Here is a 41182-nt window from a genome sequence, read left to right as displayed (position 1 = left end):
GCCTTCCGCTGGGTGCTCCCTTGCCCGGTGCGCGCGACGAGAGGCTGACGGTCCGACAAGACCCCCGTTCTCTCCGCTCCCGCCGCCGCTTCGGTTCGCCGGCCAAGCGAGCCCTCCCTTGCGACGGGACAGGTGGAGCATGGCGCAGGTTGGCGGTGAGGCGAGTTGATGGGGGCGGCGTTGACGCGATCGCTTGCGGGGTCAGGGATTGGGCGGGGGGATTGTGATGGCTGCACCTTAATACCGCTCACCCCGGCGTCCGCCGGGGTGAGCGGGAATGGGGGGCGAGAGGGCGATGGCAGCGCCGCTGCGCGGCTGGCCTGAGAATGACGGAAGAAGGAATGGACTGGGCTTGAGACCCGGAGAGGACGCCGCCGACGCCGCTCATCTGAGCCTTCTCCCGCAAGGGGGGAAGGACGCATAGAAAAAGGGCGGGACCTTTCGATCCCGCCCTTCCTTGGTCTGCTTGAGAAGCAGGACTTCCTTAGAAGTCCATGCCGCCCATGCCGCCCATTCCACCCATGTCGGGGGCGCCGGCGCCGCCCTTCTTGGGGGCGTCAGCGATAGCGGCTTCCGTCGTGATCATGATGCCGGCGACCGAGGCGGCCGACTTCAGAGCCGAGCGGACGACCTTGGCCGGGTCGATCACGCCCATCTTGACGAGATCGCCGTACTCTTCGGTCTGGGCGTTGAAGCCGAACGAAGCGTCGTTCGAGTCCATGACCTTGCCGACCACGATCGAGCCTTCGACGCCCGAGTTCTCGGAGATCTGACGGATCGGAGCCTGCAGGGCGCGACGGACGATGGCGATGCCGGCGTTCTGATCGGCGTTGGCGCCCTTCAGATCGATCAGCTTCTTGGAGGCTTGCAGCAGGGCCACGCCGCCGCCCGGGACGATGCCTTCGTCAGCCGCCGCGCGGGTGGCGTTGAGGGCGTCGTCGACGCGGTCTTTCTTCTCTTTGACTTCGACTTCGGTCGAGCCGCCGACGCGCAGGACGGCGACGCCGCCAGCCAGCTTGGCCAGACGCTCTTGCAGCTTCTCTTTGTCGTAGTCCGAGGTGGTGTCCTCGATCTGACGCTTGATCTGCGAAACGCGGGCTTCGATGCCCTCTTTCTCACCGGCGCCTTCGACGATGGTGGTGTCGTCCTTGGTGATCGTGACCTTCTTGGCCTTGCCGAGCATGTCCAGGGTGACGGTCTCGAGCTTGATGCCGAGGTCTTCCGAGATGACCTGGCCGCCGGTCAGGATGGCGAGGTCTTCCAGCATGGCCTTGCGGCGGTCGCCGAAGCCCGGAGCCTTGACGGCGGCGACGCGCAGGCCGCCACGCAGCTTGTTGACCACCAGGGTGGCCAGGGCTTCGCCTTCGATGTCCTCGGCGATGATCAGCAGGGGACGACCCGACTGAACCACGGCTTCCAGCACCGGCAGCATGGGCTGCAGCGAGGTCAGCTTCTTCTCGTGGAGCAGGATGAGGGGCTCTTCGAGGGCGACCTCCATCTTGTCGGCGTTGGTGATGAAGTAGGGCGACAGGTAGCCGCGGTCGAACTGCATGCCTTCGACGATGTCGACGGTGGTTTCGGCCGTCTTGGCTTCTTCGACCGTGATGACGCCTTCGTTGCCGACCTTGGCCATGGCCAGGGCGATCAGCTCGCCGATTTCAGCGTCGCCGTTGGCCGAGATGGTGCCGACCTGGGCGATTTCCGAGTTGTTCGAGACCGGCTTGGAGATGGCCTTGACCTCGTCCAGGGCCACCGCGACGGCCTGGTCGATGCCGCGCTTCAGGTCCATCGGGTTCATGCCGGCGGCGACGGCTTTCAGGCCCTCTTGCACGATGGCTTGAGCCAGAACGGTGGCGGTGGTGGTGCCGTCGCCCGCGTTGTCGTTCGCCTTGGAGGCGACTTCGCGGATCATCTGGGCGCCCATGTTCTCGAAGGCGTCTTCCAGTTCGATCTCTTTGGCGACGGTGACGCCGTCCTTGGTCGAGCGCGGGGCGCCGAAGGACTTCTGGATCACGACGTTGCGGCCCTTGGGACCCAGGGTCACCTTGACGGCGTCAGCCAGGATGTTGACGCCGCGCAGCATCTTGTCGCGAGCGTCGGTGTTGAATTTTACGATTTTAGCGGCCATGCGGGCAGCTCCTATCTAGATGTTTTTACGAGAGAAACCGGAAACCCAGAGTGCTTACGAAAGCACGCCCAGGACGTCGGATTCCTTCATGATGATCAGGTCGTCGCCGTCGATCTTCACTTCCGTGCCCGACCACTTGCCGAACAGGATGCGGTCGCCGGCCTTCAGCTCCAGGGCATTGACCTTGCCGGATTCATCGCGGACGCCGGGGCCGACGGAGACGACTTCGCCTTCCTGGGGCTTTTCCTTGGCGGTGTCGGGGATGATGATCCCGCCCTTGGTCTTGGATTCTTCTTCAACGCGCTTGACCAGCACGCGGTCGCCGAGAGGACGAAACGCCATCTGATGATCTCCCAATAGGTAATCGAGTTGTGCCCCGGAACCTGCGGCTTTGGCAGCCGCCCTCCCCGAGTGCTAACGCCACGGGAGGTAGGTCGAGGTCGATAGGCCGTCAAGGCCGAGGCTCGCCGAATTTTCGCCAAGATGACTGGGAGATGAACGGAACCCGTTGGGGGCGTTCAGCGGGACCTTTCTAAAAGGGAAGCCACGGATCAATCGGCTTTCGAAGGGAGCCCGCCATGAAGACCATTTCCAAGATCGGCGTCGGCGCCTTGGCCCTGACGATGCTGGCGACCACCCCCGCCGCCGCCCAGTCCTACCGCGACCGTAACCGCGACAACCCCGGCCGTGACGCCGTGCTGGGCGCCGTCGTCGGCGGCGTCGCCGGGGCCCTGATCGGTCAGGGCGACGGACGCTATGTCGCGGGCGGGGCCCTGGCCGGCGCGGCGCTGGGCGCTGTGGCCTCGAACCGGGGCGACGGCTGCGAATACTACCGCGGCGGCCGCTGCTACCGGAACCAGGGCCACTGGGAGCGGGATCACGGCGTCAACAGCCGCGATGGCTACGACTACAACCGCAACGGCCGTTATTATCGCGACGGCCGCTATTGGCGGAACCACGGCGAATGGCGCAGCAACCAGAACCGTCACGACCGCGACTATCGCTACGACCGTCGCTGGTAGAACAGAGCATCGGATGAACGAAGGCCCGGCGGCGACGCCGGGCCTTTTCCGTGTCCGGTCTCGGCGACCGCCGACGGTCAGGCCGGCTCGTGGGTCTAGGGCGCCGCTCGTCGCGCGGCGCCGATGAGGCCCAGATGGGTGACCCCGAACCCGTCGGGGGATTTGAGGCCGTAGCCCAGGGCGCGGTCGAAACCCAGGTGGGCCAGCCAGATCAAGGCGAGGGCGGTTGGCAGAGCGGCGTCCGTCAGCAGGCCCGCCGCCGCCAGCGCCAGGGGGCCGATCAGGCTGTGGGCCAGATTATAGGCCCAGGCGCCTCGGCGCGGTCCGGCCAGATAACCGAGGAACGACAGGTCGGGGGCCAGGAACAACAGTCCGAACAGCAGCCAGCCCTCGCTGAAGCGGGCGTAGGCCAGAACGGAAACGCCCAGCAGGGCGAGGCCTTCCAGCCGTTGCCAGACGGGCGCGACGACCCTCATGCCAGCAACCGCGTCAGCAGGGCCGCCGTCGACGGATCGAGGTCGGGCGAGGGGGCGCCAGCCGCCACATCCTTCAGCACCGCCTTGGCCAGGACCTTGCCCAGTTCGACGCCCCACTGGTCGAAGCTGTTGATGTCCCAGAGCACGCCCTCGACGAAGGTCTTGTGCTCATAGAGGGCGATCAGGGCGCCCAGGGTCTGCGGCGTCAGGCGGTCCATGAGGATGGCGGTCGAGGGGCGGTTGCCGGGGAAGGCCTTGTGCGGGGCCAGACGGTCGGCCTCAGCCGGCGACGCGCCCGAACCGATCAGTTCGGCATGGACCTGGGCCTCGGTCTTGCCCTGCATCAGGGCCTGACCCTGGGCCAGGGCGTTGGCCCACAGCGGGCTTTCCGAGGCCTCGCCCTGAGTGTGGGCGACGATGACGAACTCGGCCGGGACCACCTGGGGCCCCTGATGGATCTGCTGGAAGAAGGCGTGCTGGCCGTTGGTGCCGGGCTCACCGAACACCACGGGGCAGGTCTGGCGGCCGACCGGCGAGCCGTCGCGGCGGACCCGCTTGCCGTTCGACTCCATCTCCAGCTGCTGCAGGAAGGCCGGCAGACGACGCAGGGCGTGGGCGTAGGGGGCGACGGTGCGCGCGGGCCGGTGCAGGCCGTCGACGTTGTAGATCTGGGCCAGGGCCAGCAGCACCGGGGCGTTGGCCTCCAGCGGCGCTTCGAGGAAATGTCGGTCCAGTTCTGCGGCGCCGTCGAGGAAGCCCTGAAACGCGTCCCAGCCCAGGCCGATGATGCAGCTGAGGCTAACCGCCGACCACAGGGAGTAACGTCCGCCGACCCAGTCCCGGAACGCAAAGGTCCGCCCGCAGCCGAAGGCGGCGGCCTTCTCGGGCGCGGCGGTGACGCCGATGAAATGCCGGTCCATGCCGTCGGCGGGCAGGGCGGCGGCCAGCCACGCTCGGGCGACTTCGGCGTTGGTCAGGGTCTCCAGGGTGGTGAAGGTCTTGGACACGACGACGACCAGGGTCGAGGCCGGGTCCAGCCCGGTCAGGGCCTCGGCCATGTCGTGCGGGTCGACATTGGCGACGAAGCGAACGTCGATGGCCGGGTCGAGCGGACGCAGGGCGTCCCAGATGAGGCGCGGTCCCAGGTCTGAGCCGCCGATGCCGATGTGCACCACGGCCTCGAACGGCCGGCCTGTCGCCCCGGTCTCGAGGCTGGCCCGGACGGCGTGGGCGTAGTCGCGCATCTGGTCGCGCACGGCGTCCACCTCGGCCGAGACGGCTTCGCCCAGAGCATGAAAATCGGCCCGCGGCGCGGCGCGCAGGGCCGGATGCAGGACGGCGCGGCCCTCGGTGGTGTTGACGGCCTCGCCGCCGAACAGGGCGGCGCGGCGCCCCTCGACATCGGCGGCGCGGGCCAGGTCCAGGGCGGTCTCGAATCCGGCGCGGGTCCAGCTCTGTTTCGACAGGTCCAGATGAAGCCCGGCGGCGTCGACGCTCATCCGGGCCAGCCGCTCGGGATCGGCGGTGAACTGTGCGTCGATGCGGGCGTCGGCGTCGCGGCGCGCGACGGCTTCCAGTTCGGTCCAGGCGGAGACGGTGAGGGCGGCGTGAGGCATGGTCGTCTCCCAAAGCGGCGATCTGCAAGCCCTCGTTTACGGCTCAGGCGTATGAGGGTCCAATCGAATGCGCACGGCAAGGCCTTCAACAAGCGTTTCCTGCGCGATCTGAAAAGGAAGCGCCATGTCCTGTGGTCTCGCCCTCGCCGCCGCCCTGATGCTCAGCGACCCGTCCGTGGCCGCCGCAGCCGCCGTGCCGCCCGTCGCCGCCGACGCGCCCGTCTCGGTGGCGCATGAGCCCCTGTTCGCCGATCTGGTCGCGCGTTCGGGGTCGCTGAAATCCATCGTCGACGGCTGGATCGCCTCGGGCGCGGCCGACGCCCACGGCTTCCTGAGCGGCGCCGCCTTCACTGGCTTCAAGACCCAGGCGACGGAGCTGGCCGCCCGAGACCTGCAGGGCCATCTGGTGCTGAAGGAACGCGGCACGGACAACGACCTGAAATGCATCCTGCGCGGTATTTCCGAGGACATGCCCAAGAAGGTCGCCGCCGTCGAAGCCGCCGCCAACGCCGCCGAACGCAAGGCCGCGCTGGAAGACCTGGCCTATCTGCTGAACGACAACGTCGAGGTCATCACCTCGCCGCCCAAGCCAGCCGTCTGAAGGACGGCGGGCTTGGGCTTTCTTTTTTGGGCCTACCGCGCTTCGCGCTACTTGAGGCGCATTCTTGAGTGGGCCTACCGCCCGTTGGGCTACTTGAGGCCCGCGCCCAATTATCGTCATCCCGGCCGCAGCGAAGCGGAGAGCCGGGACCGCCCAGAACGCCGCGCTTGCAGCGGTCCCCGATAGCGGCTGCGCCGCTTCCGGGATGACGGGAACGGTTAGCGCTTCTCTGTCCCCAGAGCGTCGATGATGACGCCTTCGGTCAGCAACTGCGGCAGGATGCGGGGCTCGGGGCGGTCGGGCGTATAGAGCAGATACAGCGGCACGCCCGAACGGCCGTGGCGCTCCAGCTCGGCCGTGATGGCGTCGTCACGGCGGGTCCAGTCGCCGACCAGATAGATGGCGTCATGGGATTTCAGCGCCTCGGCCGTCCTGGCCGAGGACAGGGCCGCGCCCTCGTTGATCTTGCAGGTCACGCACCAGTCGGCGGTGAAGTTGACCAGTACCGGACGGCCCTCGGCCAGCGCCGCCTGCACGGCGTCGGACGACCAGGGCTGCGACGGCAGACGGGTTGAGGCGGCGGCGCCGCCGGTCGAGGCGGGCACGGCGCGGCCCGCCATCACGCCCAGGCCGAGGGCCGCGATCAGCGACAGGGCGGCGGCGATCCCGGCGACGCGGCCCCCGCCCCCGGCGGCTTGCGCCCGCCCGAACAGCCAGAGCGCCAGGGCCAGCATCAGGCCGGCGCCGAACAGCAGAGCGAGCGCGTCGGCGGTCTGGCGGCCATAGACCCAGGCCAGCCACAGGGCGGCGCCGTACATGGGGAAGGCCAGCAGGTTCCTGAGCGTCTCCATCCACGGACCGGGACGCGGCAGGCGCGCCAGAAGGCCGGGGCTGAGGCTGATCAGCAGATAGGGCAGGGCCAGGCCGAGGCCCAGCATGAGGAAGACCGCCAGGGCCATGGGCCAGGGCATCAGCAGGGCGGCGCCCAGGGCGAAGGCCATGAAGGGGGCGGTGCAGGGGGCGGCCACCACCACGGCCAGAACCCCGGTGAAGAAGGCGCCGAGCGCGCCGGGCAGACGCGCCAGCGGGCCGTGGCCGGCGCCCTGCAGTCCCGCGCCGATATGGAAGACGCCCGACAGGTTCAACGCCACGGCCAGCATCAGCAGGGCCAGAGCCGCGACCACGCCCGGCGACTGCAGCTGGAAGCCCCAGCCCAGGGCCTGACCGCCGGCGCGTAGGGCCAGCAGCGCCCCCGCCAGGATCAGGAAGGTCGCCAGCACCCCGGCCAGGAAGGCCAGACCGTCGCGCCGCGCCTCACCCGGATGATGCGCCGAGCGGGTCAGGGCGGCGGCCTTCATCGCCAGAATGGGGAAGACGCAGGGCATGAGGTTGAGGATCAGCCCGCCGATCAGGGCGAACAGGGCGGCCTGGCCGAAGGCGCTCAGGCTGACAGGAGCCTTGGCGATCGTCTCGCCACTGGCCAGGGCGCCGTCGCCGGTCGTACCGGCCAGGGCGGGGCCGGGGGTCGCATAAATCTCCCAGGCGCCGAGATCGGTGGCCAGGACGCCCGCGACCGGACCCTTCAGGCCCTCGGCGGTCTGGCCGCGCCCGGCGGCGACGGACAGGGTCAGGCCGTCGGGGCCGCGCTGGCCGGTCTGGACGGCGGCGTGGTCGATGACCCCGCCCTCGAAGGGGAAGAAATAGGCCCATTTCGGCGTCGCGCCGGCCAGCGGCCCGCCGGTCGCCGTCAGGGTCAGCTGGCCGTCCGCGAAGGCGGCGCGGGCGTCGATCCCGGCCGGGCGCGGGGCGTTCTCGACGACGGTCTGGATCTCCCGGCCCCAGCGCGGGTCGAGCGGGGCGGCGCCGTCCTGCACCCGCAGGTCCAGAGCCAGGTCGAGGTCTTCGGGCACGCACATCTGGTCGCTGCAGACGAAGAAATGCGCCGTCGTCTTCAGCCGCAGGACCTGGCCCGGCCGGGCGTCGGCGGGGATGTCGATCGGGACCGGCAGGACGACGGCGTCGGAATAGCCGTAGTTCATCAAGGTCTTGAGCCGCTGACGCTCGGGCAGGGGCCAGACGATGTCGCCCGCCTTGACCCCGGGCGGCAGGATCCAGTCCAGGGTGGTCGGGCCGCCGGAATCGCCGGGATTGCGCCAATAGGTGTGCCAGCCGGGTTGGATCTGCTGGCGCACGGCGACCACGGCGGTCGAGCCGGGCGCGGCCCAGGCGCTCATGGGGACCAGTTCGGCCTCGATCCGCTCGGTGCGCTGCGGGCCGGTCGAGGGCGAGGCGGCGCCCGCTTTCAACGCCTGATCCATCGCCAGGTCTTGGGCGGACGGCGTGGCGGACGCCGAGGCGGCGAAGGTCAGCCAGACGAGGAGGGCGGCGAGAAGACGCAAAGGGGCGGCACCGGGCGATGGAGGACGTGGCCGGACCTTAGCCGCCGCGCGCCTCTACAGCCACCTGTCGCGACTCCAGGCCGCATCGGCGTCGGGTCTAGCGTCGAGGCCGGGCCTCGATCAGCACCTCGGTGCGGCGGCGCAGCGGATCGTTGACACCGTTGACCATGGCTCCGTCGGCGCCGCCCGCGGCGACTTCGAAGGCGGGCGCGGGCAGACCTGCGCCGGCCAGGGCCTCGGCCACCGAACGGGCGCGGCGTTCGGACAGAGACTGGTTCGCCGCGGCCGTGCCGCTGCGGGCGTCGGCGAGCCCGAGCACCTGAACCCGGGTGACGTCGCAGCCCTGAAGCTGGGTCGCGGTCAGGCCGATGGCCTGGCGGGCGGCCGCGGTCAGCCGCGCCTGATCCTGATCGAAATAGACTTCGAACCGCTTGGCGGCGCAGGCGGCGGTGTCGCTGACCAGATCGCTGCGGTTCTGGTACGCGCCGGGCGGGGCGCAACTCGCTGCCAGCGCCAGCGTCAGGCCGCCGACGACGGCGACCGGGAGGATCGATTTCATGCGCAGCCCCAACAAACGCCCAGCCCCGGGCGCGACATTATAGAACCTGGAAGCGGAAAGGGCGGCCCGCGCAAACGGACCGCCCCTTGAACCTGACCCGAAAATCGTCCGGGCGCCAGTCGCCTAGTAGCGACGCTGGCCGTTCTCCCAGTAGCACTCGTTCTGGCGATTATCGTAGCAGTAGTAATAACGGCCCTGATTATCGCGATAGCGCTGCTGGTTCCTTCGGTCCTGGTTGGAGCCTCGGATGACGCCGGCGGCGCCGCCGGCGAGAGCGCCGATGGCCGCGCCGGTGGCTGCGTTGCCGCCCCCGACGTTGTTGCCGATGATGGCGCCGGCCACCGCGCCGATGCCCGCGCCGATGGCGCCCTGACGCACGGCCTCGTTATTGCCGCCGCCGTAATACGGTTCACTGGCGCAGGCGGTGACCAGAAGGCCGGCGCCGGCGATGGCGATGATCGCCTTGTTCATGGATCTGTCCTTCATCCCAAGGGGGCTCCCCTGAAGCACACAGAACGCGGGGAAAAGGCGGCGGTTCCGGGGCGACCCGCCCCAAGCTTCACATTATTTAGTCCAAGCGTCGCCGTTCAGCGGAACCGGGGCGTGAAACGAGGCGTTCGCCGGTCATGACCGACCTCCCCGTCGAACCAGGCGCGCCCGCCGCCGCGCCCTCGCCGCGTTCTCTGACGCCGCACGTCGCCTTCCGGCGGGTGACCATTCTGGTCAATCCCCTGTCCGGCGGGGTCGGCCCCCAGGCCGCTGCAGAGGTTGAAGCCATCCTGCGCGACTATGAATGCGAGCCGACGGTGACGACGCTGGAGGGCGCGCGCATCCAGGATCAGATCGGCGAGGCCCTGGAGGCGAAGCCCGACGTCCTGTTCGTCCTCGCCGGCGACGGCACGGCGCGGTCGGTCGCGGCGCGCGCCGGGGCCAAGGGACCGCTGGTCGCCCCCCTGCCCGGCGGGACGATGAACATGCTGCCCAAGGCGCTTTACGGCACGGCCGACTGGAAGCTGGCCCTGCGTCTGGCGCTGGAGGAAGGCGCGCCCCAGGCCGTGTCGGGGGGGATGGTCGAGGGCGAGGCCTTCTATTGCGCGGCCATCCTGGGCTCGCCCGCCCTGTGGGCGCCGGCGCGCGAGGCGATGCGGACCGGCAAGCTGAAACTGGCCTGGATGTACGGACGGCGGGCGCTGAAGCGGGCCTTCACCGGCCGTATCCGCTTCAGCCTGGACGGCGGCGTCAAGCGGCGCGCCGAGGCCCTGGTGCTGATCAGTCCGATGATCTCCAAGGCCATGGACGAGCCGGTGGGGCTGGAGGCGGCGGCGATGAACACCTCCGACGCGGGCGAAGCCTTCCGGCTGGCGGCCCACGCCCTGTTCGACGACTGGCGGCACGACCCCAATGTGACGACCCAGCCGGCGCGCTGGATCGGGGTGTCGGCCCGGTCGAAGATTCCGGCGGTGATCGACGGCGAGCCCATGCTGCTGGGGCGCGAGGCGACCGTGACCTTCCTGCCGCGCGCCTTCATGGCTCTGGCGCCGCGCCTTCCCGCGGCGGAGGACGGCGTTTGACGGGGCGGGTGATCCAGTTCTCGGACGTGCATTTCGGCTGCGAACACGTCCACGCCGTCGCCGCCGCGCTGGACTACGCCCATGCCGTGCCGCACGACCTGGTGCTGATCACCGGCGACATCACCCAGCAGGGCCGGCCCAGGGAATTCGCGGCGGCGGGCGCGTGGATCCGCGCCATGCCCCAGCCGGTCTTCGTCACCGTCGGCAATCACGACGTGCCCTACTGGGACGTGATGGCGCGGCTGTTCTGGCCGTGGCGGGCGTTCGAGGCGGCGACCGGCCACCCGGCCCATGACCATGAGTTCAAACGCGACAATCTGATGGTGCGCGGCGTAACCACGGCGCGCGGCTGGCAGGCGCGGCCCAACTGGTCCAAGGGCGTCATCGACCTGGACCAGACCCGACGTGCGGCCGAGGCCCTGCGCAACGCGCCGATCGGGGCGCTGCGCATACTGGCCTGCCATCACCCGCTGATCGAGATGATCGGCGCGCCCATGACCGGCGAGGTCAAGCGCGGCGACAAGGCGGCCCTGATCTTCGCCGAGGCGGGGGTGGACCTGATCGCCACGGGCCATGTGCATGTGCCCTTCGCCCTGGGCATCGACCTGTCGGACCGCTGCTCCTACGCCATCGGTTGCGGGACCCTGTCCCATCGCGAGCGGGGCGCGCCGCCCAGCTTCAACCGGATCGAATGGAACCCGCGCGAGATCGTGGCGACGGCGGTGGTGTGGACCGGCAAGCGGTTCGAGGATCACCAGACCTGGCGGCTGCCGCGACGCCAGGACACGCGGCGCGCCGAGACGGCCCCCGACCCCGTGACGCCGGGCGAGAAGGAGGCGGCCGCTAGCTGACGTCGCCCGCACGCAACCACGAAGCCCCGAAACAGGAAAAAAGGGCCTCGGCGATCCGCCGGGCCCTTCTTTCGGTGCAGCCTCAGGGCCGCGTCAGATTCGCGGACCGCGCCCGCGCATCCCGCCGACGACCAGCGAGACCACGAACAGGATGACGGCGATGATGGCGACGAACTTGGCGATCTCGAACGACATGCCCGAGATTCCGCCGAAGCCGAGAACGGCGGCGACCAGGGCGATGATGAAGAAGATGATGGCCCAGCGAAGCATGGAGAATCCTCCGGAACGTGGTTGACGGGAGCGAAACCGTCGACCCCTCCCGTCGACCGTTCCGCCTGCTTCAACAACGCTCCGAAGGCTTGACCGTTCCGAGATTTAACGCCGACGTGTGCGGCTTTTCTCGGTGAAGGCCGCCGCGACCATGGTGGCCAGGGCGGGATTGCGCAGGAAGATCCATCCGCCGGCCAGGGCCGCCGCCGCGCCCAGGATCGGACGCTGCTGGAACAGGTGGAAGGCGCGCATGCCCAGACCTTCCGGCTCGTAGTCCTCTTCCTCCTCGCCGTGCGCGCGGCGCACGAAAATCAGGGCGACGATCAGGGCGATGACGGCGAAGACGGCCGAGGTGATCGCCGCCGCCGCCAGCGGCACGACGACGAGCGCCAGCAGGTAATAGGCCGTGGCGCCCAGGGCGACCATGGCCACGAAGGCCGCGCCGGCCGCGACGAAGGTCGCGACCGCGCGGTTGATGAGCCCCCGCCCGATCATCAGCGGCGACGACCGGCGAGCAGCAGGCCGAGCACGACGCCGACGCCCAGGGCGATGGCGGTCGACTGCACCGGACGTTCCTGCACGCGTTCGATGACGTAGCGCTGGGCTTCCTCGAAGCGCTCGGCGGCGTCGTCGTAATACTCGCGGCCGCGCACCCGGGCGTCGTCGTAATAGCCGCGCGCCTTGTCGCGCAGCTCGTCGCCCTGCTCGCGCAGACGGGCTTCGGCCTCGGCGGCCTTTTCCTTGAGGCGCTGGGTTTCCTCGCGCGCCCCGGTCTTGAGATCCTCCTTGAGGGTCTTCAGATCGTTCTTGATGTCTTCCCGAGCCTTGGTCGTGGCCATGATGCGCGCTCCGCTTCTGTGTAAGCTTGACGGTTAAATAGAGAACCCCTGGCCCGAACGCCACACCGGGGGCCAAGGTTCCCGCAATGCAGCAAGCCTTGGCCTGTCGCGCAAGCCGCCTTCTGGCGTCGTTCCAACCGCCGTTCTAGAAAGAACGTCATGACCCAATGGCTGTTCCCCCCCGCTCCGACCCCGTCCCTGCCCATCGTCGGCGACGCGCGCCGCTTCCCCGTCCGCCGCATCCTGTGCGTCGGCCAGAACTACGCCGCCCACGCCCGCGAAATGGGGGCCGATCCGAACAAGCCTGCCCCCTTCTTCTTCGCCAAGCCGGCCGACGCCCTGGTCGTGGACGGGGTCGATCCGACCTATCCGTCGGCGACGGCGAACCTGCACCATGAGGTTGAACTGGTCGTCGCCGTCGGCGAGGGCGGAACCGTCGCGGGCTGGGCCGTCGGCGTCGATCTGACGCGGCGCGACCTGCAGGCCGAAGCGAAAGCCAAGGGGCGGCCGTGGGAGGCGGGCAAGGCCTTCGACCAGTCGGCCCCGTGCGGCGCGCTGACGCTGGGCGCCCTGCCCGACGCGGACGCGGTGATCGCGCTCAAGGTCAACGGCGAGACGCGCCAGTCGGGGCGTCTGTCGGACATGATCTGGGACCCGGCGGGGATTCTGGCCAAGGCCAATGAGCTGTGGAGCCTGCAGCCCGGCGACCTGATCTTCACCGGCACGCCCGAGGGCGTCGGGCCTCTGGTTCCCGGCGACCGGGTCGAGGCGAGCATCGACGGTCTGGCCCCGCTCGCCTTCACGGTACAGCCATGATCCTGCACGGCTATTGGCGCTCGGGCACCAGCTACCGCACCCGCATCGCGCTTAATCTGAAAGGTCTGGCCTATCAGACGGCGCCGGTCGATCTGCGGGCTGGGGCGCAGAGGTCGGAGGCCTATCGCGCGCTCAACCCTCAGGGTCTGGTTCCTGCGCTGGAGGTCGACGACCTGATCCTGACCCAGAGCCCGGCTATTCTGGAATGGCTGGAGGAGACCTGTCCGACCCCGGCCTTGCTGCCCTCAAACGCCGCCGACCGCGCCTGCGTGCGCGCCATGGCGGCGCTGATCGGCTGCGACGTCCATCCGCTGAACAATCTGCGGGTGCTGAAGGCGGTGAAGGATCTCGGCGCCGATCAGGCGGGGGTGGACGCCTGGGCCAGGCGCTGGATCGTCGAGGGTTTCCACGCGTTGGAGGCCCAGGTGGTGCGCCACGGCGAGGGCTGGTGCTTCGGCGGGGGCCCGACGCTGGCCGACTGCTACCTGATTCCGCAGATTTATTCGGCCCGGCGGTTCAACGTCGATCTGACGGCGTTTCCGCGTCTGCTGGAGATCGAAATGCGGGCCGACCTGCATCCGGCCTTCATTGCGGCGCATCCGGACAATCAACCAGACGGGCAACCAGACGGGCAACCAGACGGGCAACCAGACGGGCAACCAGACGGGCAACCAGACGGGCAACCGGACGCGGATTAAGCCTGTTCGTTCACCAACGGCATTGATTTCGGTCAATCTCCCTTAAGCTTTGGCGCTGAATATCGGCGTCGTGAGATTCGCCGTCCCGCCCTCTCCAGCCGACCGGCTCGCCATCGCTGTGGTGACTGAGCCCGAACGGTCCCGCCCGCTGCCGCCCGGCCAGCGGGAGGACGCCATGCGTCATCTGCTGCAAACGGCGGGCGATGCGGGCGTCGGCGTGGTCGCGACCCGGCCCGAGGGCGACGTCGAACGGCTGCTGGGCCAGGCCTGGCCCTTCCCCTCGCCCTTCCGCGTCACCGCGCGCACCGTGCCCCTGGCCGACGGTCTGGACCGGGTCGAGGCCCGCGCCCGCCGCTCGCTGGAACGCATGGGCCTGCCGCGCGGCGACGCCGTCCTGGTGCAGAACGCGTCCGATCTGGCCGGGGCCGAGGGCCGCGCCCTGTGGGCCCGCCTGACGGCGCTGAAGGAACGCGGCATCTTCCGCAAGATCGGCTTCGTCGCCACGGTCGAGGACGGCCCGGCCCTGATCGCGCGGCGCTTCCAGCCCGACGTGGTGCAGGTCGCCTGCAACATCCTGGACCAGCGCGCCGCGCGCGGCGGGGTGATCGAGGCTCTGGCCGCGCAAGGGGTCGAGGTGCATCTGGCCTCGGTCTTCGCCCAGGGCCTGTTGTTCGCCAACCGCGAAAGCCTGCCGCCCGAGCTGGCCGCGCACGGCATGGCCCTGTCGCGCACGCGTCGGCGTCTGGCCGAGGCGCGCGTCGATCCGATGCAGGCGGCCCTGGCCTATGCGCTGAACCTGCCCGGCGTGGCCTCGGTGATCGCCAGCGTGGCCTCGGCCGCCGAACTGCGCGCCATCGTCGCCGCTTCGCACGCGGACAAGCCCGACATCGACTGGGACGCCCTGGCGCTGGACGAAGCCCCCGCCGCCGTCGCCTCGCGCGCCCGCCTGTACGTCAGCAACGCCGCCTGATCAGGGCGCCCAACTGGGGGCACCGCGGGGCGCCGGTCGAAAGCCCGACTGGATAAGGGCTTGCTGCCGTTTGGCAATTTCGCGTCCGAGGGAAAGGAACAGCAGGCCAGCTAGGGCGAACGCAACGTTGGACGGAACCGACATAAGCAATCCTGTCGCCAATTGGTCCTCGGCGACGGCCCGACCGATGACGTTGCCCAGCATGTTCAGAACAACGCCGGCAAGATAGGCGGCCCACCACAATCTCATGCGCAATGGGTCGGACTTGCTGCGCCAGCCGTCAGGATAAGTGCTCGATCGCCAGAGTTCCGCGGTGACGCCATAGGGTTTGAACAGGGCGGCAAAGGGAATGAAAAACCACAGCACCGCCCAGTGCGGCTGGGTGTCGAGTTTCAAGCCCAGGGCGTGAGCATTGCGGTTTGCCTGATAGTACCAGATCAGGGTCACGACCGCGCCGATATAGGTGGCCGCAAGGTTCAGAAGCAGGGTGGCCGCCACGGTGTCGGTGAGCCAGGACAGATCGAGGGCGCCGTCGCCGGCGACTGAACCGAGGGACCAGGCCGCAATCAGACCTAGGGGGGCGATGGCGGCGGTCGCAATATAGATCCAGCCGATGACTTCGACGGCTCGCCACCAGCCCATGATGCTGCGCGGTCTGTGTACTTTGTTGCTCATTTGACTTCCCCCCAGAAGATCGGAGCATTTCCACGATTCCTCCGCAACCCGACGCTTGAGACGAAGGCGGCGATCCGTCACCCTGACGGACAATGAACGCGCCCCTCGCCCATCCCCCGCAAGCCGATCTGAAGTCTGATTCCGGCACGACCCCGGTCATGGCGCAATTCCTGGCGGCCAAGGCGGGCCAGCCGGACGCCATCCTCTTCTTCCGCATGGGCGACTTCTACGAGCTCTTCTTCGAGGATGCGGTGAAGGCGGCGGCGGCGCTGGGCATCACCCTGACCAAGCGCGGCAAGCATCAGGGCGAGGACATCCCCATGGCCGGGGTGCCGGTCCATGCGCTGGACGGCTATCTGGCGCGGCTGATCCGCATGGGCTTCAAGGTCGCCATCTGCGAGCAGCTGGAGAACCCCGCCGAGGCCAAGAAGCGCGGTCACAAGGCGGTGGTCCACCGCGGCGTGGTGCGGGTGGTGACGCCCGGCACCCTGACCGAGGATGCGCTGCTGGACGCGCGCGGGGCCAACCGGCTGGCGGCGGTGGCGGTGCGAAAAGGAAGAGCCGCCGTGGCGGTGGTCGAGCTGTCGGCGGGCGCCATGGACTCGGTGGCCTGCGACCTCAGCGATCTGGGCGCGGCGCTCGCGGCCTTCCGCCCGTCGGAAGTGCTGGTGCCCGACCGGCTGTTTTCGGACGAGGCGCTGAAGGGGGCGCTGGACGGCTCCGGCGGCGTGGTTCAGGCCATGCCGCAGGCCCTCGCCGAGCCCGTGGGCGCCCGCGACCGGGTGCAGCGGCTCTATGGCGTTTCGGCGCTGGACGGCTTCGGCGCCTTCGAGGAGGCCGAGGTTTCGGCGCTGGGCCTGATCGCCGCCTATCTGGAGACCACCCAGGCCGGCAAGATTCCGGCCCTGGCCCCGCCGCGTCGCTCGGGCGAGAGCGGCTTTCTGGCCATCGACCCGGCCACCCGCCTCAGCCTCGAAATCGACCGCACCCAGCGCGGCGAGCGCGACGGCAGCCTGCTGCACTCGATTGACCGCAGCGTCACCTCCGGCGGGGCGCGGGCGTTGGCCGAGCGGGTGTCCCGGCCCTTGCGCGATCCGGCGGCGATCAACGCCGGTCTGGACGCGGTGGAGTGGCTGCTGGAGCGGCGCGATCTGCGGCGCGATCTGCGCGACGGGCTGCGCGCGTCGGCCGACGTGGCGCGGGCGACCTCGCGGCTGGCGCTGGGACGCGGAGGGCCGCGCGATCTGTCGGCGATCCGTTCGGGGCTGACGACGGCGCAGGGTCTGGCCGGTCTGTTCGCCGCCTCGGCGCGCGATCCTCTGGCGGGACCGCCGGCGCGGGTTCTGGCCTGTCTCGACCGGCTGACGCTGGACGCCGAGTTGTCGCATCTGCTGGCCGATCTGGGCGAGGGTCTGATCGAGGAGCCGCCGCATCTGGCGCGCGACGGCGGCTATGTGAACCCCGGCCACCGGCCCGAACTGGACGCCGCCCGCACCCTGCGCGACGACAGCCGTCGCGTGGTCGCCGATCTGGAGGCGCGCGCCGTGGCCGAGAGCGGCGTGGCCTTCAAGGTGCGCCACAACGCCGTGCTGGGCTATTTCCTCGAAGCCTCCGCCAAGGCGGCCGAGGGCCTGCTGCGGGCAGGTCCCGACAGCCCCTTCATCCACCGTCAGACCCTGGCCAATCAGGTCCGCTTCACCACGGTCGAACTGTCGGAACTGGACGCCAGGATCAGCCAGGCCGGGCATCGCGCCCTGGCCATGGAGGGCGAGACCTTCGAAAACTGGCGGCGCGAGGTGGCGCGGCTGGCCGCTCTGTTGCAGGGCGTGGCCGAGGCCCTGGCCGAACTGGACGCCCACGCGGCCCTGGCCGAATGGGCCGAGGAGGTCGGCGCCGTGCGCCCCGTGGTCGACGACAGCCTGTGTTTCGACGTCGAGGCCGGACGTCATCCGGTGGTCGAGGCGGCGGTAACGGCGCAGGGCGATCCCTATACCCCGAACAACTGCCGACTGGCCGGCGACGGCGCCGGAGCCTCGCGCCTGTCGATCGTCACCGGGCCGAACATGGCCGGTAAGTCGACCTTCCTGCGCCAGAACGCCCTGCTGGTGGTGTTGGCTCAGGCCGGGGCCTTTGTCCCCGCGCGGGCCATGCGGCTGGGCGTGGTGGACCGGCTGTTCAGCCGCGTCGGGGCCGGCGACGATCTGGCGCGCGGCCGCTCGACCTTCATGATGGAGATGGTCGAGACCGCCGCCATCCTGACCCAGGCCACGGATCGCAGCTTCGTCGTGCTGGACGAGATCGGGCGCGGCACGGCCACCTACGACGGTCTGGCCATCGCCTGGGCGACGGCCGAGGCCCTGCACGAGACCAACCGCGCCCGCACCCTGTTCGCCACCCATTATCACGAGCTGGCGCGGCTGGAGGAGCGGCTGGACCACGTCTGCAACCTGTCGATGAAGGCGCGCGAGTGGAACGGCGATCTGGTCTTCCTGCACGAGGCGGCGCCCGGCGCGGCGGACCGCTCCTACGGGGTGCAGGTGGCCAAGCTGGCCGGGGTGCCGACCGCCGTCGTCGGCCGCGCCCGCGAGGTGCTGGAGCGGCTGGAGCACGAGAAGGCGGCGACGGCGCGTCTGGACGACCTGCCCCTGTTCGCCGCCGTGGCCGAGCCGCCGCCAGCGCCGATGAGCTCGGCGCTCGACGACGCGATGGCGGGCATCGATCCGGATGAGCTGACCCCGCGCGAGGCGCTGGAAGCGTTGTATCGGCTGAAGGGTCTGGCGAAGACTTAAAAGCCCGCTCATCCCGGCGGACGCCGGGACCCAGTGAGAGCCCCATTCTCGACGGTGTGAATTGGCGGACCTCGCGCGTGAAGCCAAAGGACTGGATCCCGGCGTCCGCCGGGATGAGCGGAAGAAGGGGAGCGTGTTATGACTCGTGACGTGAGCCCATCGCCCCCTCTCGATCCGCGCCTCGTCGGCGCCGCCGCGGCGCCCGATGCGCGCGCTGCCGTCACCGATCTTCTGCGCGAAAGCTTCGCCGTCGACCGCGCCCGCGTCGCCCGGCGGCTGGAGGGCGGCGTCGACGGGGCCGAGGCGGCGCGCCTCTATGCGGCGGCGGCGGACGCCATGCTGACCAGCCTGTGGCGGGTGGCGACCGAGATCCTGCATCCGTCGCCCAAGGAGCGGCTCGCCCTTCTGGCGGTCGGCGGCTACGGCCGGGGGGTGCTGGCGCCCTTTTCCGACCTCGACCTGTTGTTCCTGCGGCCCGGTCAGACGACCAGCGCCCGCGCCGGGGCGGTGATCGCCTTCGTCCATTACGTCCTCTGGGATCTCGGGCTGAAGGTCGGTTCGGCCTCGCGCTCGGTCGGCGAGACCATGGATCTGGCCCGCAGCGACATGACGGTGCGCACGACCCTGCTGGAGGCGCGGGTTCTGGCCGGCGACAGCGCCCTGGGCGAAGGTCTGCTGAAGCGGTTTCGCGCCGAGGTGACCCGCGCCGACCCGAGACCTTTCATCGCCGCCAAGATGGAGGAGCGCGACGTCCGCCTGCAGAAGACGGGGGCGGTGCGCTATCGCGTCGAGCCCAACGTCAAGGACGGCAAGGGCGGGCTTCGCGACCTGAACACCCTGTTCTGGATCGCCCGGTCGCTGGCGCCGGACAGCGAGCAGGGGCAGGCGGCGCTGGAAGGTCTGCTGACCGCGCGCGAGCGGCGCGCCTTCCGCGAGGCGATCGGCTTTCTGTGGCGGGTGCGCATTCATCTGCATCTGGCGGCGGGGCGGGCGGAGGAAAAGCTGACCTTCGACTTCCAGCCCGAGATCGCGCGCCGCATGGGCTGGCGCGGGCGCGGCGACGAACTGGCGGTCGAGCGCTTCATGCGCCGCTATTTCCAGGTGGCGCGCGAGGTCGGGGCCCTGACCCGCGCCGTCTCAGCCCAGCTGGAGGCCCGCCAGCAGAAGAAGGCGCAAGGCCTGGCGCGCGGCCTGTCGCGGCTGATCCCCCGGCGGCGGGTCAAGCTGGCCTTCGACGGCCTGGCCGTCGAGGGCGGGCGGTTGACGGTGACGGGGGGCGGGGCCGTCTTCGCCCATGACCCGGTGCGGCTGCTGCTGCTGTTCGTCGAGGCGGACCGGCTGGATCTGGACCTGCACCCCGACGCCTTCGCCGCCGTGATCCGCGCCCTGCCGCTGGTGACGCCCGCATTGCGGCGCGACCCGCGCGCGGCCGAGGCCTTTCTGACGGTGCTGGCGCACGGGGCGCGGCCTTACCGCGTCCTGTCGATCATGAACGAGACGGGCCTCTTGGGCCGCTTCCTGCCCGAATGGGGGCGGATCGTCGGCCAGACCCAGTTCAACATGTACCACGCCTATACGGTCGACGAGCACACCCTGCAGGCCGTGGGCGTCATCAACGACATCGCGCGCGGCAAGCTGGAGGCCGACCACCCGACCTCGACCGCCATCATCCACCGCATCGCCGACATCGAGGTGCTGATGCTGGCCATGCTGCTGCATGACGTCGGCAAGGGAGGCGACCGGGGGCAGCTGGAGGACGGCGCCATCGCCGCGCGCCGGGCCTGCGAGCGGCTGGGCGTCGATCCGCGCCGGATCGAGCTGGTGGTCTGGCTAGTGCGCCATCACCTGCTGATGAGCGACTATGCGCAAAAGCGCGACGTGTCGGACCCCTCGACGGTGCACGCCTTCGCCGAGGCGGTGGGCGACCCCGAGCGTCTGCGGATGCTGATGGTGCTGACCGTGGCGGATATCCGCGCCGTGGGGCCGGGCGTGTGGAACGGCTGGAAGGGTCAGTTGATGCGCGCCCTGTTCGAGGCGACCGAGGCCCTGTTCCGGGGCGACGCCGTGACGCGCGAAAACCCGCTGGCCGATCACCCCGCCCTGGTCGAACGGGCGCGGCGCGAGGGGGCGGCGGTGGAGGCCCTGGCCGCCGAGGGGCCGCTGGAATCGACGGCGCGGGTGGCGGTGGCGGCGTGGGACCGGCCCGGCCTGTTCGCCGACCTGGCCGCGACCCTGGCCCTGGCCGGGGCCGACGTGGTGGGCGCGCGCCTGGCCACGGCCGAGGACGGCACGGCGCTGGACGTGTTCGAGATTCAGGACGGCGCGGGCGAGCCCTATGGCCAGCGCGAGCCGCGACGGCTGGCCATTCTGGTCAAGGCGCTGGTGCGGGCGGCGCAGAAGGGGGCGCGGGCCTCGGCCGTCGAGACGCCGCGCGTCAGCGCCCGTCGCGCCGTCTTCGAGGTGCGCCCGGTGGTGTGGATCGACGTCGAGGCAGGAACCAGCGCCGTGGTGGTCGAGGTCTCGGGCGCCGACCGGCCCGGCCTGCTGGCCGACCTGGCGCGGACGATCTCGGCGCACGGCTATTCGACCCGCTCGGCCCACGTGGCCAGCTTTGGCGAGCGGGCGGTGGACGGCTTCTACATCACCGACGCGGATGGCGGTAAGCCGACCGACGCGGCGCGGCTGGCGGCGTTGAAGACGGCGCTGATCGCGGTTCTGGATCGGGCGCCGCAGGGACCGGCGGGACGACGCATCGTTCCGGTGCGGGCCAGCGTGCGCGACGTATCCGATCTGGAAGGCGAGGTCGGGCGCAAACCCGTATCCAGCGGGCCGCGAGCGCGCTAAGTCGGTAGCGACGACAGCGAGAACTCCGTGACCGACAAGACCGATCCGTTCGAACCCGCGGCCTCCGTGCCGAGCGCGACGGCCACCGTCGAGCCCATTGTCCAGCCGCCCGCCGCCTCGACGACGCTGGACGGCGATGCGCCCAAAGGCATGGGCAAGGGGGGCGGCGTCATGCGCTCCTCAGCCATCTTCAGCGCCATGACCATGCTGAGCCGCCTGGCCGGCTTCGCCCGCGACGTGGTGATCTCGGCGGCCCTGGGGGCCTCGGCGGGACCGGCGGCCGACGCCTACAACACCGCCCTGAACTTCCCCAATCTGTTCCGCCGCATCTTCGCCGAAGGGGCCTTCGCCGCCGCCTTCGTGCCGGCCTACGCCAAGACGCTGAAGACCGAGGGCGAGGCCGTGGCCGATCAGGTCGCCACCGACGCCCTGGCCGCTGTCGCCGCCGTCACCGTGGTCCTGACCATTATCGCCCAATTGACGATGCCGTGGCTGATGACGGTCATCAACATCGGCTTCCTTGACGATCCGGCGCGGTTCAAGCTGGCGGTGATCCTGACCCAGATCACCATGCCTTACCTGCCCTGCATGGCGATCGCCGCCCTGCTCAGCGGCGTGCTGAACGCGCGCGGGCGCTTCATCGTCTCGGGCGCCTATCCCATCCTGCTGAACCTGATCATGCTGGCCGCCGTCATCCCGGCCAAGGGCGACCAGGTCGGCGCCGCCTACGCCGCCTCCTGGGGCGTGGCCGTGGCCGGCGTGGCCCAGGCGGGCCTGTGCTGGTGGGCGGCGAGGAAGGCCGGGGCCAATATCCGCCTGACCATGCCCAGGCTGACGCCGGCGGTGAAGGCCATCATCATCACCGCCGTCCCCGCCGCCATCGGCAATAGCGCGACCCAGATCAACGTCTTCATCTCGGGCAACCTGTCCAGCTTCGTCGCCGGGGGGCGGACCTGGCTGGCCACGGCGGACCGGCTGTACCAGCTGCCGCTGGGCCTGGTCGGGGTAGCCATCGGCATCGCCCTCTTGCCGCGTCTGTCCTCGGCGGTGGCGTCCAAGGATCACGTCCAGCAGCAGGCCTCGATGGACGAGGCCCTGGCCCTGTCCATGGCCCTGACCCTGCCGGCGGCGGCGGCCCTGATGGCCATGCCCTATTTCCTGATCGACGCTCTGTTCACGCGCGGCGCCTTCCTGCAGGTCGACGCCGTCAACACCGCTCAGGCCCTGTTCCAGTTCGGCTGGGGCGTGCCGGCCTTCGTGCTGATCCGCATCCTGGCCCCGGCCTTCTTCGCGCGCGGCGACACGCGCCGGCCCATGGTCTTCGCCCTGGTCTCGGTGGCGGTGAACGCGGCCCTGGCCATCGCCCTGTTCAATCTGGGCATGGGCATAGCCGGGATCGCGGCGGCGGTCAGCGCGGCGGCCTGGACCAACGCCCTGCTGCTGGGCGCGACCCTGTGGCGGCGCGGGCATTACCGGCCCAGCCCGGAGGCCGCGTCGCGGCTGGTCCGCATTGGCCTGGCCAGCGCCGGTCTGGGTCTGGTGGTCGGCGTCGCCTCCTGGGCGCGGCCCATGCTTCAGGCCCCGGTCGCCGATCTTCTGGCCCTGCTGGGAACCTCGCACGGCGCGAAGGAGATCACCCTGGCCCTGGTGGTGGCGGCGGGCGGGCTGACCTATGTCGTCCTGGCCTTCGCCACGCGCGCGGTCACGGTCGCCGAGGTCAAGGGGCTGCTGCGCGGAGGGCGGTAAGCTTGCCCTTGCCTGCCTGAAACGATAAGCGCGAGGGCATGGCTCTTTCGGGACATCCTCTCGCCGCTCGGCGATGGCGCGGCTGACTGTTCACCGCCTGACCCCGCACGTCCGCGCGTGCGCCGATATCCAGCCTATTTGAGTCCCGAGAAATATTCCCATGACTGACCAGACCCCCGTTTCTGACGTTCTGGCCCCCGTCGCCCCGGCTTACGCAGGTCCGCGTCGCATCCTGTCCGGCATCCAGGCCTCCGGCGCCCTGCACCTGGGCAACTACCTGGGCGCGCTGAAGCGCTTCACCGAGTTGCAGGACACGGGCGCGCCCCTGTTCGTCTTCGTCGCCGACATGCACGCCATCACCGTCTGGCAGGAGCCCGAGAAGCTGGCGGCCCAGACGCGCGAGATCGCGGCGGCCTATCTGGCCTCGGGCCTGGACCCGGCCAAGGCTGTCATCTTCCCGCAGTCGGCGGTGCCGGCTCACGCCGAGCTGGCCTGGATCTTCAACTGCGTCGCCCGCCTCGGCTGGCTGGACCGGATGACCCAGTTCAAGGAGAAGTCGGGCAAGCACAAGGAGCGCTCCAGCGTCGGCCTCTACACCTATCCGGTGCTGCAGGCGGCGGACATCCTGCTCTACAAGGCGACCGAGGTGCCGGTCGGCGAGGACCAGAAACAGCATCTGGAGCTGACCCGCGACATCGCCGCCAAGTTCAACAACGACTTCGGCGTGCCCGGCTTCTTCCCCCAGCCGGAACCCCTGATCCAGGGACCGGGCACGCGGGTCATGAGCCTGCGCGACGGTTCGGCCAAGATGAGCAAGTCCGATCCGTCGGACCTGTCGCGCATCAACCTGACCGACGACGCCGACACCATCGCCGCCAAGATCAAGAAGGCCAAGACCGACATGGAGCCGCTGCCGGAAACGGTCGAGGGTCTGGACGGCCGGGCCGAGGCCAAGAACCTTGTGGCCATCTACGCCGCCCTGTCGGACACCACGCGCGAGGCCGTTCTGGCCGAGTTCGGCGGTCAGGGCTTCGGCTCCTTCAAGCCCAAGCTGGCCGAGCTGGCCGTCACCTCGATGGCCCCGGTCACCGCCGAGATGCGCCGCCTGATGGCCGACCCCGCCGAGATCGACCGCGCCCTGGCCGTCGGCGCCGAGCGCGCCCGCGAGGTCGCTCAGCCGGTCGTGGACGAGGTCAAGAAGATCGTCGGCTTCTGGCAGGGCTGACCAGCCTTTTTCGGACGTGACGGCCGCGCGGCGGCTTTCGCCTCCGGGCGTTGCCGTCTAGATCGTCGGGCCATGAACCATCCTCTTGATCGCGCGATCTTCAACGCCCTGACGACGCGCCTGTCCCGGTTTGCGACGCCGGATTCCGGGCCGGCCGCCGTGCGCATCGATCCCGAGGTCGGCGTCTTTCTGGCGGCGGCGGACGACAGCGCGGAAAGCCGCAGGGCCCTGGGCGAGCTGGCGCGGCGGCATCCGGGCGCGGGACTGGTCGAGCGCGAGGACGGGCCGATGGCTGCGGTCCTGCCCGAGGGGATGACGATCGCAGGACAGGTCGCCCTGGTGCAGATGACGGCGACGGCTCTGACGCCGGTCGGGCCGACGGGCGCGCGGCTGGACGGGGCGATCGAGGTGCTGAGCGAGACGGACGCCCCGGCCATGCTGGCGCTGGCCACCCTGACGCGGCCCGGCCCCTTCCGCTCGCGGACGCGCGACCTCGGCCCCTTCATCGGCGTCAAGCGAGACGGCGAACTGGTGGCCATGGCGGGAAGGCGGCTGCGCGTCGACGGCTTCACCGAGCTGAGCGGGGTCTGCACCCACCCGGATCATCGCGGCCAGGGCTACGCCGCCGCCCTGTCCCGCGTCGTGGTCGGCGAGATTCTGGCGACGGGAGAGACGGCCTTCCTGCACGCCTTCGCCGATCACGAGGCGACGATCGCCTTCTATCGCGGTCTGGGATTTCAGGCGCGGGCGCGCATGATCTATACCTCGCTGGGCGAGGTCTAGAGGAGACGGACATGAGCGGGCACGGCGCGACGGTGGAATGGACGCGGGGCGACCAGCCCTTCGTCGACAAGCGGTACAGCCGCGCCCATGTCTGGCGCTTCGACGGCGGGGCGGTGGTGCCCGGCTCCTCGGCCCCTTCGGGCGTGCCGGTCCCCTTGTCGGACCCGGCGGGCGTGGACCCGGAGGAGGCCATGATCGCCTCCCTGTCCAGCTGTCACATGCTGTGGTTTCTGGCCTTCGCCGCCAACGCGGGTCTGGTGGTCGACCGCTATCTGGACGAGGCCTCGGGCGAGATGGACAAGAACGAAGCGGGCAAGCGCTATTTGGCCCGCGTCGCCCTCAATCCGGTCACGAGCTTCACGGGCCGCCAGCCTGATCAGGCCGAGCTGGACGCCCTGCACCACGCCGCGCACGAGCACTGCGACATGGCCCATACGGTGCGGTCCGAGATCACCGTGACGGCCCGTCTGGGCTGACCGTTTTTCAGGCCTCGGGCGCGACGTCCTTGAGGAAGGCGGTGAAGCGGCGCAGGGCCTCAAGCGTCAGTTCGGGATCGTGCCGCATGGGGCCGTTGCTGGTCGGTTCGTCGAAGGCGTGGGTGCCCTCGGCGATCCAGCTTTCGACCTCGGCGCCGCAGTCGCGGATCATGGCGTTGACCCGTTCGGCGTTCGACACCGTGGTCAGGTGGTCGCGCCTGGCCGTCATGGCCAGAACGCGCGGACAGTGCCGCCACGGCTTCATCCTGTTGAAGGCCCAGAAGCCGACATAGGGGTAGGCCAGCCACACCGCCTTGACCCCCGACAGGTCGGCCGCGCCGGGGTCGGCCACGCCCATCCGGCCCGGCAGCGGGTCCTCGCTCATCATCTCCATGATCGACCAGCCGCCGTGGCTCCAGCCCGCCAGCGACAGCAGGGTCGGATCGACGTCGGGGCGACGCGAGATGCCGTCGACGGCGGCCAGAAGGTCGCCCGCCCGCTCATAGCCGCGCAGCACCAGTCCGGTGCAGACCGTGGTCAGGGTGAAGGCCCGGTTCCAGCCGCGCGGGCCGTAGGAATCGACGATGAAGGCGCGCCAACCGGCCGCCTTGGCCGCCTCGGCGTAGCGCGGCAGATGGTCCCGCAGACCGCCGCAGCCGTGGAACAGCAGCACCGCCGGACGCGGCCGGTCGTCGTCGGGACCGACCACGGTCGTATAGGGTTCCAGCATGGCCCAGCGGGCTTTGAGCGTATCCATGACGGGCAGCATACCGCGCAGCACGCAAAGAAGAAGCGCCGCTTCTCCCTGAGGGGAGAAGCTTCTTTGAGAGGTGCTACCGCCCTTCGGGCTGCTTGAGCACGTCGCCCTGCAAGAAGAGAAACGTCACGCGCTCAAGCAGCGAGCCGCCGCGCGGCGCGCGTTAGCGCCCTTAAAGCCTAGTGCCGGAAGACCCGCACGCCGGTGAAGGCCATGGCGATGTTGTTCTCGTCGGCGGCGGCGATGACCTCGGCGTCGCGCATCGAGCCGCCCGGCTGGATCACCGCCGTGGCCCCGGCGGCGATGGCTTCCAGCAGGCCGTCGGCGAAGGGGAAGAAGGCTTCGGAGGCGCAGGCCGAACCCTGGGCCAACGAATGGGCCAGACCCTTGGCCTCGCCGGCTTCCTTGGCGCGGATGGCGGCGATGCGGGCCGAGTCGCGGCGGTTCATCTGGCCGGCGCCGATGCCCGCCGTCTGGCCGTCCTTGGCGTAGACGATGGCGTTGGACTTGACGTGCTTGGCCACGGTGAAGGCGAACAGCATGTCCTGGATCTCGGTCGGCGTCGGCTGGCGGCGCGTGACGATCTTCAGGTCCGAGGGCTTGATCAGGCTGCGGTCGCGCGACTGCACCAGGAAGCCGCCGGCGACGGAGCGGAACACCTCGCCCGGCCCGTGCGGGTCGGGCAGGCCGTTGGTGATCAGCAGGCGCAGGTTCTTCTTGGCGGCGAAGACTTCCTTGGCCTCGTCGTCGGCGCCGGGGGCGATGACCACCTCGGTGAAGATGCCGGTGATGGCGCGGGCGTCCTCGCCCGTCAGCGGGCGGTTGACGGCGATGACGCCGCCGAAGGCCGACACGGCATCGCATTCCAGCGCGCGGGCGTAGGCGTCCGCCAGGGTGGCGCCGACGGCCACGCCGCAGGGGTTGGCGTGCTTGACGATGACGCAGGCCGGGGCCTCGAACTCGGCCACCAGCTCATAGGCGGCGTCGGCGTCGGCGATGTTGTTGTAGCCGAGCTCCTTGCCCTGGACCTGTTCGGCGTAGGCCACGCCCGGACGGCGCTCGCCGGTGCGGTAGAAGGCGCCCGTCTGGTGCGGGTTTTCGCCGTAGCGCAGGGTCTGGGCCAGGGTTCCGGCGATCGCCTTGCGGGCCGGGGCGGCGTCGTTCAACTGACCGGCGAACCAGGCGGAAACGGCGGCATCATAGGCGGCGGTGCGGGCGAAGGCGCGGGCGGCCAGCTGCTTGCGCAGGTTAAGCGTGGTCGAACCGTCGGTCTTCAGGGCCTCGAGGATCAGGCCGATGCCTTCGCCGTCCACGGCGACGGCGACGTGGCCGTGGTTCTTGGAGCCCGAGCGGATCATGGCCGGGCCGCCGATGTCGATGTTCTCGATGGCCGCTTCAAAACCGCCACCGTCCTCGACCGTCTTCTCGAACGGATAGAGGTCGATCCAGACGATATCGATGGCGCCGATGTTGTGCTCGGTCATGGCCTCGGCGTGGGCCGGGGCGTTGCGCACGCCCAGCAGGCCGCCGTGGACCACGGGGTGCAGGGTCTTGACCCGGCCGTCCATCATTTCCGGGAAGCCGGTCAGGTCGGCCACGTCCTTGACCGGCAGGCCGAAGCCCGCGATCGCCGCCTTGGTGCCGCCGGTCGAGACCAGCTCGACGCCGAGCCCGGCCAGGGTGCGCGCGACATCCTCGAGCCCCGCCTTGTCCGACAGCGAGATCAGGGCGCGGACAGGTTTGATCGCGTCCGGGGCGGGCGGAAAGTCGGGAGCGGCGGGCATGGGCGGCGTCCGTTAACAGCTGGGGCGGGGAGATGGCGGGCGCTCTAGCACCATCGGGCGACGGCGTCAGCCCGCGCGGTCCGATTAGTGGGGGTCGCCCGCGGCCCCGGCCGGGCTCAGCTTCCAGCGGATCTTGGTGTCGGCGTCGGTGCGGACGGAGCCGCGGACCACGATCTGCAAGGAACGCCGGGTCATGCCTTCGTCGACATGGACGGCGGGTTCGATGGCCACGTCGGGGCCGTCGCTGCGGAACCACCAGCCGCGTCCTGAATGGCCGCGCAGCAGGATGGAGCGGCGGTCGCGGGCCAGCGAGGCCTGCACGCCGGGCTCCAGCTGGAAGCGCAGCGCATAGGGCGCGGCCAGGGCGCGCGTCACCTCGGGGCGACCTTCGGGCGGATGCAGCCGTTCCTCGGCGCGCAGTTCGTCCAGCCGCTGATCCAGATAGAGGCGGCGTTGGTGCATCAGGCCGTAGCCGGGCATCCAGCCGTCGTGCTCGACCTCCAGCCAGACGGCGCCGTCGCCTTCGCGGTGGTCGCGGCTGACGTGCAGGGTCGGGCCGACCAGGCGCGGACCCAGAAGCTCCGACTTCCAGCCGGACAGGGGCTCGCCCAGCGGCTGTTCGCCCAGCGTCAGGGTCGAGGCGCCCGGCGTCAGGCGCAGGGCCTGACGGTCCAGGGCGCGCGGGGTCCAGCCGGCGGAGGTGAACAGGCGGTCGCGGCCGCAGACGACTTCCAGCGCGGCGGGCTGGCCGCAGGCGGCGGTCGACCAGGCGCCGTGCGCGGGGGCCTCGACATCGACCATGAGGGTCAGCAGGGGGCTGGAGACGCGCACGAAGCCGCCGACGGCGCCGCTGGACGGCGCGGCGGGCGTCTCGTCATGGGCTCGGGCGGCGGCGACGCGTTCGGGCGTCGAGGCACCCCCGCCCTGGAAGGCGGCCAGCCGACCGTCGGGCAGGGTCAGGACGCGCAGGGCCATGGTCAGGCGCGAGATGGCGGCGGCCACCGGCTCGGGCGTCGGCTCGGACAGCTGGGCCAGGGCGTCGTCCAGGGTAAGCAAGTCGAGCAGCAGCTCCAGCCCCATTTCCGGGGCGCGGGCCGCGTGATGGCCGTCGGCGGCGACGGTGGCCTCCAGCGCGTGAGGCAGGCGTTTCAGGGCGGTGCGGCGAAGACCGGCCCCGGCCTTGCCCGCCAGGGCGCAGCCGGCCACGGCGACGGCGGTCAGGCGCTCGGCCCGGCCCATCGGCCCGCCGGGCGGTCGCAGCAACTGGCGGGCCTGCCGCGCCAGAATGTCGGTCAGGCGCAGACGCTCGGCCTCGGTCGCGACCTGGGCCAGACGGCGCCCGGCGCAGGCCAGATGATAGGTGCGCCGCGCCAGAATGTCGGGGTCCCAGGAGAAGGGCGACCAGCGGTTGAAGATCTCGTCCCAGGCCAGGGTCAGCGCCAGAGCCTCGCGCGCGCCGCGATCGCCGAGGGCCATCATCTCGGGCATCCAGACGAAGGCGTGCAGCTCGACGGCGAAGGCGCGGCTGGGGGTGGGGCGGTTCCACAGGTCGGCGGGTCCCTCGGCGTCGAGGCTGAGCCCGGCCAGGGTGAACCGGCCCGACAGCAGGGGGCGCGGGGCCTCTTCGCGCAGGGGCCGGAAGTCGCGCGGACTGACCGCGAAGCCGTCGGCGCGGGCGCCCTTCAACGTCAGGGCGTAGCCGGGCAGGCCGTAGAGCTCGATCCACAGCTGGCGGGCGGCCAGCTGACCGGCGACCGCGGCCCAGAGGGCGGGATCGGCCTTGGCTCCCGTGGCCCGCACCGGGGTGCGGACCGGGGCGCCGCGCAGGCCGGGGATATGGCCCTCGTTCAGGCCGCCGTCCGTCTCGCGCGGGGCGAAGGGGCCGAGGGGGCTCACGCGGCGGCGGCTTTCAGGGCCTGGATGTTGGCGGCGTAGGCGTCCGGCCCGCCCTTGAAGACGAAGGAGCCGGCGACCAGGGCGTCGGCCCCGGCGGACAGGCAGGCCCCGGCGTTGTCGGCGATGACGCCGCCGTCCACCTGCAGGCGGGCCTTGGACCCGGCGCGGTCGAGGATGGCGCGGGCGCGCTCGATCTTGTTCAGCGAGGAGGGGATGAATTTCTGGCCGCCGAAGCCGGGGTTGACCGACATGATCAGCACCAGGTCGACCATGTCGACGACCTCTTCCAGGATCGACAGCGGCGTGGCCGGATCGAAGACCAGACCGGCCTTGGCGCCCAGCTGGCGGATGCGCCCCAGGGTGCGGTGGACGTGGGGGCCGCTTTCCGGGTGGATGCTGAGGATGTCGGCGCCCGCCTCGCGGAAGGCTTCCAGCCAGGGATCGACCGGGGCGACCATCAGGTGGACGTCGAAGGGCAGGCTCGTGTGCGGGCGCAGGGCCTTCACGATGTCCGGGCCGAGAGTGATGTTGGGCACGAAATGGCCGTCCATGACGTCGACGTGGATCCAGTCGGCCCCGGCGGCTTCCAGCGCGCGGACCTCTTCGCCCAGCTTGGCGAAGTCGCTGGCGAGGATGGAGGGGCAGATCAGCGGAGCGGGGGCGGCGATGGTCTGGGTCATGGTTCTGCGACTTACGGCCATGGCGCGCGGGGGGCAAGCCGGGCTGCTGACGCAGGCTCGACCCGCCTCTCGCATCAGCCGTTCTGTCGCGGCACGCAGACGGCGCGGAAGCCGGCGGCGGCGAAGCGCACCATGTAGTCGCAGGCGCTGTCCAGATCGCCGGACTGGCACAGGCCGGCCGACAGCCGGTCCAGACGTCCGGTCTCGCCCAGGGTCAGGGTCAGGGCGCCCGACAGGTTGTGGTAGGCCCAGTAGAGATCGGCCTCCCCGGCGTCCGGCAGGATGCGTTTGACCAGTTCGATCAGGCGGCGGATGGCCGGGTCGAAATAGCGGGCCATGGTCTCGCCGCCGAAGGCCGGGTTGGCGTTGGTCTGGGCCACGAGGGCGGCGTAGTTTTTCCACCCCGGGCCGCCCTTCAGCGACCACTGGAAGGGGGGGCGCAGGAAGGCTTCGAACAGGCCTTCCAGCGTCATGGCGTCGCCGGCGGCCTCGGCGTAGCGGTCGATGGCGGCGACGCGCTCGTTGTTCCAGACCTCGGCGCGGCGGATGAAGACGGCGTCGAACAGCTCCTTCTTGGCCCCGAAGTAATAATGGACCAGGGCGGTATCCACGCCGGCCTCGCGCGCCACCTCGCGGATGGTGACGCCGTAGAAGCCGTGTTTGGAGAACAGGTCCTCGGCCGCGTTCAGGATGGCGTCGCGGGTCTCGCCCGCGCCGGCGGTCTTGGTCTTTTTCGGCCGACCGCGGCGGGCCGGCGCGGCGGCGACGGGCGGCAGGGTCGGGGCGATGTCGTCGTCACGTGTCATGCGCGCAAGCTAGAGCGAAATCGGTTCAGATGCGAACGCCTCTGAACGCAGATATTCGCTCCAGCATCAATCCTGGAGCCTGATGCCGAGCATCAGGCTCGGGGCGTGGTTCGACCTCCAGTGCAACGGCGCCACAGGCGCGTCGGATTTGCGGCGGTTCCCAGCGTGGCCGTTTGACAGACCGGTGAAAGATCGGCACGTTCCGTGAAAATCATTGAACGCTGAATAAAAGCGTCGATTGGGCTGGAAACAGAGATTGGGATCCAAATGAACAGACTCGTGAAGACCGCCTTGCTGGCGGGCGCCGCCTGGGGCGCGCTCTCGGCCAGCGCTGTGGCGCAGCAGGTTTCGACCGAAGCGCAGGCCTCGAACGTCGACGACATCATCGTCACCGCCCGTCGCCGCGAGGAAAGCCTGAAGGACGTACCGGTCGCGGTGTCGGTCCTGGGCGCCCAGCGTCTGGAAGAAACCGGCGCGAGCGACATCACCGCCCTGCAGCAGCAGACCCCGAACGCCACGGTTCAGGTCGCGCGCGGCTCGAACTCGACGCTGATCTCCTTCATTCGCGGCATCGGCCAGCAGGATCCGCTGTGGGGCTTCGAGCCCGGCGTCGGCCTCTATGTCGACGACGTCTATGTGGCGCGTCCGCAGGGCGCCGTTCTGGACATCTTCGACATCCAGCGCATCGAAGTGCTGCGCGGCCCGCAAGGCTCGCTGTACGGCCGCAACACCGTCGGCGGCGCGATCAAGTACGTCACGGCGCGTCTGAACCCGGATGAGGCCGAAGGCACGCTGCGCGGCGCCTACGGCAGCTACAATCAGATCGACCTGCTGGCCTCGGGCTCGACCCCGCTGGGCGACAAGCTGCGCATCGGCGGCGCCGTCGCCAGCTACAACCGCGACGGCTTCGGCAAGAACCTGAACACCGGCGCCGAACACTATAACAAGGACGTCCTGGCCGGCCGCGTCAGCGCCGAATTCCAGCCCTACGACAACACCTTCTTCCGCCTGGCCTATGATCGGGTCGAGGACAAGTCGAACCCCCGTCACGGCCACCGCGAGATCGCCGGCGTCGGTCCGGGCGCCGGCGTGCCCAGCAGCGTCTATGACACCTACGCCGGCCTCGGCGACAAGAACAAGGTGACGACCGAGGGCGTGTCGCTGACCGCCCAGGTCGATCTGAACGACGTGTGGTCGTTCAAGTCGATCACCGCCTATCGCTCCGGCGACACCGACACCCTGATCGACTTCGACAACACGCCGGCGCCGACGCTGGACATCCCGGCGGTCTACGGCGACCATCAGTTCACCCAGGAATTCCAGGCCCTGTTCACCGGGGACCGGATCCAGGGCGTGGCCGGGATCTTCTATCTGGACGGCACCGCCTCGGGCGCCTTCGACACCATTGCCGGCAACCTCGGCGTCGTGGTCGGCACCGCCGGCTATGTGAAGACGACCAGCATCGCCCTGTTCACCGACGTGAACCTGGACCTGACCGACCGTCTGCACCTGGGCCTCGGCGCCCGCTATACGCTGGACGACAAGACCGGCCACGTCTTCCGCGCCAACTATCTGGGCGCGACCCGCAGTCCGCTGCTGGGCGGCACGGCGCGCGCGCCGATCCTGCTGCGCACCGACTATACGAACTCGAACAGCTTCGACCAGTTCACGCCCAAGGCCTCGCTGTCCTACGACTTCTCGGACCGCATCACCGGCTACGCCTCCTATTCGAAGGGCTTCAAGTCGGGCGGCTTCGACATGCGCGGCGACGCCATCCTGACGCCGAACACGGTCAACGGCTATCAGCCGGAAACCGTCGACTCCTACGAGATCGGCCTCAAGGGCTCGGCCTTCGACCGCCGCCTGACCTTCAGCTCGGCTGTCTTCTACAACAAGTACGAGGACCAGCAGGTCACCACCCAGGTTCCGGCCGTGGGCGGCATCGCCAGCTTCGTCGACAACGTCGGCTCCTCGAAATTCTACGGGGCCGAACTGGAAGGCGCGCTGGTCGTCACCAACAACCTGACGGCCAACTTCGCGGTCGGCTACCTCGACTCCAAGTTCGAGGAGTTCCTGCGCTACAATCTGACGACGAAGCAGTACGAGGATATCTCGAGCCAGGTGGTGTTGCAGAACGCCCCGAAATGGACCGGCTATCTGGGCCTGACCTGGCGCGGCGACGTGGCGGGCGGATCGCTGGCGGTGACGCCGTCGGTCAGCTACCGCGACGCCTACAGCCAGTTCGAATTCCCCAACCCGATCCTGGATCAGAAGGCCTTCGCCCTGGTCGACCTGGCGGTGGTCTGGACGGACCCGAGCCAGAAGTGGACCGTCGGCGTCTTTGGCAAGAACCTGACCGACGAGGAATACCGTGTCGGCGGCTACAACTTCCTCGGGGCGACCTACAACGACTCGGTGATCGGCTATTACGGCCCGCCGCGCACCGTGACGGCGTCGCTGCAGTACAAGTTCTGATCCGTCCTTTTCTCCTGAACGCCTGATCATTTGATCGCGGGCGGCGGTCCGAACTGGACCGCCGCCCTTTTTCTTTGGCGCCGCCGGGCGCCGCCGCTACGGTCCGTCGCAACCAGACCTGAGGCCCAAGGGGGGCACGCCATGACCACGTCCGAGGCCGCCGCGCCGCAGCAGGCCGAAACGGCCGAAAAGGCCGTCTCCCCAGGCTATCGCTACTATGTGCTGGGGGTCCTGATCCTCATCTACATGCTGAACTTCCTCGACCGTCAGATCATCGGCATCCTGGCGGCGCCGCTGAAGGCCGAGTTCGGCCTGTCGGACACCCAGTTCGGGCTGCTGGGCGGGCTGGCCTTCGCCCTGCTCTATTCGACCCTGGCCATTCCCATCGCCTGGCTGGCCGACCGGGTCAGCCGCGTCTGGATCATGACGGCGGCCCTGACCCTGTGGTCCGGTTTCACCGCCCTGTGCGGCGTGGCCGGCAGCTTTGGTCAGCTGTTCCTGTGCCGCATGGGCGTGGGCATCGGCGAGGCGGGCGGCGTGGCCCCGGCCTATTCCCTGATCGCCGACTATTTCCCCAAGTCGCAGCGCGCGCGGGCGCTGGCGGCCTACGCCTTCGGCATTCCCCTGGGCATGGCGGCCGGCACCCTGGTCGGCGGTCTGCTGGCGGCGACCTACGGCTGGCGCACGGCCTTCATCGTGGTCGGCGTCCTGGGCGTGCTGGTTGCGCCAGTCCTGCGCCTGACGGTCAAGGACCCGAAACGCGGCGGCATGGATACGCCGGCTTCGGTCGCGCCCGCGCCGGTCGCGCCGCTCGTGCACAAGGCCCCGCCGTTCGGCGACGTGCTCAAGACCCTGGCCCCCAAGCCCAGCTTCTGGCTGCTGGCTTTCGGCGCGGCCTCGTCGTCGGTGTGCGGCTATGGCGTGGCGGCCTGGCTGCCCAGCTTCTTCATGCGCAGCTTCGGCCTTACCCTGGCCAACACCGCCTGGTACTATTCCGGCATCGTCCTGGCCGGCGGCGTGGCCGGCATCTGGATGGGCGGCTACATCGCCGACCGTCTGGGCAAGAAATCGAAGTCGGCCTATCCGCTGACCCCGGCCATCGCCTTCCTGATCTCGGTCCCCTGCTTCCTCCTGGCGATGAATTCCGGCGCCCTGGTCGGGGCGGTCATGCCGGGCGCTGATCCGAACGGGTTCGCGGCCCTGACGCTGGCCTTCCTGATCTTCCTGATCCCGACCGGCCTGAACCTGGCCTGGCTGGGACCGATCACGGCAGCGGTGCAGCAACTGGCTCCGCCGTCGATGCGGACCACGACCTCGGCCCTTTTCCTGCTGATCAACAACCTGTTGGGGATCGCCGTCGGCATCTACTATTTCGGCTGGATGTCCGATCTGCTGCGGCCGGCCTTCGGCGAGGAAAGCCTGCGCTGGGCCATCTACACGGGCATGGGCTTCTACCTGCTGTCCTCGGCCCTGCTGTTCGGGGCCTCGCGCACGCTGAAGAAGGACTGGGTCGACTGATCCGACCTGAGCCGTTTCGCGCATAAGAATAGCCTGGCAGGCGCATAAGGAGACGGACGGTTGCGTCTGCGAAGGCGCGACGCCTATAAGCGCGACCAAAGTTTCCACACACCTCCTCCCAACGGCGCGGATCAGACATGAACATTCACGAGTATCAGGCCAAGCAGGTTCTCAAGGCCTTTGGCGCCCCGGTCGCTGAAGGCGTGGCCATCACCAGCGCCGACCAGGCCGAAGCCGCCGCCAAGCAACTGCCTGGCCCGCTTTACGTCGTGAAGTCGCAGATCCACGCTGGCGGCCGCGGCAAGGGCAAGTTCAAGGAACTGCCGGCTGACGCCAAGGGCGGCGTGCGCCTGGCCTTCTCGATCGAGGACGTGGTCAAGAACGCCAAGGAAATGCTGGGCAACACCCTGGTGACGGCCCAGACCACGGACGCCGGCAAGCAGGTCAACCGCCTCTACATCGAAGACGGCGCCGACATCTCGCGTGAACTGTACCTGTCGATTCTGGTCGACCGCGCCTACGGCCGCGTCGCCTTCGTCGTCTCGACCGAAGGCGGCATGGACATCGAAACCGTCGCCCACGACACCCCCGAAAAGATCATCACCGTCGTCATCGACCCGACGATCGGCGTGACCGAAGCCGACTGCGCCGCCCTGTCGGACGCGCTGAAGCTGGAAGGCGACGCCCGCGAGGACGGCAAGTCGCTGTTCCCGGCCCTGTATAAGGCCTTCGTCGAGAAGGACATGGCCATGCTGGAAGTGAACCCGCTGATCGTCATGACCGACGGTCACCTGCGCGTTCTGGACGCCAAGGTGTCGTTCGACGGCAACGCCCTGTACCGTCACGAAGACATCCGCGCTCTGCGCGACGAGACCGAAGAAGACGCCAAGGAAATCGAGGCCTCGAAGTGGGACCTGGCCTACGTGGCGCTCGACGGCAACATCGGCTGCATGGTCAACGGCGCCGGCCTGGCCATGGCGACGATGGACATCATCAAGCTGTACGGCAAGGAGCCGGCCAACTTCTGCGACGTCGGCGGCGGCGCCGGCAAGGAGAAGGTCGCGGCGGCCTTCAAGATCATCACCGCTGACCCGAAGGTCGAGGGCATCCTGGTCAACATCTTCGGCGGCATCATGAAGTGCGACGTCATCGCCGAAGGCGTGGTCGCGGCCGTCAAGGAAGTGGGCCTGAAGGTGCCGCTGGTGGTGCGTCTGGAAGGCACCAACGTCGAACTGGGCAAGAAGATCCTGAACGAGAGCGGCCTGGCCATCACGGCTGCGGACGACCTCGATGACGCCGCCCAGAAGATCGTCGCGGCGGTCGGCTAAGGCTTCACGCCTTACTCGCCACCGCCCTGCAGACACACAGATTCAGAGCACAGACACATGTCCATTCTCGTCGACAAGAACACCAAGATCATCGTCCAGGGCCTGACCGGCAAGACCGGCGGCTTCCACACCGAACAGGCCCTGGCCTATCACGGCACCCAGATGGTCGCCGGCGTGCATCCCACCAAGGGCGGCACCAACTGGACCGGCTCGCACGGCGAAACCCTGCCGATCTACGGCTCGGTCGCTGAAGCCAAGGAAGCCACGGGCGCCGACGCCTCGGTCATCTACGTCCCGCCGGCAGGCGCCGCCGACGCCATCATCGAAGCCATCGAGGCTGAAGTCCCCTTCATCACCTGCATCACCGAAGGCATCCCGGTGCTGGACATGGTGCGCGTGAAGGCCCGCCTCGAAAAGTCCAAGTCGCGCCTGCTGGGCCCGAACTGCCCCGGCATCCTGACCCCGGAACAGTGCAAGATCGGCATCATGCCGGGCAGCATCTTCTCCAAGGGTTCGGTCGGCGTCGTCTCGCGCTCGGGCACCCTGACCTATGAAGCCGTGTTCCAGACCACCAACGCCGGCCTGGGTCAGTCCACGGCCGTCGGCATCGGCGGCGACCCGGTCAAGGGCACCGAGTTCATCGACATCCTGGAAATGTTCCTGGCCGACGACGAAACCCAGTCGATCATCATGATCGGTGAAATCGGCGGCGGCGCCGAAGAAGACGCCGCCCAGTTCCTGATCGACGAAGCCAAGAAGGGCCGCAAGAAGCCGATGGCCGGCTTCATCGCGGGTCGTACGGCTCCGGCCGGCCGCACCATGGGCCACGCCGGCGCCATCGTTTCGGGCGGCAAGGGCGATGCGGAATCCAAGATCGCCGCGATGGAGGCTGCGGGCATCCGCGTCTCGCCGTCGCCGGCGCGCCTGGGTCATACTTTGTTGGAAGTGCTGAAGGGCTAAGAAGTCCTTCAAAAATAAAAGAACGACGTTCCGGGGCGAAATTTAGCGTCCTGCGACCTTTTGAAACGCCTCCGGAATCGTCCGGAGGCGTTTTTTCTTGCGGATTCGACCAATTTCCACCCGCAACGCCCCGCTTCGGTCATGACCAGTAAGGAAACACGGCCTATATGAGCGGCGCCGCTCACCGCGCAGGCGTGCGCGCGCGGCCGAATGTAGGACGATGTGAGAAACATGGCGGACGATGCAGGTCAGCTGAACCAGGTCTTTGCCGAGACCAGCTTCCTCTATGGCGCGAACGCCGCCTTCATTGAGGACCTGCACGAAAAATGGGCTTCGGACCCCGGCTCCGTGTCGGGGGAATGGCGCGCCTTCTTCGATCAGTTGAAGGACAACGCCGACCTGGTGAAGCAGTCGGCCGCCGCCGGCTCGTGGGGCCGCGGCGCCGCCACCGACCCGACCGAAGACACCGCCGTCTTCGACGGCCGCTGGCCCGCTCCCAAGGTCGATGCCAAGGCCGCCGGCGGCAAACCCGGCCCGCGTCCGGCCGCCCCGGCCGCCTCGGCTTCCGGCGCCTTGACCGCCGACGACGTGCGCGCCGCCGCCCATGACTCGATCCGCGCCCTGATGCTGATCCGCGCCTATCGCGTGCGCGGCCACCTGCAGGCGACGCTGGACCCGCTGGGCATCGAGCAGCCGGTCGACAACCCGGAGCTGACCCCCGAATTCTACGGCTTCACCGCCGCTGACCTGGACCGCCCGATCTTCCTCGACGGCGTCCTGGGGATGCAGACCGGCAGCGTCCGGCAGGTGCTGGAACTGCTGAAGCGCACCTACTGCGGCAACATCGGCGTGCAGTACACGCACATCGCCGAGCCGGAAGAGAAATCCTGGCTGCAGCAGCGCTTCGAAGGCCCGGACAAGTTCGAGCAGAACGCCTTCACGAAGGAAGGCAAGCTGGCCATCCTGCACAAGCTGATCGAGGCCGAGGGCTTCGAACGCTTCCTGCACAAGCGCTTCCCCGGCACCAAGCGCTTCGGCCTGGACGGCGGCGAGGCCATGGTCCCGGCCTTGGAGCAGGTGATCAAGCGCGGCGGCAACCTCGGCGTCGACGAGATCGTCTTCGGCATGGCCCACCGCGGCCGCCTGAACACGCTCGCCGCCGTCATGGGCAAGCCCTACAAGGCCATCTTCCACGAGTTCCAGGGCGGTTCGACCGTCCCGTCGGACATCGAGGGCTCGGGCGACGTCAAATATCACATGGGCGCCTCGTCGGACCGTGAGTTCGACGGCAACAAGGTCCACCTGTCGCTGACCGCCAACCCGTCGCACCTGGAGATCGTCAACCCGGTCGTCCTGGGCAAGGCGCGCGCCAAGCAGGCCTTCGACATCCGCGACGCCAACGCCGGCAAGCCCGAGGCCGAATGGGCGCTGGACCGTTCCAAGGTCGTGCCCCTGCTGATCCACGGCGACGCCGCCTTCGCCGGCCAGGGCGTGGTGGCCGAATGCTTCGCCCTGATGGGACTGAAGGGTTACCGCACCGGCGGCACCCTGCACTTCGTCATCAACAACCAGATCGGCTTCACCACCAGCCCGCGCAACTCGCGTTCGTCGCCCTATCCGTCGGATGTGGCGCTGATGGTCCAGGCCCCGATCTTCCACGTCAACGGCGACGACCCGGAAGCGGTCGTCTTCGCCGCCAAGGTGGCGACGGAATACCGTCAGAAGTTCCACAAGGACGCGGTGGTGGACATGTTCTGCTACCGCCGCTTCGGCCACAACGAAGGCGACGATCCGACCTTCACCCAGCCGCTGATGTATTCGAAGATCCGCGCCCAGCCGTCGACGCGCGAGATCTACTCCAAGCGCCTGGTCGAACAGGGCGTGGTCACCCAGGCCGAGGTCGACGCCGAGATCGCCCGTTTCGAGGCCTTCCTCGACGCCGAGTTCGAAGCCGGCAAGAGCTTCGAAGCCAAGAAGGCCGACTGGCTGGACGGCCAGTGGCAAGGCCTGGGCCTGCCCAAGGGCGACGATCAGCAGCAGCTGCGCGGCCAGACCGCCGTCCCGGCTGAGAAGCTCATCGACTACGGTCATCGCCTGACGCAGATTCCCAACAGCGTCGACGTGCACAAGACGCTGAAGCGCGTCGTCGAGGCGCGCCGGGAGACCGTCACCACCGGCCAGAACATCGACTGGGCCACCGCCGAAAGCCTGGCCTTCGCCTCGCTGCTGGACGAGGGCTACAACGTCCGATTGTCCGGTCAGGACTCGGTGCGCGGCACCTTCTCGCAGCGTCACTCGGGCATCACCGACCAGACGACCGAGCAGCGCTACATCCCGCTGAACCATCTGCGCGACGGCCAAGCCCACTTCGAAGTCATCGACTCGGCCCTGTCGGAAGAGGCGGTGCTGGGCTTCGAGTACGGCTACTCGCTGGCCGACCCGAACACCCTGACCCTGTGGGAGGGCCAGTTCGGCGACTTCGTCAACGGCGCCCAGGTCGTCATCGACCAGTTCATCAGCTCGGGCGAACGCAAGTGGCTGCGCATGAGCGGCCTGACCATGCTGCTGCCGCACGGCTATGAGGGCCAGGGCCCGGAACACTCCTCGGCCCGTCTCGAGCGCTTCCTGCAGCAGTGCGCCGAAGACAATATGCAGGTCGCCAACTGCACCACGCCGGCCAACTATTTCCACATCCTGCGTCGCCAGATGCACCGGTCGTTCCGCAAGCCGCTGATCCTGATGACGCCCAAGTCGCTGCTGCGTCACAAGAAGGCGGTCTCGACCATCGCCGACATGGCCGAGGGCTCGTCCTTCCACCGCGTGCTGCGCGACGACGCCCAACTGCGTCCCGAAGTGGCCGGCGTCTCGCTGAAGGCGGACAAGGACATCCGCAAGGTCATCGTCTGCTCGGGCAAGGTCTATTATGACCTGCTGGACGCGCGCGAGAAGGCGGGCGTCAACGACATCTACATCCTGCGTCTCGAGCAGTTCTATCCGTGGCCGATCAAGTCGATCTCGACCGAGCTGGCCCGCTTCCCCAATGCCGACCTGGTCTGGTGTCAGGAAGAGCCCAAGAACATGGGCGGCTGGACCTTCGTCGATCCGTGGATCGAACTGACGCTCGAGAAGATGGATATCAAGGCCAAGCGCGCGCGTTATGTCGGGCGTCCGGCCTCCGCCTCCACGGCGGCCGGCCTGATGAGCCGCCACCTGAAGGAACTCGAGACCTTCCTCGCCGAGACGATGGCCTGACCGGCCCCCGCCTGACCTATAGATACGCCAAGACACGAAAAGACACTGGACCCAACCATGGCCGACATCCTGACCCCCGCTCTCGGTGAATCCGTCAGCGAAGCCTCCATCGCCAAGTGGACCAAGAAGGTCGGCGACGCCGTCCGTAAGGATGAAGTCCTGGTCGAGCTGGAAACCGACAAGGTTTCGCTGGAAGTCGTGGCTCCGGCCGACGGCGTCCTGGCGGCGATCAACGCCGCTGAAGGCGACACCGTGGTTCCCGGCACGGTGCTGGGTTCGGTGAGCGAAGGCGCTTCGGCTCCGGCCGCTGCGCCCGCCGCTGCTTCCGCCCCGGCTGCGGCTGCGGCTGCGGCTCCGGCCGCCGCTTCGGCT

35 protein-coding genes (1 of these 35 running past the window's edge) are annotated in these 41182 nt (G+C 69.2%); 19 read left to right on the top strand and 16 right to left on the bottom strand.

All coding sequences use genetic code 11. The features are described 5' to 3' along the window. Positions 1-484: 484 nt before the first annotated feature. Positions 485-2128 carry a chaperonin GroEL gene (gene groL / locus AC1DJ5_RS13235; protein WP_441456304.1) on the bottom strand — a complete coding sequence of 548 codons (1644 nt, stop codon included), beginning with the start codon at positions 2126-2128 and terminating at the stop codon, positions 485-487. 54 nt (positions 2129-2182) lie between these two features. Further along, positions 2183-2470 (bottom strand): co-chaperone GroES, encoded by a 288-nt coding sequence (gene groES / locus AC1DJ5_RS13230; RefSeq protein WP_008259448.1) that lies wholly within the window; start codon positions 2468-2470, stop codon positions 2183-2185. A 236-nt stretch (positions 2471-2706) separates the two neighbouring features. Between groES and AC1DJ5_RS13225 the strand changes: the two genes are divergently transcribed. Next, complete coding sequence (locus AC1DJ5_RS13225; protein ID WP_441456303.1) at positions 2707-3150, top strand: hypothetical protein; 444 nt, start codon at positions 2707-2709, stop codon at positions 3148-3150. 95 nt (positions 3151-3245) lie between these two features. Here the strand turns inward: AC1DJ5_RS13225 and AC1DJ5_RS13220 are convergent, their stop codons facing one another. Together AC1DJ5_RS13220 and pgi are read right to left on the bottom strand one after the other, a co-directional pair. Then, positions 3246-3626: a DUF4260 family protein gene (locus AC1DJ5_RS13220; RefSeq protein WP_477020912.1), complete on the bottom strand. Its 381-nt coding sequence runs from the start codon at positions 3624-3626 to the stop codon at positions 3246-3248. Continuing rightward, on the bottom strand, positions 3623-5242 hold the full coding sequence (gene pgi / locus AC1DJ5_RS13215; protein WP_477020911.1) for a glucose-6-phosphate isomerase: 1620 nt from the start codon (positions 5240-5242) through the stop codon (positions 3623-3625). The genes AC1DJ5_RS13220 and pgi overlap by 4 nt, the downstream gene beginning before the upstream one ends. A 124-nt stretch (positions 5243-5366) precedes the next feature. Between pgi and AC1DJ5_RS13210 the strand changes: the two genes are divergently transcribed. After that, positions 5367-5843, top strand: coding sequence for a hypothetical protein (locus tag AC1DJ5_RS13210; protein ID WP_441456300.1), 477 nt, complete (start codon positions 5367-5369; stop codon positions 5841-5843). Positions 5844-6061: 218 nt separating this feature from the next. Here the strand turns inward: AC1DJ5_RS13210 and AC1DJ5_RS13205 are convergent, their stop codons facing one another. The 3 genes from AC1DJ5_RS13205 to AC1DJ5_RS13195 all read right to left on the bottom strand — a co-directional run bounded on the left by AC1DJ5_RS13205 (position 6062) and on the right by AC1DJ5_RS13195 (position 9272). Then, on the bottom strand, positions 6062-8242 hold the full coding sequence (locus AC1DJ5_RS13205; protein ID WP_477020910.1) for a protein-disulfide reductase DsbD family protein: 2181 nt from the start codon (positions 8240-8242) through the stop codon (positions 6062-6064). 97 nt (positions 8243-8339) lie between these two features. Next, positions 8340-8801: an OmpA family protein gene (locus AC1DJ5_RS13200; protein WP_477020909.1), complete on the bottom strand. Its 462-nt coding sequence runs from the start codon at positions 8799-8801 to the stop codon at positions 8340-8342. Between the two features lie 123 nt (positions 8802-8924). After that, positions 8925-9272, bottom strand: a complete 348-nt coding sequence (locus AC1DJ5_RS13195; protein WP_441456297.1) for a YMGG-like glycine zipper-containing protein — start codon at positions 9270-9272, stop codon at positions 8925-8927. Between the two features lie 155 nt (positions 9273-9427). On the opposite strand from AC1DJ5_RS13195, the gene AC1DJ5_RS13190 reads away from it, so the two are divergent. Both AC1DJ5_RS13190 and AC1DJ5_RS13185 read left to right on the top strand, forming a co-directional pair. After that, positions 9428-10372 carry a diacylglycerol/lipid kinase family protein gene (locus AC1DJ5_RS13190; protein ID WP_441456296.1) on the top strand — a complete coding sequence of 315 codons (945 nt, stop codon included), beginning with the start codon at positions 9428-9430 and terminating at the stop codon, positions 10370-10372. Further along, positions 10369-11223 (top strand): metallophosphoesterase family protein, encoded by an 855-nt coding sequence (locus AC1DJ5_RS13185; protein ID WP_477020908.1) that lies wholly within the window; start codon positions 10369-10371, stop codon positions 11221-11223. The genes AC1DJ5_RS13190 and AC1DJ5_RS13185 overlap by 4 nt, the downstream gene beginning before the upstream one ends. 93 nt (positions 11224-11316) lie before the next feature. On the opposite strand, the gene AC1DJ5_RS13180 is transcribed toward AC1DJ5_RS13185, so the two are convergent. The 3 genes from AC1DJ5_RS13180 to AC1DJ5_RS13170 all read right to left on the bottom strand — a co-directional run bounded on the left by AC1DJ5_RS13180 (position 11317) and on the right by AC1DJ5_RS13170 (position 12332). Continuing rightward, the gene (locus AC1DJ5_RS13180) at positions 11317-11493 is read right to left on the bottom strand and encodes a DUF1328 domain-containing protein (RefSeq protein WP_300201173.1); all 177 of its coding nucleotides are present in this window, start codon (positions 11491-11493) and stop codon (positions 11317-11319) included. Between the two features lie 105 nt (positions 11494-11598). Continuing rightward, positions 11599-11988 (bottom strand): hypothetical protein, encoded by a 390-nt coding sequence (locus AC1DJ5_RS13175; protein WP_477020907.1) that lies wholly within the window; start codon positions 11986-11988, stop codon positions 11599-11601. After that, positions 11988-12332, bottom strand: a complete 345-nt coding sequence (locus tag AC1DJ5_RS13170) for a glycine zipper domain-containing protein (RefSeq protein WP_441456293.1) — start codon at positions 12330-12332, stop codon at positions 11988-11990. Before AC1DJ5_RS13170 ends, AC1DJ5_RS13175 begins: the two co-directional genes overlap by 1 nt. A 159-nt stretch (positions 12333-12491) precedes the next feature. Here AC1DJ5_RS13170 and AC1DJ5_RS13165 point away from each other — a divergent pair, with 159 nt between their 5' ends. The 3 genes from AC1DJ5_RS13165 (at position 12492) to AC1DJ5_RS13155 (ending at position 14816) form a co-directional block, all read left to right on the top strand. Further along, positions 12492-13148: a fumarylacetoacetate hydrolase family protein gene (locus AC1DJ5_RS13165; RefSeq protein WP_441456292.1), complete on the top strand. Its 657-nt coding sequence runs from the start codon at positions 12492-12494 to the stop codon at positions 13146-13148. Further along, positions 13145-13846 carry a maleylacetoacetate isomerase gene (gene maiA, locus AC1DJ5_RS13160; RefSeq protein WP_477020906.1) on the top strand — a complete coding sequence of 234 codons (702 nt, stop codon included), beginning with the start codon at positions 13145-13147 and terminating at the stop codon, positions 13844-13846. Before AC1DJ5_RS13165 ends, maiA begins: the two co-directional genes overlap by 4 nt. A 70-nt stretch (positions 13847-13916) precedes the next feature. Continuing rightward, positions 13917-14816: an aldo/keto reductase gene (locus AC1DJ5_RS13155; protein ID WP_441456290.1), complete on the top strand. Its 900-nt coding sequence runs from the start codon at positions 13917-13919 to the stop codon at positions 14814-14816. Here the strand turns inward: AC1DJ5_RS13155 and AC1DJ5_RS13150 are convergent, their stop codons facing one another. Beyond that, positions 14817-15491 carry a DUF4328 domain-containing protein gene (locus AC1DJ5_RS13150; protein WP_477020905.1) on the bottom strand — a complete coding sequence of 225 codons (675 nt, stop codon included), beginning with the start codon at positions 15489-15491 and terminating at the stop codon, positions 14817-14819. Positions 15492-15583: 92 nt separating this feature from the next. Here AC1DJ5_RS13150 and mutS point away from each other — a divergent pair, with 92 nt between their 5' ends. From mutS to AC1DJ5_RS13120, 6 genes are all read left to right on the top strand, one after another. Further along, positions 15584-18280 carry a DNA mismatch repair protein MutS gene (gene mutS / locus AC1DJ5_RS13145; RefSeq protein WP_477020904.1) on the top strand — a complete coding sequence of 899 codons (2697 nt, stop codon included), beginning with the start codon at positions 15584-15586 and terminating at the stop codon, positions 18278-18280. A gap of 150 nt (positions 18281-18430) precedes the next feature. Continuing rightward, positions 18431-21124, top strand: coding sequence for a [protein-PII] uridylyltransferase (glnD, locus tag AC1DJ5_RS13140; protein WP_477020903.1), 2694 nt, complete (start codon positions 18431-18433; stop codon positions 21122-21124). A 27-nt stretch (positions 21125-21151) separates the two neighbouring features. Beyond that, the gene (gene murJ, locus AC1DJ5_RS13135; protein ID WP_441456287.1) at positions 21152-22870 is read left to right on the top strand and encodes a murein biosynthesis integral membrane protein MurJ; all 1719 of its coding nucleotides are present in this window, start codon (positions 21152-21154) and stop codon (positions 22868-22870) included. A 160-nt stretch (positions 22871-23030) separates the two neighbouring features. Next, a complete protein-coding gene (gene trpS, locus AC1DJ5_RS13130; RefSeq protein WP_477020902.1) occupies positions 23031-24095 on the top strand; it encodes a tryptophan--tRNA ligase in 1065 nt (354 codons plus the stop codon). Between the two features lie 72 nt (positions 24096-24167). Then, positions 24168-24878 (top strand): GNAT family N-acetyltransferase, encoded by a 711-nt coding sequence (locus AC1DJ5_RS13125; protein ID WP_477020901.1) that lies wholly within the window; start codon positions 24168-24170, stop codon positions 24876-24878. Between the two features lie 11 nt (positions 24879-24889). Then, positions 24890-25354: an OsmC family protein gene (locus tag AC1DJ5_RS13120; RefSeq protein WP_477020900.1), complete on the top strand. Its 465-nt coding sequence runs from the start codon at positions 24890-24892 to the stop codon at positions 25352-25354. A 7-nt stretch (positions 25355-25361) separates the two neighbouring features. Here the strand turns inward: AC1DJ5_RS13120 and AC1DJ5_RS13115 are convergent, their stop codons facing one another. From AC1DJ5_RS13115 to AC1DJ5_RS13095, 5 genes are all read right to left on the bottom strand, one after another. Then, on the bottom strand, positions 25362-26111 hold the full coding sequence (locus AC1DJ5_RS13115; RefSeq protein ID WP_477020899.1) for a dienelactone hydrolase family protein: 750 nt from the start codon (positions 26109-26111) through the stop codon (positions 25362-25364). A 179-nt stretch (positions 26112-26290) separates the two neighbouring features. Further along, positions 26291-27895 carry a bifunctional phosphoribosylaminoimidazolecarboxamide formyltransferase/IMP cyclohydrolase gene (gene purH, locus AC1DJ5_RS13110; protein WP_477020898.1) on the bottom strand — a complete coding sequence of 535 codons (1605 nt, stop codon included), beginning with the start codon at positions 27893-27895 and terminating at the stop codon, positions 26291-26293. Between the two features lie 84 nt (positions 27896-27979). Continuing rightward, the gene (locus AC1DJ5_RS13105) at positions 27980-29791 is read right to left on the bottom strand and encodes a heparinase II/III family protein (protein ID WP_441456281.1); all 1812 of its coding nucleotides are present in this window, start codon (positions 29789-29791) and stop codon (positions 27980-27982) included. Beyond that, entirely contained in the window at positions 29788-30471 is a 684-nt protein-coding gene (rpe, locus tag AC1DJ5_RS13100) for a ribulose-phosphate 3-epimerase (RefSeq protein ID WP_477020897.1), read from the bottom strand. The genes AC1DJ5_RS13105 and rpe overlap by 4 nt, the downstream gene beginning before the upstream one ends. Before the next feature lie 74 nt (positions 30472-30545). Then, positions 30546-31277, bottom strand: a complete 732-nt coding sequence (locus AC1DJ5_RS13095; RefSeq protein ID WP_477020896.1) for a TetR/AcrR family transcriptional regulator — start codon at positions 31275-31277, stop codon at positions 30546-30548. Positions 31278-31544: 267 nt separating this feature from the next. Here AC1DJ5_RS13095 and AC1DJ5_RS13090 point away from each other — a divergent pair, with 267 nt between their 5' ends. From AC1DJ5_RS13090 to odhB, 6 genes are all read left to right on the top strand, one after another. Continuing rightward, on the top strand, positions 31545-33752 hold the full coding sequence (locus AC1DJ5_RS13090; RefSeq protein WP_477020895.1) for a TonB-dependent receptor: 2208 nt from the start codon (positions 31545-31547) through the stop codon (positions 33750-33752). Positions 33753-33893: 141 nt separating this feature from the next. Next, positions 33894-35270: a spinster family MFS transporter gene (locus AC1DJ5_RS13085; RefSeq protein ID WP_477020894.1), complete on the top strand. Its 1377-nt coding sequence runs from the start codon at positions 33894-33896 to the stop codon at positions 35268-35270. A gap of 137 nt (positions 35271-35407) precedes the next feature. After that, positions 35408-36598, top strand: coding sequence for an ADP-forming succinate--CoA ligase subunit beta (gene sucC / locus AC1DJ5_RS13080; RefSeq protein ID WP_477020893.1), 1191 nt, complete (start codon positions 35408-35410; stop codon positions 36596-36598). 57 nt (positions 36599-36655) lie between these two features. Further along, positions 36656-37558, top strand: coding sequence for a succinate--CoA ligase subunit alpha (sucD, locus tag AC1DJ5_RS13075; protein WP_441456275.1), 903 nt, complete (start codon positions 36656-36658; stop codon positions 37556-37558). Between the two features lie 231 nt (positions 37559-37789). After that, entirely contained in the window at positions 37790-40810 is a 3021-nt protein-coding gene (locus AC1DJ5_RS13070; RefSeq protein ID WP_477020892.1) for a 2-oxoglutarate dehydrogenase E1 component, read from the top strand. A gap of 57 nt (positions 40811-40867) precedes the next feature. Then, positions 40868-41182, top strand: the start of a protein-coding gene (gene odhB, locus AC1DJ5_RS13065; protein WP_477020891.1) for a 2-oxoglutarate dehydrogenase complex dihydrolipoyllysine-residue succinyltransferase. Its footprint extends 1176 nt past the window's final position; the window shows 315 of its 1491 coding nt (coding positions 1-315); the start codon lies at positions 40868-40870; its stop codon lies beyond the right edge, outside the window.

The sequence above is a fragment of the Brevundimonas sp. 01N35 genome (assembly GCF_056399785.1).
This window is presented reverse-complemented; position numbering and strand designations above follow the sequence as displayed.

What these genes read in the sequence shown, in the direction of transcription:
- groL (WP_441456304.1), bottom strand. Translation starts at nt 2,128, where the DNA reads ATGGCCGCTAAAATCGTAAAATTCAACACCGACGCTCGCGACAAGATG.
- groES (WP_008259448.1), bottom strand. Translation starts at nt 2,470, where the DNA reads ATGGCGTTTCGTCCTCTCGGCGACCGCGTGCTGGTCAAGCGCGTTGAA.
- AC1DJ5_RS13225 (WP_441456303.1), top strand. Translation starts at nt 2,707, where the DNA reads ATGAAGACCATTTCCAAGATCGGCGTCGGCGCCTTGGCCCTGACGATG.
- AC1DJ5_RS13220 (WP_477020912.1), bottom strand. Translation starts at nt 3,626, where the DNA reads ATGAGGGTCGTCGCGCCCGTCTGGCAACGGCTGGAAGGCCTCGCCCTG.
- pgi (WP_477020911.1), bottom strand. Translation starts at nt 5,242, where the DNA reads ATGCCTCACGCCGCCCTCACCGTCTCCGCCTGGACCGAACTGGAAGCC.
- AC1DJ5_RS13210 (WP_441456300.1), top strand. Translation starts at nt 5,367, where the DNA reads ATGTCCTGTGGTCTCGCCCTCGCCGCCGCCCTGATGCTCAGCGACCCG.
- AC1DJ5_RS13200 (WP_477020909.1), bottom strand. Translation starts at nt 8,801, where the DNA reads ATGAAATCGATCCTCCCGGTCGCCGTCGTCGGCGGCCTGACGCTGGCG.
- AC1DJ5_RS13195 (WP_441456297.1), bottom strand. Translation starts at nt 9,272, where the DNA reads ATGAACAAGGCGATCATCGCCATCGCCGGCGCCGGCCTTCTGGTCACC.
- AC1DJ5_RS13190 (WP_441456296.1), top strand. Translation starts at nt 9,428, where the DNA reads ATGACCGACCTCCCCGTCGAACCAGGCGCGCCCGCCGCCGCGCCCTCG.
- AC1DJ5_RS13180 (WP_300201173.1), bottom strand. Translation starts at nt 11,493, where the DNA reads ATGCTTCGCTGGGCCATCATCTTCTTCATCATCGCCCTGGTCGCCGCC.
- AC1DJ5_RS13175 (WP_477020907.1), bottom strand. Translation starts at nt 11,988, where the DNA reads ATGATCGGGCGGGGGCTCATCAACCGCGCGGTCGCGACCTTCGTCGCG.
- AC1DJ5_RS13170 (WP_441456293.1), bottom strand. Translation starts at nt 12,332, where the DNA reads ATGGCCACGACCAAGGCTCGGGAAGACATCAAGAACGATCTGAAGACC.
- AC1DJ5_RS13165 (WP_441456292.1), top strand. Translation starts at nt 12,492, where the DNA reads ATGACCCAATGGCTGTTCCCCCCCGCTCCGACCCCGTCCCTGCCCATC.
- maiA (WP_477020906.1), top strand. Translation starts at nt 13,145, where the DNA reads ATGATCCTGCACGGCTATTGGCGCTCGGGCACCAGCTACCGCACCCGC.
- AC1DJ5_RS13150 (WP_477020905.1), bottom strand. Translation starts at nt 15,491, where the DNA reads ATGAGCAACAAAGTACACAGACCGCGCAGCATCATGGGCTGGTGGCGA.
- mutS (WP_477020904.1), top strand. Translation starts at nt 15,584, where the DNA reads ATGAACGCGCCCCTCGCCCATCCCCCGCAAGCCGATCTGAAGTCTGAT.
- trpS (WP_477020902.1), top strand. Translation starts at nt 23,031, where the DNA reads ATGACTGACCAGACCCCCGTTTCTGACGTTCTGGCCCCCGTCGCCCCG.
- AC1DJ5_RS13125 (WP_477020901.1), top strand. Translation starts at nt 24,168, where the DNA reads ATGAACCATCCTCTTGATCGCGCGATCTTCAACGCCCTGACGACGCGC.
- AC1DJ5_RS13120 (WP_477020900.1), top strand. Translation starts at nt 24,890, where the DNA reads ATGAGCGGGCACGGCGCGACGGTGGAATGGACGCGGGGCGACCAGCCC.
- AC1DJ5_RS13115 (WP_477020899.1), bottom strand. Translation starts at nt 26,111, where the DNA reads ATGGATACGCTCAAAGCCCGCTGGGCCATGCTGGAACCCTATACGACC.
- purH (WP_477020898.1), bottom strand. Translation starts at nt 27,895, where the DNA reads ATGCCCGCCGCTCCCGACTTTCCGCCCGCCCCGGACGCGATCAAACCT.
- rpe (WP_477020897.1), bottom strand. Translation starts at nt 30,471, where the DNA reads ATGACCCAGACCATCGCCGCCCCCGCTCCGCTGATCTGCCCCTCCATC.
- AC1DJ5_RS13095 (WP_477020896.1), bottom strand. Translation starts at nt 31,277, where the DNA reads ATGACACGTGACGACGACATCGCCCCGACCCTGCCGCCCGTCGCCGCC.
- AC1DJ5_RS13090 (WP_477020895.1), top strand. Translation starts at nt 31,545, where the DNA reads ATGAACAGACTCGTGAAGACCGCCTTGCTGGCGGGCGCCGCCTGGGGC.
- AC1DJ5_RS13085 (WP_477020894.1), top strand. Translation starts at nt 33,894, where the DNA reads ATGACCACGTCCGAGGCCGCCGCGCCGCAGCAGGCCGAAACGGCCGAA.
- sucC (WP_477020893.1), top strand. Translation starts at nt 35,408, where the DNA reads ATGAACATTCACGAGTATCAGGCCAAGCAGGTTCTCAAGGCCTTTGGC.
- sucD (WP_441456275.1), top strand. Translation starts at nt 36,656, where the DNA reads ATGTCCATTCTCGTCGACAAGAACACCAAGATCATCGTCCAGGGCCTG.
- AC1DJ5_RS13070 (WP_477020892.1), top strand. Translation starts at nt 37,790, where the DNA reads ATGGCGGACGATGCAGGTCAGCTGAACCAGGTCTTTGCCGAGACCAGC.